This window comes from Proteus columbae, from assembly GCF_009914335.1.
Classification (GTDB): Bacteria; Pseudomonadota; Gammaproteobacteria; order Enterobacterales; family Enterobacteriaceae; genus Proteus.
The window spans coordinates 1,095,758-1,153,428 of record NZ_CP043925.1; the positions used below are offsets into that span (position 1 = coordinate 1,095,758).

Annotated in this window: 49 protein-coding genes and 2 tRNA genes (2 of these 51 running past the window's edge); 36 read left to right on the forward strand and 15 right to left on the reverse strand. The window is 38.7% G+C overall.

Annotation, left to right across the window (positions count from 1 at the left end):
• The 3 genes from glnS to F1325_RS05100 form a co-directional block, all read left to right on the forward strand.
• Nucleotides 1–1,667: the 3' portion of a glutamine--tRNA ligase gene (gene glnS, locus F1325_RS05090; RefSeq protein WP_160230067.1), read on the forward strand. 1 nt of this gene lie to the left of the window's left edge; only the last 1,667 of its 1,668 coding nucleotides appear in the window; its start codon straddles the left edge of the window (only 2 of its three bases are visible, at nucleotides 1–2); it ends in the stop codon at nucleotides 1,665–1,667.
• A 637-nt stretch (nucleotides 1,668–2,304) separates the two neighbouring features.
• Nucleotides 2,305–3,699: a chitoporin ChiP gene (gene chiP, locus F1325_RS05095; RefSeq protein ID WP_109374105.1), complete on the forward strand. Its 1,395-nt coding sequence runs from the start codon at nucleotides 2,305–2,307 to the stop codon at nucleotides 3,697–3,699.
• A 561-nt stretch (nucleotides 3,700–4,260) separates the two neighbouring features.
• Nucleotides 4,261–5,100 (forward strand): DUF817 domain-containing protein, encoded by an 840-nt coding sequence (locus F1325_RS05100; protein ID WP_160230068.1) that lies wholly within the window; start codon nucleotides 4,261–4,263, stop codon nucleotides 5,098–5,100.
• Between the two features lie 128 nt (nucleotides 5,101–5,228).
• On the opposite strand, the gene fur is transcribed toward F1325_RS05100, so the two are convergent.
• From fur to ybfF, 4 genes are all read right to left on the reverse strand, one after another.
• Nucleotides 5,229–5,675: a ferric iron uptake transcriptional regulator gene (gene fur / locus F1325_RS05105; protein ID WP_023581171.1), complete on the reverse strand. Its 447-nt coding sequence runs from the start codon at nucleotides 5,673–5,675 to the stop codon at nucleotides 5,229–5,231.
• Between the two features lie 189 nt (nucleotides 5,676–5,864).
• The gene (gene fldA / locus F1325_RS05110; RefSeq protein WP_004244384.1) at nucleotides 5,865–6,392 is read right to left on the reverse strand and encodes a flavodoxin FldA; all 528 of its coding nucleotides are present in this window, start codon (nucleotides 6,390–6,392) and stop codon (nucleotides 5,865–5,867) included.
• Between the two features lie 273 nt (nucleotides 6,393–6,665).
• Nucleotides 6,666–6,974 (reverse strand): LexA regulated protein, encoded by a 309-nt coding sequence (gene ybfE, locus F1325_RS05115; protein ID WP_109373935.1) that lies wholly within the window; start codon nucleotides 6,972–6,974, stop codon nucleotides 6,666–6,668.
• Between the two features lie 211 nt (nucleotides 6,975–7,185).
• A complete protein-coding gene (ybfF, locus tag F1325_RS05120; RefSeq protein WP_160230069.1) occupies nucleotides 7,186–7,968 on the reverse strand; it encodes an esterase in 783 nt (260 codons plus the stop codon).
• Nucleotides 7,969–8,428: 460 nt separating this feature from the next.
• Between ybfF and seqA the strand changes: the two genes are divergently transcribed.
• From seqA to F1325_RS05155, 7 genes are all read left to right on the forward strand, one after another.
• Entirely contained in the window at nucleotides 8,429–8,992 is a 564-nt protein-coding gene (gene seqA, locus F1325_RS05125) for a replication initiation negative regulator SeqA (RefSeq protein ID WP_109373937.1), read from the forward strand.
• Between the two features lie 74 nt (nucleotides 8,993–9,066).
• On the forward strand, nucleotides 9,067–10,707 hold the full coding sequence (gene pgm, locus F1325_RS05130) for a phosphoglucomutase (alpha-D-glucose-1,6-bisphosphate-dependent) (protein ID WP_109373938.1): 1,641 nt from the start codon (nucleotides 9,067–9,069) through the stop codon (nucleotides 10,705–10,707).
• A 146-nt stretch (nucleotides 10,708–10,853) separates the two neighbouring features.
• Nucleotides 10,854–11,336: a DUF1456 family protein gene (locus F1325_RS05135; RefSeq protein WP_098943871.1), complete on the forward strand. Its 483-nt coding sequence runs from the start codon at nucleotides 10,854–10,856 to the stop codon at nucleotides 11,334–11,336.
• A gap of 156 nt (nucleotides 11,337–11,492) precedes the next feature.
• Nucleotides 11,493–11,735, forward strand: a complete 243-nt coding sequence (locus F1325_RS05140) for a type II toxin-antitoxin system ParD family antitoxin (RefSeq protein ID WP_109373939.1) — start codon at nucleotides 11,493–11,495, stop codon at nucleotides 11,733–11,735.
• Nucleotides 11,728–12,021: a type II toxin-antitoxin system RelE/ParE family toxin gene (locus F1325_RS05145; RefSeq protein ID WP_109373940.1), complete on the forward strand. Its 294-nt coding sequence runs from the start codon at nucleotides 11,728–11,730 to the stop codon at nucleotides 12,019–12,021. Before F1325_RS05140 ends, F1325_RS05145 begins: the two co-directional genes overlap by 8 nt.
• A gap of 347 nt (nucleotides 12,022–12,368) precedes the next feature.
• On the forward strand, nucleotides 12,369–12,575 hold the full coding sequence (locus tag F1325_RS05150; protein WP_036912074.1) for a YbfA family protein: 207 nt from the start codon (nucleotides 12,369–12,371) through the stop codon (nucleotides 12,573–12,575).
• A gap of 222 nt (nucleotides 12,576–12,797) precedes the next feature.
• The gene (locus F1325_RS05155; RefSeq protein WP_109373941.1) at nucleotides 12,798–13,541 is read left to right on the forward strand and encodes a type 2 GTP cyclohydrolase I; all 744 of its coding nucleotides are present in this window, start codon (nucleotides 12,798–12,800) and stop codon (nucleotides 13,539–13,541) included.
• A gap of 64 nt (nucleotides 13,542–13,605) precedes the next feature.
• Here the strand turns inward: F1325_RS05155 and F1325_RS05160 are convergent, their stop codons facing one another.
• The 6 genes from F1325_RS05160 to F1325_RS05185 all read right to left on the reverse strand — a co-directional run bounded on the left by F1325_RS05160 (nucleotide 13,606) and on the right by F1325_RS05185 (nucleotide 25,875).
• Nucleotides 13,606–15,678: an SWIM zinc finger family protein gene (locus tag F1325_RS05160; protein WP_109373942.1), complete on the reverse strand. Its 2,073-nt coding sequence runs from the start codon at nucleotides 15,676–15,678 to the stop codon at nucleotides 13,606–13,608.
• Nucleotides 15,675–16,829, reverse strand: coding sequence for a VWA domain-containing protein (locus F1325_RS05165; RefSeq protein ID WP_160230070.1), 1,155 nt, complete (start codon nucleotides 16,827–16,829; stop codon nucleotides 15,675–15,677). The genes F1325_RS05160 and F1325_RS05165 overlap by 4 nt, the downstream gene beginning before the upstream one ends.
• Nucleotides 16,816–19,404, reverse strand: a complete 2,589-nt coding sequence (locus F1325_RS05170; protein WP_160230071.1) for a DUF5682 family protein — start codon at nucleotides 19,402–19,404, stop codon at nucleotides 16,816–16,818. The genes F1325_RS05165 and F1325_RS05170 overlap by 14 nt, the downstream gene beginning before the upstream one ends.
• A 99-nt stretch (nucleotides 19,405–19,503) precedes the next feature.
• Complete coding sequence (locus F1325_RS05175) at nucleotides 19,504–20,613, reverse strand: ATP-binding protein (RefSeq protein WP_160230072.1); 1,110 nt, start codon at nucleotides 20,611–20,613, stop codon at nucleotides 19,504–19,506.
• Nucleotides 20,614–20,638: 25 nt separating this feature from the next.
• Nucleotides 20,639–24,367, reverse strand: a complete 3,729-nt coding sequence (locus F1325_RS05180) for a DUF4132 domain-containing protein (protein ID WP_160230073.1) — start codon at nucleotides 24,365–24,367, stop codon at nucleotides 20,639–20,641.
• A gap of 377 nt (nucleotides 24,368–24,744) precedes the next feature.
• Entirely contained in the window at nucleotides 24,745–25,875 is a 1,131-nt protein-coding gene (locus F1325_RS05185) for a multidrug effflux MFS transporter (RefSeq protein ID WP_160230074.1), read from the reverse strand.
• A gap of 102 nt (nucleotides 25,876–25,977) precedes the next feature.
• Between F1325_RS05185 and F1325_RS05190 the strand changes: the two genes are divergently transcribed.
• On the forward strand, nucleotides 25,978–26,739 hold the full coding sequence (locus F1325_RS05190) for an AraC family transcriptional regulator (RefSeq protein WP_109373948.1): 762 nt from the start codon (nucleotides 25,978–25,980) through the stop codon (nucleotides 26,737–26,739).
• An 80-nt stretch (nucleotides 26,740–26,819) separates the two neighbouring features.
• On the opposite strand, the gene F1325_RS05195 is transcribed toward F1325_RS05190, so the two are convergent.
• A complete protein-coding gene (locus F1325_RS05195; RefSeq protein ID WP_109373949.1) occupies nucleotides 26,820–28,103 on the reverse strand; it encodes a citrate synthase in 1,284 nt (427 codons plus the stop codon).
• Between the two features lie 623 nt (nucleotides 28,104–28,726).
• On the opposite strand from F1325_RS05195, the gene sdhC reads away from it, so the two are divergent.
• From sdhC to ybgE, 12 genes are all read left to right on the forward strand, one after another.
• Nucleotides 28,727–29,107 (forward strand): succinate dehydrogenase cytochrome b556 subunit, encoded by a 381-nt coding sequence (sdhC, locus tag F1325_RS05200; protein WP_129586864.1) that lies wholly within the window; start codon nucleotides 28,727–28,729, stop codon nucleotides 29,105–29,107.
• Nucleotides 29,101–29,445 (forward strand): succinate dehydrogenase membrane anchor subunit, encoded by a 345-nt coding sequence (gene sdhD / locus F1325_RS05205; protein ID WP_006537664.1) that lies wholly within the window; start codon nucleotides 29,101–29,103, stop codon nucleotides 29,443–29,445. The genes sdhC and sdhD overlap by 7 nt, the downstream gene beginning before the upstream one ends.
• Nucleotides 29,445–31,211 carry a succinate dehydrogenase flavoprotein subunit gene (sdhA, locus tag F1325_RS05210; RefSeq protein ID WP_023581183.1) on the forward strand — a complete coding sequence of 589 codons (1,767 nt, stop codon included), beginning with the start codon at nucleotides 29,445–29,447 and terminating at the stop codon, nucleotides 31,209–31,211. The genes sdhD and sdhA overlap by 1 nt, the downstream gene beginning before the upstream one ends.
• 34 nt (nucleotides 31,212–31,245) lie before the next feature.
• On the forward strand, nucleotides 31,246–31,962 hold the full coding sequence (locus tag F1325_RS05215) for a succinate dehydrogenase iron-sulfur subunit (protein WP_006537662.1): 717 nt from the start codon (nucleotides 31,246–31,248) through the stop codon (nucleotides 31,960–31,962).
• Between the two features lie 245 nt (nucleotides 31,963–32,207).
• Nucleotides 32,208–35,012 carry a 2-oxoglutarate dehydrogenase E1 component gene (sucA, locus tag F1325_RS05220; RefSeq protein ID WP_109373950.1) on the forward strand — a complete coding sequence of 935 codons (2,805 nt, stop codon included), beginning with the start codon at nucleotides 32,208–32,210 and terminating at the stop codon, nucleotides 35,010–35,012.
• Between the two features lie 13 nt (nucleotides 35,013–35,025).
• Nucleotides 35,026–36,231: a 2-oxoglutarate dehydrogenase complex dihydrolipoyllysine-residue succinyltransferase gene (odhB, locus tag F1325_RS05225; protein ID WP_023581185.1), complete on the forward strand. Its 1,206-nt coding sequence runs from the start codon at nucleotides 35,026–35,028 to the stop codon at nucleotides 36,229–36,231.
• 161 nt (nucleotides 36,232–36,392) lie between these two features.
• Entirely contained in the window at nucleotides 36,393–37,559 is a 1,167-nt protein-coding gene (sucC, locus tag F1325_RS05230) for an ADP-forming succinate--CoA ligase subunit beta (protein WP_075671649.1), read from the forward strand.
• On the forward strand, nucleotides 37,559–38,428 hold the full coding sequence (gene sucD, locus F1325_RS05235; RefSeq protein ID WP_006537657.1) for a succinate--CoA ligase subunit alpha: 870 nt from the start codon (nucleotides 37,559–37,561) through the stop codon (nucleotides 38,426–38,428). Before sucC ends, sucD begins: the two co-directional genes overlap by 1 nt.
• A gap of 1,486 nt (nucleotides 38,429–39,914) precedes the next feature.
• Nucleotides 39,915–41,483 (forward strand): cytochrome ubiquinol oxidase subunit I, encoded by a 1,569-nt coding sequence (gene cydA, locus F1325_RS05240; RefSeq protein ID WP_109373951.1) that lies wholly within the window; start codon nucleotides 39,915–39,917, stop codon nucleotides 41,481–41,483.
• Between the two features lie 14 nt (nucleotides 41,484–41,497).
• Complete coding sequence (gene cydB, locus F1325_RS05245; protein ID WP_109373952.1) at nucleotides 41,498–42,655, forward strand: cytochrome d ubiquinol oxidase subunit II; 1,158 nt, start codon at nucleotides 41,498–41,500, stop codon at nucleotides 42,653–42,655.
• Nucleotides 42,656–42,667: 12 nt separating this feature from the next.
• Nucleotides 42,668–42,781 (forward strand): cytochrome bd-I oxidase subunit CydX, encoded by a 114-nt coding sequence (cydX, locus tag F1325_RS05250; RefSeq protein ID WP_004244425.1) that lies wholly within the window; start codon nucleotides 42,668–42,670, stop codon nucleotides 42,779–42,781.
• Entirely contained in the window at nucleotides 42,781–43,065 is a 285-nt protein-coding gene (gene ybgE, locus F1325_RS05255) for a cyd operon protein YbgE (protein ID WP_075672722.1), read from the forward strand. The genes cydX and ybgE overlap by 1 nt, the downstream gene beginning before the upstream one ends.
• Before the next feature lie 91 nt (nucleotides 43,066–43,156).
• Here the strand turns inward: ybgE and F1325_RS05260 are convergent, their stop codons facing one another.
• A complete protein-coding gene (locus F1325_RS05260) occupies nucleotides 43,157–44,044 on the reverse strand; it encodes a LysR family transcriptional regulator (protein ID WP_109373953.1) in 888 nt (295 codons plus the stop codon).
• Nucleotides 44,045–44,133: 89 nt separating this feature from the next.
• Here F1325_RS05260 and F1325_RS05265 point away from each other — a divergent pair, with 89 nt between their 5' ends.
• The 11 genes from F1325_RS05265 (at nucleotide 44,134) to F1325_RS05315 (ending at nucleotide 51,928) form a co-directional block, all read left to right on the forward strand.
• Complete coding sequence (locus tag F1325_RS05265; protein ID WP_109373954.1) at nucleotides 44,134–45,504, forward strand: MFS transporter; 1,371 nt, start codon at nucleotides 44,134–44,136, stop codon at nucleotides 45,502–45,504.
• Nucleotides 45,494–45,901, forward strand: coding sequence for a DUF4440 domain-containing protein (locus F1325_RS05270; RefSeq protein ID WP_109373955.1), 408 nt, complete (start codon nucleotides 45,494–45,496; stop codon nucleotides 45,899–45,901). The genes F1325_RS05265 and F1325_RS05270 overlap by 11 nt, the downstream gene beginning before the upstream one ends.
• Before the next feature lie 309 nt (nucleotides 45,902–46,210).
• Complete coding sequence (ybgC, locus tag F1325_RS05275) at nucleotides 46,211–46,606, forward strand: tol-pal system-associated acyl-CoA thioesterase (RefSeq protein ID WP_160230075.1); 396 nt, start codon at nucleotides 46,211–46,213, stop codon at nucleotides 46,604–46,606.
• On the forward strand, nucleotides 46,606–47,292 hold the full coding sequence (gene tolQ / locus F1325_RS05280) for a Tol-Pal system protein TolQ (protein ID WP_109373957.1): 687 nt from the start codon (nucleotides 46,606–46,608) through the stop codon (nucleotides 47,290–47,292). The genes ybgC and tolQ overlap by 1 nt, the downstream gene beginning before the upstream one ends.
• Before the next feature lie 22 nt (nucleotides 47,293–47,314).
• The gene (tolR, locus tag F1325_RS05285; protein ID WP_109373958.1) at nucleotides 47,315–47,740 is read left to right on the forward strand and encodes a colicin uptake protein TolR; all 426 of its coding nucleotides are present in this window, start codon (nucleotides 47,315–47,317) and stop codon (nucleotides 47,738–47,740) included.
• 28 nt (nucleotides 47,741–47,768) lie between these two features.
• Nucleotides 47,769–48,836 (forward strand): cell envelope integrity protein TolA, encoded by a 1,068-nt coding sequence (gene tolA / locus F1325_RS05290; RefSeq protein WP_160230076.1) that lies wholly within the window; start codon nucleotides 47,769–47,771, stop codon nucleotides 48,834–48,836.
• Between the two features lie 142 nt (nucleotides 48,837–48,978).
• On the forward strand, nucleotides 48,979–50,274 hold the full coding sequence (gene tolB / locus F1325_RS05295; RefSeq protein ID WP_109373960.1) for a Tol-Pal system beta propeller repeat protein TolB: 1,296 nt from the start codon (nucleotides 48,979–48,981) through the stop codon (nucleotides 50,272–50,274).
• 45 nt (nucleotides 50,275–50,319) lie between these two features.
• Nucleotides 50,320–50,814: a peptidoglycan-associated lipoprotein Pal gene (gene pal / locus F1325_RS05300; protein ID WP_100159459.1), complete on the forward strand. Its 495-nt coding sequence runs from the start codon at nucleotides 50,320–50,322 to the stop codon at nucleotides 50,812–50,814.
• Between the two features lie 9 nt (nucleotides 50,815–50,823).
• The gene (gene ybgF, locus F1325_RS05305; RefSeq protein WP_100159460.1) at nucleotides 50,824–51,591 is read left to right on the forward strand and encodes a tol-pal system protein YbgF; all 768 of its coding nucleotides are present in this window, start codon (nucleotides 50,824–50,826) and stop codon (nucleotides 51,589–51,591) included.
• 154 nt (nucleotides 51,592–51,745) lie between these two features.
• A tRNA-Lys gene (locus F1325_RS05310) sits at nucleotides 51,746–51,821 on the forward strand.
• A 31-nt stretch (nucleotides 51,822–51,852) separates the two neighbouring features.
• Nucleotides 51,853–51,928, forward strand: a tRNA-Lys gene (locus F1325_RS05315).
• Between the two features lie 168 nt (nucleotides 51,929–52,096).
• On the opposite strand, the gene F1325_RS05320 is transcribed toward F1325_RS05315, so the two are convergent.
• Nucleotides 52,097–52,981: an aminoglycoside 6-adenylyltransferase gene (locus tag F1325_RS05320; RefSeq protein WP_109373961.1), complete on the reverse strand. Its 885-nt coding sequence runs from the start codon at nucleotides 52,979–52,981 to the stop codon at nucleotides 52,097–52,099.
• A 250-nt stretch (nucleotides 52,982–53,231) separates the two neighbouring features.
• Between F1325_RS05320 and pnuC the strand changes: the two genes are divergently transcribed.
• Together pnuC and aroG are read left to right on the forward strand one after the other, a co-directional pair.
• Entirely contained in the window at nucleotides 53,232–53,960 is a 729-nt protein-coding gene (gene pnuC, locus F1325_RS05325; protein ID WP_109373962.1) for a nicotinamide riboside transporter PnuC, read from the forward strand.
• Nucleotides 53,961–54,203: 243 nt separating this feature from the next.
• Complete coding sequence (gene aroG, locus F1325_RS05330; protein WP_109373963.1) at nucleotides 54,204–55,262, forward strand: 3-deoxy-7-phosphoheptulonate synthase AroG; 1,059 nt, start codon at nucleotides 54,204–54,206, stop codon at nucleotides 55,260–55,262.
• A 67-nt stretch (nucleotides 55,263–55,329) separates the two neighbouring features.
• Here aroG and gpmA read toward each other — a convergent pair whose 3' ends face one another.
• Both gpmA and modF read right to left on the reverse strand, forming a co-directional pair.
• Complete coding sequence (gene gpmA / locus F1325_RS05335) at nucleotides 55,330–56,082, reverse strand: 2,3-diphosphoglycerate-dependent phosphoglycerate mutase (protein WP_160230077.1); 753 nt, start codon at nucleotides 56,080–56,082, stop codon at nucleotides 55,330–55,332.
• A gap of 389 nt (nucleotides 56,083–56,471) precedes the next feature.
• On the reverse strand, nucleotides 56,472–57,671 hold the 3' portion of the coding sequence (modF, locus tag F1325_RS05340) for a molybdate ABC transporter ATP-binding protein ModF (RefSeq protein WP_160230078.1). The gene runs 267 nt beyond the window's last position; the window shows 1,200 of its 1,467 coding nt (coding positions 268–1,467); its start codon lies beyond the right edge, outside the window; its stop codon occupies nucleotides 56,472–56,474.

The window sequence follows — 57,671 nt, forward strand, 5'->3', positions numbered from 1 at the left end:
TGAATGAGGCAGATGCCCGCCCAACGAACTTTATTCGTCAAATTATTGACGAAGATCTGGCTACCGGGAAACATGATAGCGTTCAAACGCGTTTCCCACCTGAACCTAATGGCTATCTTCATATCGGCCATGCGAAATCAATTTGCCTGAATTTTGGTATTGCTAAAGATTATCAGGGAAAATGTAATCTACGTTTTGATGATACCAATCCAGTAAAAGAAGATATTGAGTACATCAACTCAATTCAAAAAGATGTTCAGTGGTTAGGTTTCCAATGGGAAGGTAGCATTCATTACTCCTCAGATTATTTTGATCAACTTTATCAATATGCGATTGAGCTGATTAATAAAGGCTTAGCTTATGTTGATGAGTTAAGTGCTGAAGAAATTCGTGAATACCGCGGTACATTAAAAGAGCCAGGTAAAAACAGCCCTTATCGCTCACGTAGCGTAGAAGAAAACTTAGCGCTGTTTGAAAAAATGCGTGCGGGTGGCTTTGAAGAAGGTAAAGCGTGTTTACGTGCGAAAATTGATATGGCATCACCTTTTATTGTTATGCGTGATCCTGTTCTTTATCGTATTAAATTTGCTGAACACCACCAAACTGGAAATAAATGGTGCATTTATCCAATGTATGATTTTACCCACTGTATCTCTGATGCACTGGAAAATATCACACATTCTTTATGTACTTTAGAATTCCAAGATAACCGCCGTTTATATGATTGGGTGCTGGATAATATCACTATCCCTTGTCATCCTCGTCAATATGAATTCTCACGCCTTAACCTTGAATATACAGTGATGTCAAAACGTAAGCTGAATCAGCTTGTGACAGAAAACATTGTGAATGGTTGGGATGATCCTCGTATGCCAACGATTTCAGGCTTACGTCGTCGTGGTTATACCGCAGAATCTATTCGTGAATTCTGCCTACGTATTGGTGTGACGAAACAAGAAAACAACGTCGAAATGGCAGCTTTGGAATCTTGTATTCGTGATGACTTAAACGAAAATGCACCACGCGCAATGGCGGTTATCGATCCAGTTCGTTTAGTGATTGAAAATATGCCAGAAGGTGAAGAAATTCTTGTTGCACCAAATCACCCAAACAAACCAGAAATGGGTACGCGTGAAGTACCATTTAGCCGTGAGATCTATATTGATCGCGCAGACTTCAAAGAAGAAGCAAACCGTCAATATAAACGTCTGGTGCTAGGTAAGGAAGTGCGTCTACGTAATGCTTATGTGATTAAAGCAGAACGTGTCGAAAAAGACGATCAAGGCGAAATTACGACCATTTACTGTACTTATGATGCAGAGACTCTAAATAAAGATCCTGCTGATGGGCGTAAAGTAAAAGGCGTTATTCACTGGGTAAGCATTCCACATGCTATTCCTGCTGAAATCCGTCTTTATGACCGTCTATTTAGCGTACCAAACCCAGCAGCAGAAGATGATTTCTTATCAACAATTAACCCTGAATCATTAGTTATTCGTGAAGGTTTTGTTGAACGTAGCTTAAAAGATGCTGCTATCGAAAAAGCGTATCAATTTGAGCGTGAAGGCTACTTCTGTGCTGATAAGCTTTCAACAGCGGATAAACTTGTGTTTAACCGTACTGTGGGCTTACGAGACACTTGGGCGAAGATTTCTCAGCAAGGTTAATCTGACGCATTTTAAGACACATTAGTACTTTAATGAATAAAATGCTCGGTAATTATTTATCGAGCATTTTTTTATCTGTTTTACATCTTAGTTTGGATGATTTTTCATCTATTGATATTAAACATTTACTATTCTTAATTTGATTAGTCTTTCGTTTTTTCTTTTTTAGGTGATAACTTTTCATTTATTTCATTTGAAATAGTTTATTCACTATCACTTTATTCTTTTGTTTTTTCATACCATCACGCTAAATAAAACTGTAATAAGAAAAGTGTGATTAATACCGCCTATTTCACACTGTTAAAAAAGATCATTTATAAGTACTGCTTATTATTCCTTTCTATAAAAACGAAATTTCATATCATTTAAAGATTGTTTTATAAAATACATTTAAATCAACTAATTATGATTACTTTTAGTCAATAATTATAAAAGTAAGAAAATGAAACGATCATTTGGTTATGTGTCCTTTGTCATATTTTGATAAAAATTCTTTTTTTTAGGTTGATAATTCGCGTCGCGAAAAATATGCTGTTTCTAACCTAATTTAGGTTTTTTCCCCACTTGGGGTTTTATATTTGGAAATAGGCATTGTGCTTATTTCTTTTTTAGTCAAAGTCAAAGAGGAAACAATGCTATGGTTATGCAACATGCTAAACCAGGCAGGGTGGCACTTGCCGTTATGGGCGCATTGCTTGTAACTGCACTACCTGCAAAAATGTCTCATGCTGAAGGGTTTATTGACGACTCAACCTTAACAGGCGGTCTTTTTTATTGGCAACGTGACCGTGATAGAAAAGAGTTAACACCAAATAGTCCTGATTACGGCAAATACAAAGCTAACTTACACCATTCTACTTTCAACGCTAATTTAGATTTCTCATCAGGCTACCTTGGTGATTTTATTGGTATTGATTTAGCTGCTTTTGGCGCAGCTGAATTGAATAACAGTGGCCCAGCTGCACCTAATGAAATCGGTTTTAGTGATGCAAAAAGTCGCTGGGATGAAAAATGGACTGGCGATCGCAGTGGCATGAGTGTTTATAAAGCGGCTGCGAAATTCAAATTAGGCAATTTCTGGGCTCAAGGTGGATATATTCAACCTAAAGGCCAAAGCTTATTGCGTCCACATTGGAGCTTCTTACCGGGGACTTATCGCGGTGCTGAAGCGGGTGCAGTTTTCGATTTCGATAAAAGCGGTGAATTATCTTTCTCATATATGTGGACGGATGAATATAAAGCACCGTGGTATCGGAATATGTATAACTTCCGTAAAGCTGATCTAGAAACCAATATCAGCTATCTTCACTCTTTTGGCGCCAAATATGATTTTAAAAACAGCCTAGTGTTAGAAGCTGCATTTGGTCAGGCCGATGGTTATATCGATCAGTATTTTGGCAAAGTTTCTTATGATTTTCCAATTGCTGACAATGCATTAAGAACGTCTTACCAATTCTACGGTGCTAAAGATAAAGTTACCGGCGGTGGTGTTAATGACGTTTATGATGGGTTGGCATGGTTACAAGCACTGACTTTTGGTTATACCTACAATGTATTTGACTTCAAAGTAGAAGGAACGTGGGTTAAAGCTGAAGGTAATCAAGGTTATTTCTTACAACGTATGACTCCAGGCTGGGCAACCTCTAACGGTCGTCTTGATGTTTGGTGGGATGGTCGTTCTGACTTTAACGCCAATGGAGAAAAAGCACTTTATGCTGGCGTTATGTATGATCTGAAAAACTGGGATCTGTCAGGTTGGGCTGTCGGTACTTCATATATTTACGCATGGGATGCGAAACCAAGTGGTAAAGCCGTTTATGACCAAGGTCAGCGTATCAGAGAAAGTGCATGGAATGCGGATATTATGTATACGGTTCAAGAAGGTCGCGCTAAAGGTACTCTCTTTAAGCTTCATTATACCCGTTACGATAACCACTCCGATATTCCAAGTTATGACGGTGGTTTTGGTAATATCTTCCAAGATGAAAAAGACGTTAAGTTTAACGTGATAATGCCATTCACTATTTTCTAATATCAGCATAAGGATAAAGTGTATTAATTGCACTTTATCCTGAATAAAACTAAAAAAGCTAAATACGATTACGATAAGTAAAAATAACTAGTAGAAAGATAGAGATGCATTAATTAAGAAGAACCTTACAAATAAGTCTCGTTAATAAAGTGAAGTTGTCAGCAACAGTAGTAAGAAGTAGAAGAGTCGAAGTAAAGAGTCGTTTTAAAATCGCAGTATGTAGTAAAAGTAATGTAGTAAAAGTAATGTAGTAAAAGTAATGAAGTAAAGTCGTCATGTCATGTCGTCTGAGATAAATGTGAGTGGGTTATGTTTATCTCTTGTGCTTCAGTTATTTCGCAGAATTTGCGTAAGGTATTTACCCTAAGTAAAGGCAGTCAGAGTGGGTATCGTAGTGGGGGGGAAATACCTTTATTTTTTCATTCCTTTCTTTTTTTTCGTCCTTTTCATCCTTGTACGTTTTTTTATTCTATGGCAGATTTCTTACCATTCATTTTATCTCACCTTATGTATTATTCCGCATTGAAGGCTGTTCGATAATGCGAGTTTTCAGGAAGAAGCATGTTAAAGCGATTGGATGATTTTTTATTAGAACCACCATTGAAGCCCTTTAAAGGTATAAAACGATTTATTGTTGAATTTCTTTTTTTTGGTGTGAAAGAGGCGCGTTCTTGTTTATTTGCGGGATTTTTCTTTTTTATTTTATTTGCAACGCCAAGTAAAGGTGTCTTTGGTATACCTCGTTATGATGTACTGCTTATTCTCGCTATCGCTTTTCAATTATGGATGGTGTGGGGAAAGCTAGAAACATGGGATGAATTAAAAGCGATTTGTTTTTTCCACATTGTTGGTTTTGTGATGGAGTTATTTAAAACATCAGCGGCAATTGGTTCATGGAAATACCCTGATTTTGCTTACACGAAATTGTGGGAAGTCCCATTATTTACAGGCTTTATGTATTCGGCTGTGGGGAGTTATTTAATTCAAGCATGGCGTTTTTTAAAGGTACGAATTGAACATTATCCACCTTATTGGCTGGCAACATTGGTTGCACTTGCGATTTATATTAATTTCTTTTCTCATCATTTTATTGGTGATTATCGTTGGTATTTAACGGCCTTTATTTTAGGTCTTTATGCTCGTAGTGTGGTTTATTTTACGCCTTATGATACAGAGCGAAAAATGCCCTTATTACTTGCTTTTATTCTGATTGGTTTCTTTATTTGGCTTGCTGAGAATTTTGGTACGTTCTTCGGTGTTTGGCAATATCCAAACCAAATTGGTGCTTGGTCTGCCGTGCATGCAGGGAAGTGGGGCTCTTGGTCACTGTTAGTTATTGTTACTTTTACGATAGTGGTGCATTTAAAACATATCAAACACAGTATTAGTGTGACGAAGTGAATTGATATAGCTTATGTTATCTTTAAGGTGACGTCATTACACGATAATATTGAGGTTCATAGCGGGAGCCAATAAAAAAGGAACTGTTCACAGTTCCTTTTTTTTACTGAGAGATTATCCAGAATGAATTATTTCTCATCATGTGCGTGGCTATCTTCTTTACAATTACCTTCAGCACAATGGCCATATAAATAAAGGCTATGATTGGAAAGTTTGATACCATGACGTTCAGCGATATTTCTTTGGCGTAATTCAATTGCATCGTCTGTAAACTCAATAACTTTGCCACAATCAAGACAAATTAAATGGTCATGATGGTGTTGTTGAGTTAATTCAAATACTGATTTACCACCTTCAAAATTATGTCGGGTAACAATACCAGCATCATCAAATTGGTTTAAGACGCGATACACTGTTGCCAGACCAATCTCTTCACCGATATCGATAAGTTTTTTGTAGAGATCTTCAGCACTGACATGATGGCACTCAGGATCCTGGAGCACTTCCAAGATCTTTAAGCGAGGAAGTGTAACTTTTAACCCAGCATTTTTTAACGCTTTATTATTGTCGGTCATGCGGATTTAATCCTGTTGCTAATGGTGAATTTAATTTTTGTGCTCACAAATGGGCTTTATTCATTAATACTCGGGTGAATAAATAACCTCATTGATTATAGGCATGATATTTAAAAATAAACACCCCACCTATCACACTATCTTAGCACACCATTGAATAATTATCATTCTCAATATTGAGTATTTATATTATCCCAAAATTTCGTCTAGGCTCATTTCTTCTTTGATTTGAGCAACCCAAGCGTCAACACGCTCTTCGGTTAATTCTGGTTGACGATCTTCATCAATCGCAAGGCCGATAAAATGATTATCATCTGCAAGCCCTTTAGAGGCTTCGAAATGATAACCTTCGGTTGGCCAATGTCCTACGATAACTGCACCACGAGGTTCAATAATATCGCGGATAGTACCCATTGCATCACAGAAATATTCTGCATAGTCTTCTTGGTCACCACAACCAAATAGTGCAACAAGCTTACCATTGAAATCAATATCTTCTAGTGTTGGGAAAAAATCATCCCAATCACATTGTGCTTCACCATAATACCAAGTAGGAATACCTAGTAACAGAATATCGAACGCTTCGATGTCTTCTTGACTGGATTTTGCAATATCATGAACTTCGGCATTATCAGCGCCCAGTCTTTCTTGAAGCATTTTGGCAATATTTTCAGTGTTGCCAGTATCACTGCCGAAGAATATTCCTATGATTGCCATAAAGTGAGATAACCTCTTTTATTCTAAATTCGTTATATTTCAAATTGTAGCGTTATTGACTACGTATATTTCCACAAGTCACATACTTCTTGTATGTTTCTAGTGATTCATTCACTTGTCACCTAGCTACACTTCAAAATATTTAGAGTATATTTGTCTGTGTTTGAACAATTACTAGTGAAAGATAAGCATTGTGTTTTCATAATAGAAAACTAAAAACGTATTTTGACGAAAATAGCAGGCTAATTCTGTCGAATTTGTGTGGTTTATCTGCTAACTATTCTTGTTTTGATGCATTTTTAAGGCGTTATTTTGCGCCAATTGCTCTAGTAATATTTCTTCAATAAGTTCACTACGACTGACGTTTCTTTCTGTCGCCAACTCATTGAGAGCATTTACAGCATCTTCATTTAATTTTAACTCAACTCGACGTAAACCATTAACTCTGTCACGTCTTAATTGATTGCGTTTATTAATTCTAAGCTGTTCATCCCGAGAAAGCGGGTTTGTTTTAGGTCGCCCAGGTCTGCGTTCATCTGCGAACAAATCCAGTGTGGTGCGATCAGTTTGTTCTTTTGCCATAAATTTTGCTGTGAAAGGGCGTATACCAATGACTCAATTGCGAAACGCCCAATAATACCCCACATAGTGATGTCTCGCCACTGCTTCCTGAGTTTAACTTATTGTGATTTGGTCTTTTTATCAACAGACGCTATTTTTAAGCACAATAATTATACATTCTACTAAATTATCATTTTTCAGTGACGTTATTTTAAGCTGTTAAGTTTATTAACTAAGCTTTCTCTAAAAAACGACGAATAGCCTTAATAACGGTATCTGGCTTTTCTGAATGTACCCAATGCCCTGTATTTGCGACAACAAAGGCGGTCGCGAGCGGAAATTGACGAGCGATGTTTTCACGATACTCATCTAAAATGTAAGGTGATAAACCGCCACGAATAAATAATACAGGATGATGCCAAGCCGGCACCTCTTGCCAGCCAATAATATCTGAATAAGCATTTTTTATTGCAGGTAAATTAAATAGCCACTCACCATTTTTGAATGATTTGAGTAAAAATTGGATCACACCTTCCTCTTTAATAAAAGGACGCATGATTTCCACAGCATCTTGACGACGTGTGACTTTAGCTTCTGTTACGGCTTCAAGCGCTGCAAAAATTTTGTCATGGCGGCGAACGTTATAAGTAACGGGTGACATATCAATCACAACAATATTTGCAATACGTTCGGGAGCTAATGCTGTCATCGCCATCGCAATTTTGCCTCCCATTGAGTGCCCAATAATAATGGCTTTTGAGATAGTTAAACTGTCAAGCAATGCGAGCACATCTTGCGCCATATCTTGATAATTCATACTTTCGCTATGAGGAGAGTGTCCATGGTTACGCACATCAATTTGTATCACGGTATTATCTTGACGAAGTGCACGACCTAAAACACCTAAATTATTGAGATCACCAAAGAGGCCATGGATCAAGACGATAGGTAAATTAGATACAGGTGTCGTTTCAGGTTGGTGTAATTGATAATTTAGTAATGTATTGAGTTTCATATTAATGACCAAGATGATTGCGATTTTCTTCTATGATGACATGCACAAGATGCTAAGCCAACTTATCGCAATAATATGAAAGAGTAATGAAGTTCAGAAATAATTGATAAGATAAATTTATAAAAAACCATAAAAATGCCATTATCTAGATGTATGTTCCAAACTTATTTAAAAAGTTGAAATCTTGACATTGCTCAAAAATAAATAATTAGAATTTTATATTATTTGGGGGCTGGGATAGTGTGATATAGCGGCGTTTAAAACTGACTTTGTGTGAATAAGTTCAAAGAATAGAAGATGATACCAAGATAAACAATAGGATAAATACCGAGCTTAGCCTTTAAAATGGCAGGATCTTGAATAGATCCTCTTTAAGTTATTGAAATTTTGCCTATTTTGTTTTTAAAGATTATATCTTATAATCCTAATTACTTTTTTTTGAAAATAGTACTGGGTAGCAATGAAAAAGATAGAAATTGATGACGAACTTTACCGCTATATTGCTAGCGAAACTAGACATATCGGTGAAAGCGCTTCAGATATTTTAAGGCGTCTACTGAAGCTCGATGCCAAACAGCCCGTACAACCAGTCGTTGTCACTGAGTCAGTACAAGTACCTGTTATTAAACAGGAAGCTGAACCTACACCTATAACACCAGCTATTACACCAGCAAAAAATCCGATCCGTGAAATGCGAGAACTGCTGTTATCTGATAGTTACGCAGAAAAAACAAAATCAGTTGATCGTTTTTTACAGATCCTTTCTACGTTATATAGCCTAGATAGTGCTACTTTTACTCAATCTGCTGAAACAGTACATGGACGAACACGCATCTATTTTGCTGGTGATGAACAAACATTACTCGATAGTGGACGTCATACAAAACCGCGCCATATTTCAGGCACGCCGTTTTGGGTTATCACTAACTCAAACACAGAGCGCAAGAGAACGATGGTACAAAGCATCATGCAGGATATGCAATTCCCTGCAAATGAGATTGATAAGGTGTGTGGAACTATCTAACCACTATTGTTAATTGATGCATTGCAAAGGCTTTTGTTTAAAGCGTGATTGTGATGTCAAATAGGAGAAGATTTGTGGCAATTCATCCAAGAGCAGGGCAGCATACTCGTCAAAGTGATCTGATTAATGTGGCGCAATTAACGTCTCAATATTATTCACTTAAACCACAAGCTAGCAATAACGCTCATCGTGTGAAATTTGGTACATCTGGTCATCGTGGAAGTGCAAATCGCCATAGCTTTAATGAAGCACATATTCTGGCAATTGCGCAGGCTATTGCTGAAGTACGTGCTAAGAATGGAGTAACAGGGCCATGTTACGTGGGTAAAGATACCCATGGACTGTCAGAGCCTGCATTTATTTCTGTTTTAGAAGTACTTGCTGCCAATAAAGTTAAAGTGATTATTCAAGAAAATAATGGCTATACACCAACACCAGCAGTCTCTTTTTCTATTTTGACATACAACGAAGCACATCAAGATATTGCTGATGGTATCGTGATCACTCCATCTCATAATCCACCCGAAGATGGCGGTATTAAATATAATCCATCAAATGGTGGACCTGCTGATACCGATTTAACTTCAGTGATTGAAAAACGTGCCAATGAACTGCTTGAGAACAATTTAGCAGGGATCAATCGTCTTTCTTATGATGAAGCATTAGCAAGTGGTTATATTCAAGCACAAGACTTAATTATGCCTTATGTCAAAGCGTTAGGTGACGTTGTTGATATGCAAGCAATTAAGAAAGCGGGCTTAAAATTAGGTGTTGACCCATTAGGTGGTTCAGGCATTGAGTACTGGAAACGTATTGGTGAGTATTATGATCTTGATCTTGAATTAGTTAACGATCAAGTTGATCAGACATTCCGTTTTATGACACTTGATCACGATGGTGTTATTCGTATGGACTGTTCATCACCATGGGCAATGGAAGGCTTATTACAATTACGTGATAAATTTGATTTAGCCTTTGCTAACGATCCTGATTACGATCGCCATGGTATTGTGACACCTTCTGGTTTAATGAATCCTAACCACTATTTAGCGGCTGCAATTAACTATCTTTTCCGTCATCGTCCACAATGGGCTAAAGATGTAAAAGTGGGTAAAACACTGGTTTCAAGTGCAATGATTGACCGTGTTGTAGCAGATTTAGGTCGTGAATTAGTTGAAGTGCCTGTTGGCTTTAAATGGTTTGTTCAAGGCTTATTTAGTGGTGAGTTTGGCTTTGGTGGTGAAGAGAGTGCAGGGGCATCTTTCTTACGCTTTAATGGTAAACCTTGGTCAACTGATAAAGACGGTATCATTTTATGTCTGTTGGCTGCTGAAATGAAAGCAGTAACAGGTAAAGATCCGCAAGAGCATTACAACGAATTAGCGCAACGTTTTGGTTCACCAAGCTATAACCGTATTCAAGCATCAGCAACCCATGAACAAAAAGCGTTGTTATCACGTTTATCACCTGAAATGGTGACTGCAAGCACCTTAGCAGGTGATCCAATTACTGCACGTTTAACACATGCATCAGGTAATGGCGCATCTATTGGTGGCTTAAAAGTAATGACCGATTACGGTTGGTTTGCGGCTCGTCCTTCTGGCACTGAAGAAGCCTATAAAATTTACTGTGAAAGCTTCCGTGGCCCTGAGCATCGTGAATTAATTGAAAAAGAAGCCATTGAAATAGTAAATAATGTTTTTGCTAACAAATAAGTTAGTACAATAAACTATTTATATAGAATACACTCTACCTAAAGGTAGAGTGTATTTTTTTAATTATTGAATATTTTTAGATCACAGCATTGATATCCATCATTGAGGTTGATTTAGAATTAAAAATAGAGTGGATAATCAATACAATGCAAAATAATTTCGTTTTACGAAGTGTACGTTACATGCTGGACCTAAGTGATGCACATGTTGTTGAAATCATGAAACTGGCTGATTTCACAGTCACAAAAGAGTTAGTAAATAGTTGGCTGAAAAAAGACGATGAGCCTGAGTTTGTTGAGTGTGACGATAATGCGATGGGGCATTTTTTAAATGGTCTAATTTTTTATCGTCGTGGCAAAGATGAGAATTTTCCAGCACCTGAAGTTGAAAAACGTATAACCAATAATATTATCTTAAAAAAACTGCGTGTCGCTTTTGAGTTAAAAGATGTTGATATTTTAAAGATTTATGAGCTTGCAGACTTTCGTGTTTCTAAGCCAGAACTCAGTGCAGTATTCCGTAAGCCTGGACATAAAAACTATCGTAACTGTGGCGATCAACTCGTGAGATATTTCCTTAAAGGGTTAACCGAAACCCTACGCGGTAAAGGTAAAACAGTTAAGAAATAAGTTTAGGGTATTTTAAGATATAAAATTCTCTATTTATTAAATAATACCCCAAAATTGGTTTTCGATTTTGGGGTATTTTTTTATGGTATTAACTGGCGAAAGAATAAATTTACTGCTAATGTTGTATTACTAAGTAATACAATGTAGGAAGGATTTATGGCTCGAGTAACTAGTGTGACTTTGGGTGAACACTTTAATGGCTTTGTTGGTGAAATGATCAACTCAGGACGTTATGGAAATACCTCTGAAGTAATAAGAGACGCTTTACGTATGATGGAAATAAGAGAAGAACGGATCCAAATAGTTCGTAAAATGGTGCTAGATGGTGTGAATTCACCAGAAAGTAAAAATAACATGGATGATATTTTTGCAAGAGCTGAAAAGGATTTAAATGTATAAACTTTCTGAGTTAGCAGAAGAAGATATTTATCAAATTGCGCGTTATACCATACAGCAATTTGGTGTAATTCAGGCAAAGAAATATCATGATGACTTGAAACGGACATTTGAGCTACTTGCTAGCGCACCCTGGATTGGGCGAGAGTGTAGTTGGGTGTGTAATGGTATGAGACGATTGGAGTTTAAAAAACACTCAATCTATTATCTACCAAAGAATAATACCTTATTTATTGCTCGCCTTATTCACCATTCAATAGATGTTGATTCTCTTGATTTTCCTGAATAAATATTTAATTATTCACTGTTCAATATATTGTTCATCATAATACTATTTAGCAGTAAACCCCATTCTCGAATATCTCATATCTCCTCACTGATTTGATTTTTTCCCGTTTTGATAATATGAAGCAAAGATTATTTATTGCTAACTTAATTAAGTAAAAATACCGATCTTACTTTGTTAATAATTATGTCATTTTTGTTTCTTTTTTGTTTTGATTGTGTAATTTAATTACATATCAAGCAAAATAAAGGTGATTTTTCGCACGAATTAAGTGGTCTGATCAGTGGTAAAATTTCATCAAATGAGGTAAAATTTCAGTCATCAAATTAATCTCTATACAGGAGAGCACTATGCCAGCTTATAACGAATATACAAAAAAACATGTTTTAGCCCGTCGTACTGGTGCTGTTGCGCTAGGTGTTGTGGCATTTCCTGTTATGATTTTTCATCCTAAACGCGCACAATTTTATAGCTATATACACCGTGTATGGTCTAAAACAAGTGATAAACCCGTTTGGTTGGCAAAATCAGAAGTGGCACTAAATAGTCACAAATAACAGAATATTAAGATAACGCCTGCAAAAGTAGGCGTTATTCTTATCCCTCTTTAAGCACTTTTTTGGTGCTACCTTCTTGTTTTTCCTTATCTGTAAATAACCTTCAATTTTTACGTTACAATAAACAGTAATGAGTCATTTAAACGAAGGCGATTCATCTATTGCTATTTATCTTATTGTTAGATAAATAGTGGCATTCGTGATAACAGGGAAATAAATGAAATGAAGAATACTGATCTGGAATTAGTGATTAATGAGAAGTTAAGCATTGAAAACTTTCAAGATTATGCACCTAATGGACTTCAAGTCGAAGGACGCCCTCATATTCAAAAAATAGTAACGGGTGTAACGGCAAGCCAAGCATTACTTGATGAAGCTGTACGATTAAACGCTGATGCAATTTTAGTACACCATGGTTACTTTTGGAAAAATGAGCCTGTTGTTATTCGCTCAATGAAGCGTAACCGTTTAAAGACATTACTTTGTAATGACATTAATCTTTTTGGTTATCACTTGCCGTTAGATGCTCACCCAATCTTAGGTAACAACGCTCAGTTAGCGTTAAAAATGGGTGTTAAAGTTGAAGGTGAAATATTACCTTTAGTGCCTAAAGGTGTGTTTGATTTACCTTTAACACCTCTTGAATTAAAAGCACGTTTAGAAAAAGCATTACAACGCAATGTATTGCATTGTGGTGATAATGCACCTGAAACTATTCGTAATATTGCTTGGTGTACAGGCGGTGGACAGGGCTTTATTCAAGATGCAGCAGAGCAGGGGGTGGATGCTTTTGTGACTGGTGAAGTTTCGGAACAAACTATTCATATCGCAAGAGAAATGGGTGTCCATTTTTTTGCAGCGGGACATCATGCGACAGAGCGTTATGGTATTAAAGCATTAGGTGAATGGCTTGCTCAAACACATCACTTTGATGTGACATTTGTCGATATTGATAATCCAGCATAAGCCTATTTATTCTTATCCTATAAGCTATCTCTCTAATTAAAGAGAGATAGTTTTTTTCTTATTACTACTCATTAAGCTGAATGGGTAATGGGCTTTGTAATTGTTGCAGATTATCGCATAGCCAAATTAACTGTAATAAAGCTTGTGGATCTCGTGTCGTTAATGTCAGATAACGAGCTAATTGGTTGGCAATTAATGTCATTCCTAAATCGTCAGCAGTATGCTTGCTTATCTCTAACTGCTCTTTTTGCATTTCAGAAAGCAATGCTCTCCCAGTACATGCCTGGGCTTCTAATACTGACAAAATAGGGCGACAGAATTTTTGTGCCAAGGTCGGCTCACTGTGATGCATCGCCGTTTGTTGTTTACGTTTAGCCATATATTCTTGAATACGACTAATAAACTCAGACTGTTTTTTCTTACGCGGAAATTGGTCAAAATCGAGATAAAACAGTTCAATGCCTTTTGTCGTTTTAAGCCAAATGGTCGTTGGCAATAAATCCATATTTAAATCACGTCGAACAGGCTGTACCGTGACTGCAACTATCTCTAATTCTCGTTTAGTGAGATAACGTAATTCTTCCAGATTATTTTGCATCGTTCCTTCCCAATAAAGACGTAAGAAGGCTGAATTGTCATGATTATCTGAAACATCCCAAATAACGCACTGCTCTATTTCATACCAAATTAATGGCTTATAGCTTTTGATATGTAAGACGAGAGGCGAAAGAAATCCTTCAGGTTGATTAGCAAAATAGTCCGGCAACGCTTGCCAATTGTTGATCCCTAATTCAGTTTGTAGATTTTGGTAATCCGTAATATCAAGAAAATCAGTTTGGCTTTGTGCAAAACTTTCGCCAATAGTCGCCAGTTTTCCTTCATCAGAAATACGAGGCTCTTGTAATAAAAAAGGGCGGCGCATTAACTTATCGGATGTTTGTTTCCATAACGATAAACTATTCCAAACACTATAACGGTTAAACAGAGTATCAAGTTGATTAGGGCGTGCTTGTGTCGCTTGTAAGAGCTGCTTCTCTTTTCTATCCCAAAAGGTAAAGGTTGCTCCTAATGCACCACTTTGTGCTGTCCACCAGTTTGCACCAATTGGAATAAGCGAGAGACTCGTTTTTTTATCGTCATATTGACGACGAAGTTGTCCTCGTAATACTTTTAACTGTTCAGGTGTCGCATTGGATAATTGGAATAGATAGGCTGAAATATGAGCTAATAAGCGCAAGACATTGCTTTCATCCATAGTGAAATGTCTTTCTGCTAATAGTTTGACTTGGGTGCTTAATGTTCGTAAATAAGACGCTAAACGAGGTAAACCCTCTGCTCGAGCCGACATATTCAATAAGTGCAACTGTGTGGCACTGCTTAAGCTGATATGTGATAACCCTTGGCGTAAGAGATCATAAATAAACTGTTCAATGGTTGTTATTAACGCTGACTCTTCATCATTAAGAGGGCGTTTTGAAGATTGCACAATGATTAAATCTTCAGGCCAAACCCAAGGTTGAGCATGTTGTTCAAATATTTTAGCCACAATAGCAAGGTGGAATGCTTTTTTCTGTGAGTCAGAAAAAGGCGATAACATGCCATCGTAACCACTACCTTGTAAGAAAATAACCGGCTCTTCAACATCAGGGAGTTGAATTTTTAACTGTGTCCCTGTGTCTTCTAAATTTAATGTTGTCGTTTCCCACTGCTCAACTAATTTAATGGCCGCACGACAGGCTGATTTTCCGGCTTTTTTGATTAAGACTTCCGGCTCAAGAGCAAATAGCGTGGGTAACAGAGGGGCGATTTCAACCTGTTCAGTAATGGCTTCTGATGATGCTTCACCACTCTTATCGTTATTTGAATTATCAGCACTATTATTGGCTTGTAGCCATAAAACGGCAGCTAAAATATGTTTACAACAACCTGATGCCGAACAATCACAACTGGCTTGTTGGATCCCCGCTTCATGTAAAACAACATTTTGTCCATCACTACTAAACTGCCCTGTATTGGCATCAGTGAGTGAAACTTTTTCGTTATCAACATCTTTTTTTGCGCGTCTTAATAATCCTGCATTAGCAAATACAGTGAGCGCATCTTCATCGTAATGAAAGTAAACAGTTTGCCAACTCATTGCATTACCTCTGCCAACCATTGTGCGAAATGTTCAGGTGTTAACGCTGCAACTTGCATGCCTCTGTCTGCAAGTTTTTGTGCAATTGCAGAGTCATAAACAGGTTGAGCCTCATCATCAAGAGCCGCAAGCCCTAATAATTTAACTTGTTGGCTATTAAGGCGCTGTGTGCAATCTAATAAGCGATTTAAGGAGCCACCTTCTTCAAAGTCACTAATAAGTGAAATAACCGTACGTTTAGGATTTTTAACTAAGCTTTCGCAATATTGCATTGCACCTGCAATATCCGTACCGCCCCCTAATTGTACCGTCATTAAAACTTCAACGGGATCGTCTGCTAAGTGCGATAAATCGACAACTTGGGTATCAAAAACCACTAAAGAGACATTAACAGCAGGTAATGAAGCTAAAATACTAGCGCAAACAGCGGCATACATAATTGAGCTAGACATTGACGCACTTTGGTCAACACAAAGAATAACATCCCATGGAAAGTGCTGTTGCATCCGTGAGTTAAAATAAGGTGTTTCAATAACTAAACGACGATTTTGGGTATCGTAATGTTTTAAGTTTGCAGCGATGGTTGCGCGCCAATCAAAGTTGCGACTGTTAGGCACCAAAGAGCGTCTAAAGCGATTACGACGTCCCGTTAATGATTGGCGAAAGTTATTGCGAATTTGACGTAAAATATCATCAACCACTTGACGAATAATGGTTTTAACCGCATCTCGTGTTTCTTCACTCATTCGCCCACGTAAGCTTAATAATGTTTTAGCTAACGCTTTTGTTGGCTCCATCGCTTTTAACGTATTGGGATCTTTAAGAAAGCTACTAATTTGGTAGCGTTCAATTGCCTGTGATTGCATACGTTCAAATGTGCTATTAGGGAATAGCTTACGTGCTTGATTAAGCCAGTTCACCGCGGTGAGTTGAGAGGCATCGAGTGATCCATGACGTCCTCGTTCTTGGCGTAATCCTCGGCGTTGATATTCTCGGCGATAGAGAAAATCGAGCGTGCGCTCCACTTTTAAATCATCAGCATTAAAAGTAGCTTGCCCTAGAGCATCATCAGCATATTGCCCTAAAATCAGGCGCCAGCGTTTTGCTTGTTTTATTTTATCTTCAGGCATATCGTCATTATGCTGACTCATGAGTCGTATCTCCTTTCTCTATTTTCTTAGCATCAAACCAAGAAAGCATGCCTTGTTCCATTATTCGCTGTTGTAATTTTTGATTGAGTTTAGTGGCTTCAAGCATCTGTTTAGCACTAAATTCTGACTGCCACAAAGACAACGCTTGAGTATCTAAGCCAATATCATTGGCAATATATTGTGCAAGCTCTGCATTTTGTTTGGGATTAAGTTGGCTAAAGGCAAAACGCAGATCAGGTAAGATCTGAATAAATCGTTCTTCATCCCATTGCTGTAACAAGGTATTTAAGTGATCGACTAATAACGGTAAGCGAATAACTAGCTCTGGTGCAGTTCGCATCATCCCGACAAAATAACCAATGGCATGTTCGGGAGAACTGCCTGTGCTAAAGGTCGTATTTAGCGCGGTGACCAACGTATTTTCGTCAATATATGAACCTAAATAACGTAATGCATCTACCGCACCTTTTAATAAAGGCACGGTATCTAATTGACCATCAAGACGATTGAGTTGCTGATAGAAATCACTTTTATAATCATGCTGATTATTGAGTGATGGCATAAATTCAATCAATTCACGCAAAGAGAGTAGAGCTTGTAAATTGCTTTCTTGTTGTTGCTCATCACCTTGAGCCAGTTGTTCTAAACAAAAGAAAGCTTGAGGAATAACTTGATGTAGGCGATTTTCAAGTGAAAGCTCATCCGTAATATCAAGATATTGGCGACCTCGCCATAAATGGATCAGTTTATGTCCACATTGAGTGAGTGACTCAAGACGAAAATCTTGCTGAATATAGCTATCTAACAGTTTAAAGAGTGATGGTATGCGCTGGTGAAGCCCAATTAATGCTGCTTGGATTAATAACGTGACTGCACTTTGGCTTGAACGGCTTTGCCCTTGTTCTTCAAGCTGTTTTTCCATTGATAACAGTTTACTTAGGGCGATGGCTTCAAGTTGAGAGCCTTTCTCTGATAATGAAATCAGCTCGCCTTCCACATTGGGTGTCCAAGCGTATTGCCACTCTTCAAATAGCAGATCTAATTGATGACCAGAAAGAAAATCAGGGCCATTTACACGGTGTGCAAAATGGATCTCTAAGAAAGCCAATAAATGTAAAAAGCGACTTCTTAAGCGATGTTGCGGGTTACGGTAAACATCACATTTAGTGGTTTTTGCTAATGTATCATCCAGTTTGAAACGAAAAGCTTTAGCTCGTTCATAGGTTTCATTAACTAAAGGAGGCGTTGCTGTACCTAATGGAATTTTACCTAAGAGATAGCCTGAAAAGCAGGTTTTAATTTCAGTCCATAACTCGCTTTGGCTGTCATCTAAACTGCCCTTAATAAAGGCACTTTGTAAACCATCGAGTAAATCATAGCGACCTGTACCTGCATGATCTCTTAGTAAAGCGAGGCGTAAACTCTGCTCTGCTGCGAGTTTTACCGCTAAATAACTGGGTGGATTATCAAACTGTTTTTCTCTAATCGCTTGAGCCACAGAGCTTAGAAAAGCAATCCCCATTTTATTGCGATAAACTTGAGTTGGTTGTTTTGCCGCATCATTATTCTCTAATTTATCATGATGTTGTTGCATCAAACTTTGCCAGGCTTGTTGATAAAATGCGGGAGAAGGCATGCCTGAAGCATAACCATTAAGTTCATCTAATCTGTCAAAACTGTAGCGAATAAGCCAAGCTTGTTCATTTTCACCCATTTTTTGCATTTTAGTGAATTGCTTTTGTTCTGTGCTAGAAATGGCGAAAGATTGAGATTGAGATTGTGAATGTGCTAGACCTTCAATTAATGCAAGGGTATGGAATCCCCCTGTGACGATTAAAATTTTGGCATTGGGCTCTTGCTGTTTGATGGCTTGAATATGAGTGAGCATATGTGCTTCACGTTGTGAAGAGCCTTCAGATCCAAGCACTTCAGGTTCATAATCAAGTCGTGCTAGTGCGCACCAAATAAAGGTGTCATTAAACAGTGTTTGCCAATCCGCTAAGGCTTCAATATTGCGTAATTCAAAAAGATGCTCCCAAACATCATCATGATCACGACAGTGGCATTTTTTGGCTAATTGCGCGATAAACTGGCTATGTGCTAAATAACGTTCTTTTTGTAAGCTACGACTCTGTGAATCACTATATTCTTCGTTATTAACTTGTGCAGCCCAAGGTAAATCGATAAAACGTGTTTTGGCATTGATGCGCAAACCACCCCGCAAAGCTTGCCATTCAGGCGAATATTCACAAAATGGAAAATAGGCAGAGTGCAGTGATTTCTCACGATCTTCTTGGTTTCCATCATTATGCAAATACTCTGCTTGTCCCATAATCGCAACAGGAGGCAGGGTATCTTTATCTGTTAGGCTAGGAATAAGCGAATTAAAAGTATCTGGGCCTTCAATTAAAATATAATCAGGTTTTACAGAATCAATTAATGATAAAACTGCATAAGCACAAGCAGGGCTATGGTGGCGTACAGGGGCAAAATAGAGATGTTGTTGCTGTAACGACGTCCATTTCAGTCGTGCTTGGTCAATTCTTTCTGGTAAAGGTATTGAAGGTAGCGTCACCGTGTCGATCCCTTTTCTGGGTGAAAAGGCAGAGTGAGTTAACTCTGCCTTTAATAGATAAATAACGTATTTTAATGCGTAGCCACGAGTCTTAGCGTTTTATTGCCAAAACTCTTTTGATGCATCAAAGAAAGCTTTCCACTCTTTACTGTTTCTTGCTCTCTCTCTGGCTACGTTGTCCATGTAATAACGAATACGTTTGATATCATCAGCATTGTCTTTTAATACAACACCAATTAGTTGGCGGGCAATTGCACCCGCATTCATCACACCATCACCTAAATAATGTGCTTCTAAAGCACAAGCATAAGCAATGTTCACGGCTTCTGCGGTTGACATAACCGCATCAGGTGTTTTGATATTGCCACCATCTTTCGTATTACCTGAACGCAACTCTTGGAATGTTGTGACCAGTAATTCCACAACATCTACGGGTACAGTGACTTCATTTGCTAAAGAGCCTAATTCATTTTCAAGCTGTGATTGGATTAAGCTAATTTCAAATGCAGGATCACGAATAGGTTTCACGGTTTCAAAGTTAAAACGGCGCTTTAATGCAGCTGACATTTCATGAACACCGCGATCACGTAAGTTTGCTGTACCAATAAGGTTAAATCCCGGTTTTGCACTAATACGTGCACCATCACCCATTTCAGGGATCATCAATTGTTTCTCTGACATCAAGGAAACCAGCACATCCTGAATTTCAGGCGGGCAACGGGTTATCTCTTCAAAGCGAACAATTTTACCTTGCAACATACCTTGATAAAGTGGTGATCCCACTAAAGCGCGTTCTGTTGGGCCTTCTGCTAATAGCAATGCATAGTTCCAAGAATACTTAATATGATCTTCTGTTGTGCCAGCCGTGCCTTGGATAGTTAATCCTGAATCACCACTGATGGCAGCAGCAAAAAGCTCTGAGAGCATTGATTTTGCTGTACCAGGTTCACCAACCAGCATTAAACCTTGTTTACCCAATAATGTGACAATTGCACGATCAACCAATGCATCATCGCCGAAAAACTTAGGTGTGATGCCTAATGCATCATCACCTAAAATAAATTGGCGTACAGCACGAGGAGAGCGAAGCCATCCTTGTGGTTTAGGATTATTAGCATCAGCTTTTGTTAAACGCTCTAGCTCTTGAGCAAATCGAACCTCAGCGCTTTCCCTAATTGCTTGTTGATCTGCGGGTGCTTTTTTAGCCATATTTTTTCCTAATTATCCCTATTCTTTACCAAGGTGTTTTCTTTTCCCATTCAGGATCAAATCCTGCACAAGCTTCAGCGACTTTTAGATAATCAGCATAGCTTTCTGCTAATAGAATGGGTGGTACATCTTTTAGCTCAACATTATTACGATCCCAGTAATCTTGCTGATTTTTTTCAAAGCTCAAATCAAATAAGACCGCTGGAATGTTTTCTTCTGGAACATAGCTACCACTGAAACCGATATTTACATAGTAGTTTAAACTAGAGAAGAATTTGTAATAGTGAGAGAACGAACCACCATCTTCAGCTGGTCCACGTTGATAGCCCATTTTGGTTAAAATGCCACGTAGTGTGAAGGTATCAGTGATCCAACCTTTTCTATCTTCAATCTCAGTCAGTTTTAGATCTAACTCAGGGATTTTATGTTCCATTTGTGAGAACAAGAATTTCACTTTGTAATCTTTGAAATGAGCCATCCATGCCTTACGTTCATCTTCATTAACCAATGCTGCGTGAGCAAGCTGGATCAACGAATCGTTTTGTAAAGTCACTTCATCATCTTCTAGATCAAGCAATGCACCGTCATCAGAAGGACGGAATGTATTGATAACCTTGCCATCTTTCACTTCTTGCCAAACCAGTTGTTCAATCAGTTTATGCATGATTGGGTGAGCTAAGATATATTCTTGCCAATCTGCGCTTAACCACTGACGTTGAGCACACATGGCTTCATATAAACGCACACTTTGTAGCTCAATAACTTGTTTAAGTTCTTTTTTACTTGAAGTGAAGAGTTTTTTCGCTTCTTTGATAAGCTCTGCATCGTCATTTTTACGCGCAGCAGGTAAGGCTTTAACTTCTTTACCTTCAGGATTAAACAAGACCAGTTTTTGTTTTGCATCCATCTTCGCGGTAAAGATACGCTCACCATATTCCAGTACTAATGTACCAGTATCATCAAAGCCAGCGGTTGGAATGGTTCTATCTGCTAATTCATCTGCACTCCAGCCATTACGCTCAGCAATTTGCGTGACTAAATTACGGGCTTTTTCTTGTACAGACGCGGTGCGATAGCGACGTGATAATGAAAGAAGAAGCTGGATGATAATAGGATCATTGCTTGATGCTACCGCATCAATCATGGCTTCAATTTGCGCACGGCGCTGATAGTGATCACGCATATAGTTACGTAATACAGATACTGCAACATGGCCTTCAATACCGCAAACCAGGGCAAGCATACCTTTATCACTAATGGCAGAGCCTAAATAACGACGTAGCACCTCGTTTTTAATCTCTTCAATCACTTGCTCTAAAGTATAGGTTTCATATTTAGCATAATATTCAGGATAACGTTTAGCCCAATCTTTGTATTGCGTTAAGCGAGAAGGGGCATTTTTTCGCGCTTCTAACATAGCTTCTTCAAGTGTTGGCCCTTTAATATCCTGAGCCACGAAGGTATGCAGAATAAAGCTTGAAAGTTTATGTTGGCTATCGGTAGAAAGTAGTCCGATATAACGTTGTAATAACGCGTTTCCTCCTGGCATTTTTAGTTTTACTGCCAGAATAATCCACCAACGAATAATCGCTGGATCAACTGCTTTTTTGTTTTCCCACGTTAATGCAGGAATAGCATCAAAGTTAAACCAAGCAAGGCTTGCAGGTGCTTTGGCTTTAAGACCTTTTTCAGCTTCAGCCAATAGAGTTTTTGGTGATAAATAACTTGAGATATCTTCACCAAGTTGCTCTAACGCTGTTAATAAAGAGGCTCGTACTACTTCGCGTTTCTCTTTTTTCAATAAGGCATTCAATGCAGGTAATGATTCTGGGTTTTTTAAACGTGCCAACCACTCAATAGCGGTAACGCGAATTTCTTGTTTCGCAGAAGATAAACCTTCTTGAGCACTTGTATGAATATTTGGTAGTGTCTCAAGTAAATTCTGCGCTGAAACGCGGTGCATTTTATTTTCACCCAATGCCAGTTCCATAATTCGAGGCACGAATTGTGCTGGAATGGTAGGGAAACGACCTAATACTTTAATGCCTTGTGAAATTTCAAACTGGCGATAGCGACGCTCGCTTTGACTTGGCATTAAATTCAGAGCTTCAGCGATATAATCTGGATGTTGAGAGAAGAAAGGCCAAATTTGCTCTGGTCTACGGAAGCGTTTTAAACCATCTTCATAAGATTCTAAACATAATGCAGCAGTCAGGCGGGTTGCATTTTTAAAGTTGCAACGTTGCAGCACGTCTTCAAGATGACGTAATTCAATATCACTAAACAAGCGTTCAGGAATTTCGCCATTAAAATAATGAGAGGAGAAGTGATCGGCATGTTGGCGATTATTAACTATCACACGTACAGCATGAAATAGAGTATATTCAGGTAAATTTAAAACACGATTTTTATGTTTAATGATTTGAATTTCATTTGACTGAATAGAGCCTTGTCCACTATTCAGTTTATCTACTATTGCACGACACTGTTTTTCATCAATTTTAGATAAATCTTTTAAATGGCGTTGTGCCCAATTATAAGTGTGTTTAGCCGTTTTATTTTCTTCAATTTCACGTTCAGCATTTTCTTTGGCTTTGATCAAGATCTCATTGAAGTTATTGACCATCATATCGCGAACGCTATCAGGTAATGGCGTGTCTTCTAATGGCGTAAAATCAGGAGTCTCAATGGCCTCTACTGTATTGGCATTTTCTGCAACATTAAAACGTAGTAGGGCGCTTTCAATACTCTTCATTACCGCTTTTGAGGTTTCATGTTTTAACGCTTCTTCTAGTACATCACGGTTTTCACCTTGGCGTGCAAATAAATCTGCTGCTTGAGTACGTTGTTTTGGCGTACCATTCATTAAAACATGGGTAAGATTTTGTTTAACAATTTCAGGCGGTAAGGTGACTAAAATTGGTTCTGCGGCTTTTTTAACGGTTTTTAAACTGCTGGTGGCAAGTAAAACGATAATATCTGCAAAGGTGTCGCGTAATACGGTATTCTTATTTAAGTAATTAATCAGTTCCACTAAGCCGTTAGCTGAAAGTTTTTCAATTAATTCTTTTCGGATAAATTCTTGATGCGTCATTAAATAATCAGAGAGATCATCTAATTCATAAATACGTTTAAGATTAGTGGCATAGTATTCAGAAATGTCTTTTCTATCAAACACAGCAAATAAGGCATTTTCACCCGCAATATTCGCTTCTTGTTCGACCATATTGGCAATAAATGCCATATTCCAATGTTTACGGTGTTCTAAGTTTAAATTACGCGCATTTTCATAGGTGTTATAAAATACGTCAATAAGCAGATAAAGCACCCAAGATGGCACTTCTTTGGTTGTTATTTTGATATTGATATCTTGGCAAGCCGCAGCCAACACTTTTCCGTAACGAGCCACTTGTTCTGCTGAAAAGCCATCACCGACTTTAGAATAGAGTTTGTGTCGAGCATTTAGCCCTTGCGTGATAATTTTACTGTATTTCCCTGTATTTACGCCATGTGCATACCACCACTCTAACGTACCGGGTTTATCAAAGTAAACAGCCGCTTTTGAAGCATCCAGCTTATTTAATTCAAAAAGCACTTCAGGGTTTTCACCTGTAAGGACATAATTTAATGCACGTTTAGGTAATCCTTCATCGAATACAGCAAGTAATACGAGGGATTCTTGGAGGTGTTTTTCAGTAATTGCGACGTCTTTTTTCCCAAAAATTGGAAAAATGTCTAAGATTTTTTTTATCACGCCAGTTCCTTAAGCTATGTATGGATAAACAGTTTTTTTTACCATGAAACAGCGTAACGAACAATTTGATTATCACTATCATAAATAAAGATAAGAGGCGCTATTGGGTAAATTTATAGAGATAAACACTAAATAAAGTTACTAATCTTTATTAATGTTCAACTTCTCCTTATATAAAAGGATATATCAGGAAAAAGTGCTGAAAATGAAGAAGTAATAATAAAGGCATTTTTTGTGGAATTTAAAAAGATTAAGAATTGTCTGTTTAGCAAAATAAGCGTTAACACTTAGCTAAATTGATTAAAAATTAACAGCAAAAAATGAGACCAATTGTAAGAGAAAATCCCGTACCTTTTACTCAGTGCGGGATCAATTTATTATTTTGTCGTTTGACGAGAAAAAGAGAGTAGCAATGAACCTAGACTACAAATCAGTAAAGTAATCGCTAAACTTTGACCCCATCCCGCAAGAGCAAGCCCGCCACCAATTAATAGATAGTAGAATAAACCTAATAATGCCCCCGCAGTGCCTAAACGATCTTTATATTGTGCTAATGCTGTGGCTAATATATTTGGAATAGCAATGCCATAAGCCACAACACTGGTCATCATTGGAATAACAAAGCTAATGTGATTACGTAATAAATAAACACCGACTGCACTTATCAACGCAATAAAACTCGCGAGTAATACTAAGTTTTCACATTGCCAATGCTGGTTTAATAAGGCTTTATTAATATAAGAACCTATGCCCACACCTATTGCTAACACAATACCACTATAGCCAAAAGTACTTGCGCTATGACCTTGATTATCAAACATAAAAGGAGCCAATTGATAATAAGCAAATAGGCTGATATTAAAAAAGGCAATTAATAATACTGTTTTAGCAATTTGCTTATCCTTAAGCATGTTTATTGCAGTTTCTCCTAACGGTGCTGTTTTTACTGTTTCAGGGCGACTTTCAGGTAAAGCAAAAGTACTCCATAACAGTAAAATCATAGCAAGGAGGGCAAGGCCACTAAATACACCTTGATAACCAGCATAACTCACTAATAATGAACCAGTTAGCATTCCAATTGCTGGGCTTAGAGCGATAGCTGCCCCCATAACAGAGAAAACTTTAGCCAGTTCATCACCACTGTACACATCACGCATAATGGTTTGTGTGCCGACTGAGCCTACCGCAGCACCAAAAGCAGAGAGCATGCGCAGCCCAAGTAATACAGAAAAGTCGTTGGTCATAAAAACGCCAATGCAAGCAATAGCATAAATAAACAACCCAGCTAACATTGTCGGACGACGGCCAATGACATCACATAATCGACCCCATATAATGACGCCCAATGCAAACGCAAAGAAATAGAGCGAAAGTGTTTGTCCAGCCTCGTTTGCACTGACATGAAAGCCGTTTGCAATATCAGTAAGTGCTGGGCTATAAATGGTTTCTGCAATTTGTGGAAACATCATTAACGCAATTGCTAACCATAAAGAGAGTTTTTTGTTCATCTTTTTTATCCTACATCCTTAAATCTTGATGAACAGAATACAGAGATAATGAATGTCTTGTTATATATATAAAGACATATTATATTTCAAATAGGACAATTGATGGCTTGGCTTAATCAATACGACCACTTTGTGCCAGAAGAGCATCTTGCATCAGTCGTTGGTATTGCAGCAGAAATGGGAAAGCACGACTCAGGATTTCATTCTCATGATAGAGGGCAGTTATTATTTACGCAGTCAGGATGTATGCGAATTACTTTGGCTTCCCGCGTTTCTGTATTACCTCCCATGAGGATTGCGTGGATCCCCCCAAGAGTTGAGCATCGAGTCGAAATGTATGCCTCTGTTGGATATCGTTCAGTTTATATTAGTGAAGAATTTCATGATAATTTTCCAATTGAGAGTGAAATATTAACAATTTCACCTCTTTTACGAGAAATATTAGAGCGAATTTCCATTGCTGATTTTGATACTCAATGGGAAGAAGGGCGCTATGCTAATTTATTGGCAGTTTTCTTTGATGAAATCACTCAGGCACCGCGACAACCCAATCATTTATTTATGCCTAAAGATAGACGGCTAAGTCGTTTATCCTTTGATGATTTACCGCCAGCATTACAAGAAATGGCAAAGTTCGTGGGGGCGAGTGAAAAAACGATCACACGCTTATTTTACAAAGAAACAGGATTGAGCTATCAACAATGGCGCCAACAATGGCGGTTAATGAAAGCCATTGAGTTGTTAGCTACCCATCATCGCTATATTGATATTAGCCAGATATTAGGATTTGCCAGTGATAGTGCCTTTATTACCTTTTTTAAAAAAATGACAGGGCAAACTCCGCAAGAATATTTAAAAAGCTGATTAGATTTTATTGATAATTTTAAAACATAAAGCCCCGATTTAAACGGGGCTTAGCAAGATAAATAATTAATAAAATTCAATTATTTCTTTTTAATTTCACTTTTGAAATCGCGCTCATCATAACCAGTATAAAGCTGACGAGGACGCGCAATTTTCAGACCATCTTCGTGCATTTCATTCCAGTGAGCAATCCAACCAATTGTACGTGCAATAGCAAAAATAACCGTAAACATATTGGATGGGATACCTAACGCTTTAAGGATAATACCAGAGTAGAAGTCAACGTTAGGATACAGTTTTTTCTCAATAAAATACGGGTCGTTTAGGGCAATACGTTCTAATTCCATTGCCACTTCAAGTAAGCTGTCATTGAGGTTTAATTCTTTTAACACTTCATGACAGGTTTCACGCATTACTGTTGCACGAGGATCGTAGTTTTTGTAAACACGGTGACCAAAGCCCATTAAACGGAAGGAGTCATTTTTATCTTTTGCACGTTTAATAAATTCAGGAATGTGTTCAACCGTTTTGATCTCTTCCAGCATACGCAGACAAGCTTCGTTAGCACCACCGTGAGCTGGTCCCCAAAGTGACGCGATCCCTGCTGCGATACAGGCAAATGGGTTTGCACCAGAAGAGCCCGCAGTACGTACAGTCGAGGTTGATGCATTTTGCTCGTGATCTGCGTGAAGGATGAAAATTCTATCCATTGCACGTTCAAGTACTGGATTAACAACATACTCTTCGCATGGTGTTGCAAACATCATATGCAAGAAGTTACCTGCATAGGAGAGGTCATTTTTTGGATAAACAAAAGGTTGGCCAATCGAGTATTTGTAACACATCGCTGCCACTGTTGGCATTTTTGATAGTAGGCGATAAGCCGTGATATCACGGTGAACTGGATTACTGACATCCAATGCATCGTGATAGAACGCAGCTAAAGCCCCTGTAACACCACACAGTACGGCCATTGGGTGTGAGTCACGACGGAACCCATTGAACAGTCGGGTAATTTGTTCATGGATCATGGTGTGACGAGTTACTGTGGTTTTAAAATTATCGTATTGCTCCTGTGTCGGTGCTTCACCGTACAGCAGGATATAACAGACTTCCAAGTATGTTGATTCAGTCGCTAATTGCCCGATAGGGAAACCACGGTGAAGTAAGATACCGTTATCACCATCAATAAAAGTGATTTTTGACTCACAAGAGGCGGTTGAGGTAAAGCCGGGATCATAGGTGTAATAACCTTTGGAGCCGAGAGTACGAATATCAATAACTTTGGAACCGAGTGTAGGGGATAGAACGTCCAAGTCTACAGATGTTTCAGCAATCGTTAGCTTAGCTTTGTTATCAGCCATTTATAATCTCCTTAGCGCTTATATGTCTCCTAACAATATCGAGGGCATCTTCATAAAGATGTACTTCAATAGTGAAACTATAGTTGATGTAAGGTACCCAGCCGAGTTTTATTTAGTGCCCGTAATGTCTAGGTCTATAGTGTGTCACTTATGTTAAGGAGCTTTTGATGTTATGTTTTTTTAGGTGCTTTTTTATGCAATGCACTTAGAATTAGTACTGCTATCACTTTTACATAAGTTTGAGGTTTCTGGAAGCGTGTTTGCGCACAAAAAAAACATAAACATTAAAATAATGCAGTAAATGTAATAAAAATGTTGTGCATGTGTCAAAAATGATAATCATTTTTGCATCGGATGTATTAAATAGTGATCCCTCTCACTGTTCGAGGCAAATGTCGGGCACACAAGTTGTGTGGTAATTGTAATAAGTTTGTGAAGCACTTATACTGCGCGCAGGTCTCCGGAACCGTTGTTGTATGGAGAACCAGCGTAACGAATCCACACTTTTTGTAAAATAGACGGATTTAACATTTTACTTAAAATGTGCCTTTGTACCCCATTCGCTGTTTGATTTCCATCCAGGTCCGGAGGAAGGAAAAATTATAAAAGCTGTGTGGGCATAAATTGTGAAAAAACAAAGACCTGTCAATCTGGATTTACAGACGATACAGTTTCCACTCCCTGCTATCGCATCGATCTTACATCGTGTCTCTGGGGTTATCATGTTAGTCGCAGTTGGCATCTTACTGTGGTTACTTGGCACCTCTCTCTCCTCTCCTGAAGGTTTTCAGCAAGCTGCTGAAATTATGACTGGCTTCTTCGCGAAATTTATTTTGTGGGGCATCCTAACGGCATTGGCATATCACATTTGTGGTGGTATTCGTCATATGTTAATGGACTTCGGCTTTATTGATGAAACCTTGATTGTGGGTCGCAACTCCGCGGCTGCATCAATGGTTATTACCGTTATTTTATCAATATTGGCGGGGGTATTAGTATGGTAAGTAATTCTTCTACTTTAGGCCGTACTGGCATACAGGATTGGTTATTCCTTCGTGCCTCAGCCATTATTATCGTTTTATATGTTCTTTATCTTGTGGGATTTATTGCTACAACAGAAATAACCTATGAGGTATGGCGTGGGTTCTTTAGCTCATCCTTAACCAAAGTGTTCACCATCTTGACCTTGCTTTCTATTCTTATTCACGCATGGATCGGAATGTGGCAAGTGTTAACGGACTATATTAAACCGCTGGCATTACGCCTGACTTTACAACTGATTATTGTTGTGGCGCTGTTGGTTTATCTTATTTATGGAACAATTGTGGTGTGGGGTGTGTAATGAATCTGCCAGTAAGAGAGTTTGATGCCGTTGTTATTGGTGCAGGTGGTGCTGGTATGCGTGCCGCTTTACAGATTTCTCAAATGGGTCTGTCTTGTGCACTGATTTCTAAAGTTTTTCCTACTCGTTCTCATACTGTTTCTGCTCAAGGTGGTATTACAGTTGCATTGGGTAATACCCATGAGGATAACTGGGAATGGCACATGTACGATACGGTAAAAGGTTCCGACTATATTGGTGACCAAGACGCTATCGAATATATGTGTAAAACCGGCCCTGAAGCAATTTTAGAGCTAGAACATATGGGACTCCCATTTTCTCGCCTAGATGATGGTCGTATTTATCAGCGTCCATTTGGTGGTCAGTCAAAAAACTTTGGTGGTGAACAAGCTGCACGTACAGCTGCTGCCGCTGACCGTACTGGGCATGCATTGTTGCATACCCTTTATCAGCAAAATTTAAAGAATCACACAACCATCTTTTCAGAGTGGTATTCACTGGATTTAGTGAAAAACCAAGATGGCGATATCGTTGGTTGTACTGCAATTTGCATCGAAACGGGTGAAGTCGTTTATTTCAAAGCAAACGCTACGATTTTAGCTACTGGCGGTGCAGGTCGTATTTACCAGTCAACTACAAATGCGCATATCAACACAGGTGATGGTGTGGGTATGGCAGTTCGCGCAGGTGTACCTCTGCAAGATATGGAAATGTGGCAATTCCACCCAACGGGTATTGCGGGTGCGGGCGTATTAGTGACTGAAGGTTGTCGTGGTGAAGGCGGATATCTGTTAAATAAAGACGGTGAACGCTTTATGGAACGTTACGCACCGAACGCCAAAGACCTTGCCGGCCGCGATGTGGTTGCGCGTTCTATTATGATCGAAATTCGTGAAGGTCGTGGTTGTGATGGTCCTTGGGGGCCTCATGCGAAATTAAAACTCGATCATCTGGGTAAAGAAGTTCTTGAATCTCGTTTACCAGGTATTCTTGATCTTTCTCGTACTTTCGCACACGTTGACCCAGTTAAAGAACCAATTCCTGTTATACCTACTTGTCACTATATGATGGGGGGTATTCCAACAAAAGTAACGGGTCAAGCTATTCGTGTGAACGAGAAGGGCGAAGATGTCGTTATTCCTGGATTGTTCGCAGTAGGTGAAATTGCTTGTGTATCTGTTCATGGTGCAAACCGCTTAGGTGGTAACTCACTGTTAGACCTCGTTGTATTTGGTCGTTCAGCAGGAGTTCACTTAAAAGAGTCACTGATGGAACAAGGTACAATGCGTGATGCGAGCGATTCTGATGTTGAAGCCGCATTAACTCGCTTAAATCGCTGGGAAAACAACCGCTCTGGTGAAGATCCAGTTGAAATCCGTAAAGCGTTGCAATCTTGTATGCAACATAACTTCTCGGTATTCCGTGAAGGCGATGCAATGGCAAAAGGCTTAGAAGAACTGAAAGTTATTCGTGAGCGCTTACAAAATGCACGACTGGATGATAATTCAAGTGAATTTAATACACAGCGTATTGAATGCTTAGAATTAGATAACCTGATGGAAACTGCTTATGCCACTGCGGTATCTGCAAACTTCCGTACAGAAAGCCGTGGAGCTCATAGCCGTTTCGATTTCCCAGAACGTGATGATGCGAACTGGTTATGCCATACATTATATCAACCGCAAACCGAAACAATGACACGACGTGAAGTCAATATGCAGCCAAAACTGCGTGAAGCCTTCCCACCAAAAGTGCGTACATATTAATTAGCGGTGTTATTGAAGTTGCGGAGACTTAAATATGAAACTTGAATTTTCGATTTATCGTTACAATCCCGACGTTGATAATGCGCCGCATATGCAAGATTACACCCTCGAAGTTCCTGAAGGGCGTGACATGATGTTGTTGGATGCATTAATTCAATTAAAGGAAAAAGATCCTACCTTATCGTTCCGTCGCTCTTGTCGTGAAGGTGTTTGCGGCTCTGATGGCGTGAACATGAATGGTAAAAATGGTTTGGCTTGTATCACACCTATTTCATCTTTACAGAAAGGAAGTAAGAAAATTGTGATCAGACCGTTACCCGGTTTACCAGTAATTCGTGATTTAATAGTGGATATGACTCAGTTCTATACACAGTATGAGAAAATTCGTCCGTATTTAATTAATAATGGCAAGAATCCTCCTGCTCGTGAGAACTTACAGTCACCAGAACAGCGTGAAAAGCTTGATGGACTTTATGATTGTATCCTTTGTGCTTGTTGTTCAACCTCTTGCCCGTCATTCTGGTGGAATCCAGATAAGTTTATCGGGCCTGCTGGATTGTTAGCGGCTTATCGTTTCTTGATTGATAGTCGTGATACAGAAACTGAATCTCGTCTTGATGATCTTAACGATGCGTTCAGCGTGTTCCGTTGTCATGGCATCATGAACTGTGTCAGCGTATGTCCTAAAGGACTTAATCCAACAAAAGCGATTGGTCATATTAAGTCAATGTTGTTAAAACGTAGTGCATAAAATAATAACCGCCCTAAAATAGTTAGGGCGGTTAATGGAAAAACTAAATTAGACGTTTGCGGTAAAAATAGTAAGGCACCTTTAAACACTGTAAGACAGTGCTTAAAGGTTCCTTGAGAGCTAAAGCTCCATATTTAAAGAACCTGCGAGATAGCGGGTCATAAGAGAACCTTGCAATCGACACCGTTTAATCACGGTATTAGTTATCCACGGCGAACTAAAGCTGTATAGCTTAAGGGATCATAATGCAGAACGGCGCAATGAAGGACTGGCTAGAATCAACTTTTCTAGCAGGAGAGAATCAGTCTTACATAGAAGATATCTATGAAGATTACCTAACTGACCCAAACTCTGTTGACGAAAGTTGGAGAGAGATTTTTCAACAACTGCCCGCAAGTCAAGGCATAGAACAGTCGCATTCTCAAACCCGCGACTACTTCAGACGCCTCGCAAAAGAATCCACTCGATATCATACCTCGGTAAGCGATCCGGCAATGGACTCAAAACAAGTTAAAGTTTTGCAGCTCATTAATGCCTTCCGTTTTCGTGGTCATCAAAACGCTAATCTCGACCCACTTGGTTTATGGAAACAAGAATCTGTTCCAGATTTAGATCCTGCTTTCCATAATCTAACTAAAGAAGATTTTGAAGAAACTTTCAACGTCGGTTCTTTTGCTATCGGCAAAGAAACGATGAAATTAGGTGATTTATATGAAGCACTGAAACGCATTTACTGTGGTTCAATCGGTGCTGAATATATGCATATCACTAATACTGAAGAAAAACGCTGGTTACAACAACGTTTAGAATCAGTGAATGTTGCAGACCAATTCACTAAAGAAGAAAAGTTACGCTTCCTGACAGAGCTAACAGCAGCTGAAGGTTTAGAGCGCTATTTAGGTGCGAAATTCCCGGGTGCAAAACGCTTCTCTTTAGAAGGTGGTGATGCATTAGTTCCGATGTTAAAAGATTTAATTCGCCATGCAGGCAAACAAGACACTCGTGAAGTGGTTCTTGGTATGGCGCACCGTGGACGTTTAAACGTTCTGGTTAATATCCTAGGTAAAAAACCAGCTGATTTATTTGATGAATTTGCGGGTATTCATAAAGAGCATTTGGGAACGGGTGACGTCAAATATCACCAAGGTTTCTCATCTGATTTTGCGACTGAAGGAGCGCAAGTTCACCTTGCATTAGCTTTTAACCCGTCTCACCTAGAGATTGTTAGCCCTGTTGTTATCGGTTCTGTTCGTGCTCGTCGTGATCGTTTAGATGAAGCGCGTAGTAATATGGTTCTTCCTATCACTATTCATGGTGATGCTGCTGTGACTGGTCAAGGTGTTGTGCAAGAAACCCTGAACATGTCTCAAGCACGTGGCTATGAAGTAGGCGGTACAGTTCGTATTGTTATCAATAACCAAGTTGGTTTTACGACTTCAAATCCAAAAGATGCCCGTTCAACACAATACTGTACTGATATTGTGAAAATGGTTCAGGCACCAATTTTCCACGTTAATGCAGATGATCCTGAAGCAGTCGCTTTTGTAACTCGCTTAGCATTGGATTTCCGTAATACCTTTAAACGCGATGTGATGATTGATCTCGTTTGTTACCGTCGTCATGGTCACAACGAAGCGGATGAGCCAAATGCGACTCAGCCTCTGATGTATCAAAAAATCAAAAAACACCCAACTCCACGTAAAATTTATGCGGATAAACTGGTTGCACAATCATTGCTTGATGCCAATGATGTTACTGAGCTGGTTAATCTCTATCGCGATGCACTTGATCGTGGTGATTGTGTTGTTGAAGAATACCGCCCAATGGGTCTGCATTCTTACACATGGGAACCGTATTTAAATCACGAATGGAATGAAGAGTATCCACATAAAGTAGAGAAAACGCGTTTACAAGATTTAGCGCGCCGTGTGAGTACCGTTCCTTCAGAAATCGTGATGCAGTCTCGAGTTGAGAAAATTTATGCTGACCGTGCTGTTATGGCAGAAGGTGAGAAACTACTCGACTGGGGTGCAGCAGAAACATTAGCGTATGCGACTTTAGTTGACCAAGGTATCACCATTCGTCTTTCTGGTGAAGATGCGGGACGTGGTACATTCTTCCATCGTCATGCCGTTATTCATAATCAAACAAATGGCTCTGTTTATGTACCATTAGCCAATGTTCATAATGCTCAAGGACAATTTAATGTCTGGGACTCTGTATTAACAGAAGAAGCAGTACTTGCATTTGAATATGGCTATGCCACAACGGAACCTCGTGGTTTAACGATTTGGGAAGCACAATTTGGTGACTTCGCAAACGTTGCTCAAGTGGTTATCGACCAATTTATTAGCTCTGGTGAGCAAAAATGGGGTCGTATGTGTGGTTTAGTCATGCTGTTACCACATGGTTATGAAGGTCAAGGCCCTGAGCACTCCTCTGCACGTTTAGAACGTTATCTGCAACTGTGTGCAGAACAAAATATGCAGGTTTGTGTGCCATCAACTCCGGCTCAGGTTTACCATATGTTACGCCGTCAAGCGTTACGTGGTATGCGTCGCCCACTTATCGTAATGTCACCAAAATCACTGTTACGTCATCCATTAGCGGTTTCTGCATTGGATGAATTAGCAAATGGTAAATTCTTACCTGTCATTGGTGAAATTGATGATTTAAAACCTGCTGATGTGAAACGTGTTGTGATGTGTTCCGGTAAGGTTTACTACGATTTATTAGAACAGCGTCGTGCTAATGAGCAAAACAACGTTGCCATTATTCGTATTGAACAACTGTATCCATTCCCTCACGAAGATATTGCGCAAATTCTCGCACCTTATGCTCATGTAAAAGAGTTTATTTGGTGTCAAGAAGAGCCTCTGAATCAAGGTGCTTGGTACTGTAGTCAGCATAACTTCCGTGATGCTATTCCTACAGGCGCAACATTACGTTATGCAGGACGTCCTGCATCAGCCTCTCCAGCAGTTGGTTATACTTCTGTTCATCAGGAGCAACAAAAAGCTCTGGTTGAAGACGCACTGAAAGTTGAATAAATAAGGATAGAAAATGAGTAGTGTAGATATTCTAGTACCGGATCTCCCTGAATCAGTTGCTGACGCATCGGTCGCAACTTGGCATAAAAAACCTGGTGATAGCATTCAACGCGATGAAGTGCTGGTTGAAATCGAAACAGATAAAGTTGTTTTAGAAGTCCCTGCAAGTGAAGCAGGTGTTTTAGAAAGTATTCTTGAAGAAGAAGGCGCTACTGTTGGTTCACGCCAATTACTAGGCCGTATTCGTTTAGGTGATAGCACTGGCATTCCAGCTGATGTGAAACCTGCTCAAGATAGCACTCCAGCACAGCGTCAAAGTGCTGATATTGCTGAAAAAGGCAATAATGATGCATTAAGTCCAACAGCGCGCCGCTTAGTGGCTGAACACGATATTAACCCTGCTGATGTGAAAGGTAGTGGTGTGGGTGGACGTTTAACTCGCCAAGATATCGAAGGCCATGTTGCGAATAAATCAACGGCACAACCGGTAGCAGAAGTTCCTCAAGCACTGTTATCTCACCGTAGCGAAAAACGTGTACCAATGACACGTTTACGTAAACGAGTAGCAGAGCGCTTGTTAGAAGCGAAAAATACCACTGCAATGTTGACAACGTTTAACGAAATCAACATGCAACCAATCAAAGATTTGCGTGCCCAGTATGGTGAAGCATTCGAAAAACGCCACGGTGTACGTTTAGGCTTTATGTCTTTCTATATTAAAGCGGTTGTTGAAGCGCTGAAACGCTATCCAGAAGTCAATGCATCTATCGATGGTACTGATGTGGTTTATCACAACTATTTCGATATCAGTATTGCAGTATCAACACCGCGTGGTCTGGTAACACCAGTATTACGTGATGCGGATGCAATGAGCATGGCGGATATTGAGAAAAACATCAAAGCGTTAGCTGTAAAAGGTCGTGACGGTAAGTTAACTGTTGAAGACTTAACAGGTGGTAACTTCACTATCACAAATGGCGGTGTTTTCGGTTCATTAATGTCAACTCCAATTATCAACCCACCACAAAGTGCCATTTTAGGGATGCATGCAATTAAAGATCGTCCAATGGCAGTAGATGGTCAGGTTGTTATTCTACCAATGATGTATCTGGCTCTGTCTTATGACCACCGTTTAATTGATGGTCGTGAGTCTGTCGGTTTCTTAGTAACCGTTAAAGAGATGCTAGAAGATCCAGCTCGTTTATTACTGGATGTATAGGTAATAAATATCGCTTTTAGGCAGGAGATGCTCCTCCTGCCTACTTAGCAACAGACACAAGCATCAAAGAAGTACAGTGTGTTCGTGAAGCCAGATTTCTCTGGCTTATAGTCAAAAAAATAAGAAAGCCCGACTTTCAACAAGATTATGGATAGAACATCATGAATTTACACGAGTATCAGGCAAAACAGCTTTTCACACGGTATGGATTACCAGCACCTGCTGGTTTCGCCTGCTCCACGCCGCGCGAGGCAGAAGAAGCTGCATCAAAAATCGGTCAGGGCCCTTGGGTCGTGAAATGTCAGGTTCACGCGGGTGGACGTGGTAAAGCGGGCGGCGTAAAAGTCGTTAAATCTAAAGAAGAGATCCGCGCATTTGCTGAACAATGGTTAGGCAAACGTTTAGTCACTTATCAAACAGACGCTAATGGTCAGCCTGTTACACAGATTTTAGTTGAAGCCGCAACTGATATTGCTAAAGAGCTTTATCTTGGTGCGGTTGTTGACCGTGGTACCCGTCGCGTTGTCTTTATGGCCTCAACAGAAGGCGGCGTTGAAATTGAGAAAGTGGCAGAAGAAACGCCAGAACTTATTCATCGCGCCATTATTGATCCACTGACAGGCCCTATGCCTTATCAGGGAAGAGAATTAGCATTTAAACTGGGTTTAAAAGGCAAGCAAGTTAGTCAATTTGCTAAAATCTTTATGGGATTAGCCTCTATTTTCTTAGAGCGCGACCTTGCTTTAATCGAAATTAACCCACTGGTTATTACTAAAGAAGACGATTTGATTTGTCTTGATGGTAAATTAGGCGTAGATAGCAACGCGTTGTATCGTCAACCAGAAATGCGTGAAATGCACGATCCTTCACAAGAAGATCCTCGTGAAGCACAAGCTGCACAATGGGAACTGAACTACGTTGCATTAGATGGCAACATTGGCTGTATGGTCAATGGTGCAGGTTTAGCGATGGGTACAATGGATATCGTTAAACTTCACGGTGGCGAGCCTGCAAACTTCCTCGATGTAGGTGGTGGTGCAACAAAAGAGCGCGTAACTGAAGCATTTAAGATTATTTTGTCAGATGAAAATGTCAGTGCTGTATTAGTCAACATTTTCGGCGGTATTGTTCGTTGTGACTTAATCGCAGACGGTATTATTGGCGCAGTTGAAGAAGTTGGCGTTAATGTTCCTGTGGTTGTTCGTCTTGAAGGAAACAATGCAGAGTTAGGCACTAAGAAATTAGCAGATAGTGGATTAAATATTATCGCTGCTAAAAGCTTAACTGATGCCGCGAAACAAGTTGTTGCAGCAGCGGAGGCAAAATAATGTCTATTTTAATCGATAAGAATACCAAAGTAATTTGCCAAGGCTTCACGGGTAGCCAAGGAACATTCCACTCTGAGCAAGCCATTGCTTATGGTACGCAAATGGTCGGTGGTGTAACACCGGGTAAAGGCGGTACTACGCACTTAGGTTTACCTGTATTTAATACAGTACGTGAAGCTGTTGAAGCAACAGGTGCAACTGCGACAGTTATTTATGTACCTGCACCATTTTGTAAAGATTCAATCCTAGAAGCGATTGATGCAGGCATCAAACTAATTATTACTATTACTGAAGGTATTCCTACGCTGGATATGCTGACTGTTAAAGTTAAATTAGATGAAGCTGGCGTACGTATGATTGGCCCTAACTGCCCGGGTGTTATCACGCCAGGTGAATGTAAGATTGGTATTATGCCAGGACACATCCACTTACCAGGCAAAGTAGGTATTGTATCTCGCTCAGGTACATTAACTTATGAAGCGGTTAAGCAAACAACGGACGTTGGCTTAGGCCAATCAACCTGTGTTGGTATTGGTGGTGACCCAATTCCGGGTTCTAACTTTATTGATATTCTGAAGCTATTCCAAGAAGATCCACAAACTGAAGCGATTGTGATGATCGGTGAAATTGGGGGCACCGCAGAAGAAGAAGCTGCTGCTTATATCAAAGATCACGTCACTAAGCCGGTTGTTGGCTATATCGCTGGTGTAACAGCGCCTAAAGGTAAACGTATGGGACATGCGGGTGCCATTATTGCTGGTGGTAAAGGTACTGCGGATGAGAAATTTGCAGCCCTTGAAGCGGCTGGTGTTAAAACAGTCCGCAGCTTAGCTGATATCGGCGAAGCAATTAAATCACTGATCAAGTAAGTAACAATTCTGTTAATAATTTCAGATTGATACTATTTTAAATGCCAGTTTTCTAAAAAGAAGCTGGCATTTTTTATTTCTAGTTTCATTTAATAGTCATATCAATAGCTGATATTGTAATTAACGCATCAATATCCTACCTAAATTTACGCTAATAAATTGTTTTATATTGTCTTTTTCTTAAATTGATCTGTATTCAAAACATCATTTTTCTATTTATTTACTTTCTTGTAGAGCCTAAAAATAATGATATAAACCATAAATAAATCTCCTGAATTGTTAAAAATAATATTTTAAATACGTGTTTTGAGTGAAAAAGAGTGTCGTTAGAAAAAATGAACACTTGTTTCATGTTGTTTTCAATATAAGTGCTTCTATAAATATCGTAATAATTAGCTTTAATTTTATACAAGGATCACGCTGTAAGACTGATTTTTGCTAAGAAAATAGACTTTTAAACATGTTAATGAATGCGTGGGGAAGAGGGGAAGGTAAGTTCTTTGATAGGAAAAAATACCTTTTTATTATGATAAAACATCAAAATGACGATTAAAGATGAATTATGATCTCCTTACCGTTATAAGAATTGATAATAAGACGTTCGTGAGGATCTCAAAAAGCACCCTATTTAGATAAGAGAATATAGTAAAAGAGTTTTTGTGTTTTTGCTCATTCCGTTCAATAAACAACTTATTTTTATTATCTATCTAATTGATTTTTATTGATATTTATTTTTATTGATAATAACGGATTCGTGCTTTATCAATTAAATACAAATTTATTGCACTTTGTTTATCTAGAATAAAAAAGAAACTAAAGAAGAAATAACATTAGGAATAGATAATCAAGATTAGACTTTTTATATATCTCTATTAGATAAAATAATTGAGAGTGTTTTTTTATATTTACATTTTTGTAAATTTCAACTTATTAATTAATAGATTATTTTTTTAAAATATTTATTATTTACCTGCAAAAAAATGAAATCGATATTAAAATTAATAAAACACAATTAAAAGTGTTTATTTTTAAGTCTTTTATGAAAATAAAAAGTTAATTTTATTATGGAAAATATAAGGAGGTAAATTACACTTAAAAATAAAAACAACATTGCATTAACACAATGGTAACTATTGGGTAATTTATTCGCAACTAGTTAACATTAAAGTGTTTTTTTGATGTTGGTCAAGTTATTAATTGTGGCAAAAATTTCTGAATATGCTTAAATTGGCACACGATCAAATATGCTATTACAAACCTAAAAGTAGTATTGTTGACCTAAGCTCAGAATTCAAATCTGGGTCACGCAAAATATATTTATATTATGTAAATATAAGCGTACTATTTGTAAGGTATTGTGTTTTTGGTCTTTAATATTCGTTGTTGTTTTTAGAGGCATTTATTGCTGGTAGTTATGAGGCTTTATAATTTAATAAAGTCGGGTTGCCGCAAGTCGGTGTCTTCCTGCTAGGAGCAAGGAGTCAAGATGTTTGATATTGTCGAACTGTCACGGTTACAGTTTGCCTTAACAGCAATGTATCACTTCCTGTTTGTCCCATTAACGCTGGGTATGGCGTTTATGCTGGCAATCATGGAAACGATATATGTTCTGTCGGGTAAACAAGTTTACAAAGATATGACAAAGTTCTGGGGTAAGTTATTCGGTATTAACTTTGCTCTGGGTGTTGCAACTGGGTTGACCATGGAGTTCCAATTTGGTACTAACTGGTCATATTTCTCTCATTACGTCGGTGATATCTTCGGTGCGCCTTTAGCAATCGAAGGTTTAATGGCGTTCTTCTTAGAATCAACTTTCGTCGGATTGTTCTTCTTTGGCTGGGATCGCTTAGGTAAGAAGCAGCACTTGATGGTAACTTGGTTAGTTGCTTTCGGTTCTAACTTCTCTGCACTGTGGATCCTTGTTGCGAATGGTTGGATGCAAAACCCTGTCGCTGCAGACTTCAACTTTGAAACCATGCGAATGGAAATGTTGAGTTTTGCTGATCTGGTTTTAAACCCTGTCGCTCAAGTTAAATTTGTTCACACCGTTGCTGCTGGTTACTGTACTGGTGCATTCTTTGTTCTGGGTATCAGCTCTTACTACTTGCTCAAAGGTCGTGATATCGGTTTTGCAAAACGTTCTTTCGCAGTTGCTGCTACTTTTGGTATCGCAGCTGTATTATCTGTTATCGTACTGGGTGATGAATCTGGTTACGAAATGGGTGACGTACAGAAAACCAAACTGGCTGCAATTGAAGGTGAATGGCATACAGAAGCCGCTCCAGCTGCATTTAATCTGATTGCATTCCCTAATCAAGAAAAAATGGAAAACTCGTTTGCATTACAAATCCCTTATGTGATGGGTATTATTGCAACGCGTTCTTTCGATACACCAGTATTAGGTCTTAACGATCTGATGAGTCAACACGAAGTTCGTATTCGTAATGGTATGAAAGCTTACGAATTATTAAGTGAATTGCGTTCAGGTAATACTGATCCTGCTATTCGTGCTGCCTTTAATGACGCTAAACAAGACTTAGGCTACGGTTTATTACTGAAGCGTTATACTGATAAAGTTGTTGATGCAACAGAAGAGCAAATCAAATCTGCTGCAAAAGACACTATTCCTAATGTCGCACCACTGTTTTGGTCATTCCGTATCATGGTTGCCGCAGGCTTCCTGATGTTACTGGTTGTTGCGATTTCCTTCTGGACAGTTCTGTCTAACCGTATTGGTAACTATAAATGGTTACTGCGTGCTGCTCTGTTAAGTATTCCATTACCATGGATTGCAGTTGAAGCAGGTTGGTTTGTTGCAGAATATGGACGTCAACCGTGGGCAATTGGTGAAATCCTTCCTACGGCTGTAGCAACTTCTTCACTGACACAGGCTGATATCCTTGTATCTATGGGTCTTATCTGTGGTCTGTACACATTATTCCTAGTTGCTGAAATGTTCCTGATGTTCAAATTTGGTCGCCTTGGGCCGAGTAGCCTGAAGACGGGTCGCTATCACTTTGAACAGAAGAACGCATCTTCTGCACAAAGTAAGTAACACAGGAGTCCACTATGTTTGATTATGAAGTATTGCGATTTGTTTGGTGGCTACTGATTGGTATCTTACTGATTGGCTTTGCAGTCACTGATGGTTTTGATATGGGTGTGGGTGTGTTACTACGCGTGATCGCTAAAGATGACACTGAACGCCGTATTTTAATTAACTCTGTTGCTCCTCACTGGGATGGTAACCAAGTATGGTTAATTACAGCGGGTGGTGCATTATTCGCTGCATGGCCAATGGTTTATGCTGCGGCATTCTCTGGTTTCTATTTCGGTATGATCTTCGTACTGGCGGCATTATTCTTCCGTCCAGTCGGTTTTGACTACCGCTCTAAACTGGAATCTCCAAAATGGCGTGGCATGTGGGATTGGGGTATCTTTATTGGTAGCTTCGTTCCACCATTAGTTATCGGTGTCGCTTTTGGTAACCTGTTACAAGGTGTTCCATTAGAAGTCGATAGTATGCAACGTGTATCTTATAACGGTACGACTAACGCCCTGATTAACCTGTTAAGCCTATTAAACCCATACGGTTTATTAGCGGGTGTGGTTAGCTTAATGATGATTGTTGCACATGGTGCAAGCTATCTTCAAATGCGTACTACTGGTGAGTTACATGAGCGTACTCGTAAAACAACGTATATTACCTCATTAATTACGTTTATCGCATTCGCATTAGCAGGTGTGTGGTTAATCTATGGTATCGATGGCTTTATTATTACAAGTGCTATTGATACAGCAGGTCCATCATCTCCACTGCTGAAAACCGTTTCTCACGAAGCGGGTGCTTGGATGACTAACTACAACAACTATCCAGTATTATGGGCGCTGCCTGCATTAGGTCTGTTATCTCCATTACTGGCGATTGTTGCAACTAAAGCAAACAAAGGTGGTTGGGCATTCCTGTTCACTTCACTGACTATTGCTTGTGTTATCCTGACTTGTGGTGTGACTATGTTCCCATTTGTGATGCCTTCAAGCACTTTCCCAGATGTGAGCTTAACAATGTGGGATGCAACTTCTAGCCTGTTTACTCTTCAGGTAATGACAGTTGTTGCGATTATCTTTGTACCTATCGTTCTCCTTTACACCATTTGGTGTTACTGGAAAATGCACGGTCGCCTCGATAAGAAATTTATCGAAGGCAATAATCATAGTCTTTACTAAGGAGCATAGAGTATGTGGTATTTTGCATGGCTTCTCGGCACACTCTTCGCTTGTAGTATTGCGGTTATCGCAGGACTGGCTTATGAGCATGCTGAAGCTAAAAAAACTTCAGAAAGTGAAGAATAATGTTGGATAAAAGCTACCAACTACTAGACAAGGGCCCTATTAGGGCTCTTGTTTTAATCATGGCGTTGGTCATGGCATTTTGTGTCATGTGGGATCCTAGCCGATTTGCAGCGAACACAAGTTCACTTGCAATTTGGCAAGGTATTCTTCTTATTTGGTCTGTGTGTGCTGGTGCAACTTTTGGTCTAGCATTTCGTCCTAAACATGTTGTTGCAAAATGTTTATTACATCCAATCCCTGCAATTATTATTTTAGTTGTTGGGTTAAGTTACTTTTTCTTCTAAAAAAATACCTTATTTCTGCTCATAATATGAAAAAGAAATAAGGTATTTTATTTTCTATAAAACCGCGCTAAATTCTTTCGTCCCCGTGTTTCTATAATTGAATATTCTCTTTTAAGTAATCAATAAATAAACGTGTTTTTCTTGGGATGTATTCGCTATAAGGAAAAATAATATTAACGGATTGTGTTAATAGCGATAATTCAGGAAATAGCACTACTAATTGATTTTTCAATAATTCTTGATGAACATACCAATGTGGTAAAATAGCCATTCCTGAATGCGCTAGTACCATTTTCTTTAATGCAGCAATAGTATTTGTTTCGAAGCAGGCATCTTGAGCTAATTGAGAGAGAAGGGTATTGAATTCTGAAGAGGCTGAAAGCTTACTTTGGCGCAAATTACTATTTGCTAAATAAGGAATAGTGTTTAAGTCATTAATGGTTTTTATTGAGAACTTTTGCAACAAATAAGGTGAGATAACTAAACTTATCTCATAATCCGCCAGTTTTGTAGAGCGATAATTACTGTCTTTTAATGTGCCAAGACGAATGGCAAGATCAAGTTTATGGTTTATTAAATCCTCAATAGAAGAATTAAACGCATATTGTACTTTTAGCTTTGGGTGCAACTGCATAAATTGATTAAGTAATGGCAAAATATAGTGTTCACCAAATTCAGCCGTTGAGCTTAATCTCAACGATCCCTGTAATTCTTGTTGTCCTAATCGCGCCTTATCTAAAGTTTGTTCTAACTGATTTAACACTTGGCGAAAATCTTGATAAAGCATTTCACCGGTTTCAGTTAGTGAAAATCGCCGCGTATTACGATTGAGTAATGACACATCTAATTCTGTTTCTAACGCTTTGATATGAATACTCACCATCGATTTACTTAAACGCAAGTATTTTGCCGCTTGAGTAAATGATCCCGTATCAACAACAGCAATAAAAGAGCGAATTCGATCAATTTGATTTTGCATGATTGTTTACTCTGATTAAACAATAAATTCTATTTTGTCAGATAGACGAAATTCGTCAATCTTCCGTACTCTATGCGCGGAGGATTTTTATGACTTACCGCTATCGAATTGCATCTATATTTCTGCTGGGCTTCTTTATAGATTGCATTAACATTTTTATGTCAGCAATTGCATTACCTGCAATTGCCGATGATATGCAGATCTCTATTGTTTCTGTTACATGGGTTTCAAATAGTTATATTCTGGGATTAACATTAATTATTCCATTGAGTCACTGGTTATCTCAACGTTTTGGAATTAAAGCATTGATGGTAACGTCAATGTTGATGTTTAGTTTATCGGTCGCATTAGTGGGATATTCTCACTCTTTCATCGAACTTATTTTTTGGCGCTTTATTCAAGGCGTGAGTGGTGGACTGTTAATCCCAATAGGGCAAGCATTAACTTTTCAATATTTTCAAGGGCATGAGAGAAGTAAAATTTCAACACTTATTATGGCAATAGCCTTGATTGCACCTGCAATATCACCGACATTGGGTGGATTTATTGTTGATGTTGTTTCGTGGCGTTGGGTTTTTTATAGCAATATTCCATTTTCATTGATAACCGCGTTTTTAGCTTTTATCTGGGTAAAAGAGCCTTTACCTAAAGAAAACGCTATACCTGATATTAAAGGTATCATTCTTATTAGTTTGATTATTGTATCTGGATTGTTTGCGTTATCTGCATATGGTGAATATCACTCAATATTACTTGCTTTAGTGATTGCCGTACTTTCAACAATTTTTGCTGTACTTTATTATTACCATTATCGACGCCATTCATCGCCGGTTATTAATCTAGCATTATTAAAAAATAGAAATTTATCACTCTCTATTTTTATTTATTACTGTATTCCAGGTGTTTTTACTGGAGTGAATATCCTCGCTATTTTTTATTTACAACAATATTTAAAATTTACAGGTCAAGGCACGGGTATTTTTATGTTGTTGTATGCACTGGGTGCCTTTATTTCAATGATAATAAGTGGTGCGCTTTATAATAAATTAGGTATGAAACGCTTATTTATTATTGCATTGCTATTACACAGTATTGGTATTTCCTTATTAACCTTTGTAAATAGTAATACAGATATTCCATTACTTATTATTGCATATCTAATTATCGGAGTGGGTGGGGGAATTGGCGCAAACACGGCACAAACCACAGCATTGTATGACTTTAGTGCAAAAAAATTAGTTCAAGCAAGTGTTATTTGGAATATTAACCGACAAGTTGTTTTTAGTGTTGGGGCAACTATGGTTGCTATGTTATTTAATATTTTTTCTCTTTTTTGTTTACCACAAACAGCTTATAGCATGACTTTTTTAATATGCGCATTGATAGGCATATTACCTCTTACTTTATTACTTACACTAAAGAAAAAAGTTATTACACAGGAAATACAAGATGAATTCTAATAGTGATTTAATTATAGAAAGCATTAAATCTTTGCATGATGAGATTGAAACTGTTTTTACGCAATATCCACTACCAGTTGCTGCTATTACAAAAATAGAAAATCTTTTATCTCAAGAGTTTTCAATGGTTGGGATCAGCGGAAAAGCGGTGAGTTATGATGACGTTATTGCGATGTTCAGACAAAATGCAGGAAAAAGAAGTAGTCTGAAAATAAAAACAGATAATTATAAAATAATTTACCAGTCAGATTGTTTGGCGCTTGTCAGATATCAAGAAACACATAGTGAAAATAAGAAAATTCTTATGCGCGAGTCTGTGGTGTTATTAAGACGCAATTCTCATGATGGGAGTTGGCAATGGCACTATCTTCATGAAACCCCAATCTCAAATAATTAATTGATTTATATGGAAAACCAGTTTTTTAACTGGTTTTTTCTGTCATTAAAAATAATACTACTAAATTAGACAATCTATGAATTTCTAATTAGCAAGCATTTTTATGCTGTCTTAATAAAAATATTTTTTCTATTCAGAGCACAAAGCATATTGCGTGTTGCAAAGAAGAGTTTATGATTGGCGCCTGAAAACTGCGTTTTCTATTCTTTACGTTACTACGATTCCCTTAGAGCGACCGCTTAAGTATAGTTAGGTAACCTATAGCTACATTATTTATGGACTTAACTCGGGAAATGTAAGGAAGGTACTATGCAGTTTCTTTGGCCTGTTCGTGTTTATTATGAAGATACTGATGCCGGCGGTGTTGTTTATCACGCCAGTTATCTGAAATATTTTGAACGCGCTAGAACTGAACTACTCAGAGAAAAAGGTTTTCATCAGCATGATTTACGGGAGTATAATCATGTTGTATTTGTTGTACGTAAATTATCAATAGAATATATTGCGCCAGCTCGACTTGATAATCTTTTGCAAGTAGAAAGTGAAATTACCGCATTGCGTGGTGTTTCGATGACATTTTCTCAAAAGATTATTAATGAAGATGGTTGTGTATTGTGTAGCGCAGAAGTGCTCGTTGTCTGCGTAGATTCATCAAAAATGAAGCCAGTAGCGCTTCCTAAGTCCATTATCGCGGAGTTTAAGTAGTGGCTGACATGAATGTTATCGATCTCTTCCTAAAAGCAGGGCTTTTAGTCAAGTTGATCATGTTGCTTTTAATCGGATTTTCTATTGCATCTTGGGCGATTATTATTCAGCGAACTAAAGTTCTGAATGCCGCCGATCGTGAAGCTGCAGATTTTGAAGATAAATTCTGGTCAGGTACTGATTTGGCTCGTTTATATAAAGATAGCCAAGCTCGTCGTGATGAATTATCTGGCTCAGAGCAAATTTTTCATTCTGGCTTTAAAGAATTTGCCCGTTTGCATCAAGCAAGCGTTCATGCTCCTGATGCGGTTGTTAATGGTGCATCAAGGGCTATGCGTGTTTCTTTCAATCGTGAATTAGAATCTTTAGAGAATAATATTCCTTTCCTTGGTACTGTCGGTTCTATCAGCCCATATATTGGTCTGTTCGGTACAGTCTGGGGGATTATGCACGCATTTATTGCATTAGGTAGTGTTAAACAAGCAACATTACAAATGGTCGCACCCGGCATTGCTGAAGCTCTGATTGCAACAGCTATCGGTTTATTTGCGGCAATCCCCGCAGTTATGGCTTATAACCGGTTTACGCAGCGTGTAAATAAACTGGAACAAAGTTACGATAACTTTATGGAAGAGTTCCTGACGATTTTACATCGCCAAGCTTTTACCTCCGCAGAAAAGAAATAGTTAACGCAGAAGGAGAGAGCTGATGGCACGGGGTCGCAGTAGCCGCCGAGGCGTAAAATCAGAGATTAACATTGTTCCTTTGCTCGACGTATTGTTAGTGCTGTTACTTATTTTTATGGCAACAGCACCTATTATCTCGCAAAGTGTTGAGGTTGATCTTCCTGAAGCAACAGAGACACAAACTGTTTCAAGTAACGATAACCCTCCTGTAATTGTTGAAGTTGCAGGTGTTGGGCAATACAACATTCGTGTTGATCAGGAAGTGTTAGAATTATTACCACAAGAACAGATTATGGCTGAAGCTAAACGACAACTGGAAAAAAATCCGAAAGTTGTCTTTCTTATTGGCGGTGCTAAAGATGTTCCTTATGATGAGATAATTAAAGCGCTCAACATGTTACGTCAAGCAGGTGTTAAGTCTGTAGGTTTAATGACTCAGCCTATGTAATTAGGTTGAAATAAGTTTGGATGATAGCGTGGGAAAGAAGACGAAACCAACCCGAAGTAAATTGAGCGGTTCAGTTATCTTGTCTACCGCCTTGCATTTACTCGTTGTCGCATTGCTTATCTGGGGGTCATTAACTCAGAAATGGGATTTAGGTGGTGGCGGTGGATCTGATGGACAAGTTATTGATGCTATTATGGTTGATCCTAATGCGGTGGTACAACAGTATAACCAGCAAAAAGCGCAACAAGCTAACGTCCAAAAAGCCGAGCAAGAGCGAAAAGAGCGTGCTGAGCAACAAGAAGAAGAGTTGCGTCAGCAGCAAATGAAAGAACAAGAACGTTTGAAAACGTTAGAAGTTGAACGTTTACAAGCGAAAGAAGCGGCAGAAGCTCAAAAACGTGAATCTGCATTAGCTGCTGCTAAAGCAAAAGAAGAACAAAAAGTTGCAGAAGAAGCGGCTGCACAAGCGAAAGCAGAGCGCGATCGCATCTTAAGAGAACAAGCTGATGCTAAAAAGCAAGCTGAGGCAGAAGCCAAGAAACAAGCAGAATTAGCCGCGAAACAAAAAGCGGAAGAAGCGAAGGCTAAAGCAGAAGCCGATGCTAAAGCCAAAGCTGAAGCGGATGCAAAAGCCAAAGCAGAAGCCGATGCTAAAGCAAAGGCTGCCGCAGAAGCGAAAGCTAAAGCAGCGGCAGAAGCCAAAGCAAAAGCGGCAGCTCAACAGCAAAGTAAAACAGTAAATAATTTACTTGATGGTTTAGTGGCTGACGGTAGCAAACAAAGCGGTGCATCAGCAGCAGGCCAAGGCGGTGGAAATCGTACTGGCGCAAATGGTGAAGGTGTAGATCGCTATAAAGGCCAACTGAAAGTTGCAATAGAACAGAAGTTTATTGATCCTGAATTATACAAAGGTAAAACTTGTGAGCTAAGAATTAGCATTGCACCTGATGGGATGCTAATTAATGCGAAGATTGCAGGTGGCGATCCTGCATTATGCCAAGTGGCATTAAGAGCGGCGAATACAGCTACACTACCGAAGCCACCGAAAGATGTTTATGAACAAGTAAAATCATCAGTAATTGAGTTTAAACCATAAAACTGTCTGATTGTAGGAAAACATACACTAATTTATAGCTATTTTAGAATGTTATTGATGCGTTGTATGGTGTTGTTGAAAAGCGTTTGTTACTATTCTGTGCGTTATTGCGTAATAACCGCAATAATAAAAGGGAGACATGATGAAGCAGGCATTAAATGTTATTTTCGGGCTTTTGATTTTATGCGTAACCACTCTGGCTAACGCTGAAGTTCGAATTGAAATTACACAAGGGGTAAATACTGCACGCCCTATTGGTGTTGTTCCTTTTAAATGGGAAGGCACAGGTCAAATGCCAGAAGATGTTGCTGGTATAATTGCGGCTGATTTACGAAATAGCGGAAAATTTAATCCGATTGATGTGTCTCGTATACCTCAACAACCAGTTACTGCTTCTGAAGTCCAACCTGCACTTTGGACGGCATTAGGTATTGACTCTGTTGTCGTAGGTCGTGTGCAACCATCAGCGGATGGTCAATATTTAGTGAGCTATCAGTTAGTCGACGTTGCTGGCTCTCCAGGTGCGGTTTTATCTCAAAGCGAGTTTAAAGTTCCATCTAAATGGTTGCGTTACTCTGCACATACCGCTAGTGATGAAGTTTTTGAAAAACTGACGGGTATTCGTGGTGCATTCCGTACACGTATTGCTTATGTTGTTGTGACAAATGGTGGCGCATATCCTTATGAATTGCGCGTTTCAGATTATGATGGATTTAACCAAGACCGTGTTTATCGTTCATCACAGCCATTAATGTCACCAGCATGGTCACCAGATGGTGCTAAACTTGCATATGTGACCTTTGAAAGTGGTCAATCTGCTTTAGTGGTACAAACATTAGCAACAGGTGAAATTCGCCAAATTGCATCATTCCCAAGACATAATGGTGCACCTTCGTTTTCACCTGATGGCTCTAAACTTGCATTTGCTCTTTCTAAGAGCGGTAGCTTAAATCTGTATGTTATGGATTTAGCAAGTGGGAATATGACACAGGTAACCAATGGTAGAAGTAATAATACTGAGCCATCTTGGATGCCAGATGGGCAGACTTTGGTCTATACTTCAGATCAAGGTGGAAACCCTCAAATTTATAAGGTTAATATTAACGGAGGAACACCAGAGCGTATTACTTGGGAAGGTAGACAAAACCAAAACCCAGCAGTAAGCCCAGACGGTAGTTTCTTAGTTATGGTAAGTTCTGCAAGCGGTAGGCAACATATCGCTAAGCAGGATCTAGAAACTAATTCTGTACAATATCTAACAGATACGTTTCTGGATGAAACGCCAAGCATCGCTCCTAATGGCACAATGGTTATTTATAGCTCTACACAAGGCTTAGGCACCATTTTGCAGCTAGTATCGACAGATGGACGTTTCAAAGCGCGTCTTCCGGCGACTGACGGTCAGGTTAAATCACCTGCCTGGTCACCGTTTATGTGATGCATAAAAATTATGTATGGCAAACAAATAAAGGAACAAATAGAGATGCAATTAAACAAAGTGTTTAAAGGGTTGATGTTAGCATTACCACTCGTTGCTGTTGCAGCATGTAGCTCAAACAAAAACGACGATCAAACTGATACAAACAATGTACCAGTTGTTGAACAAGGTCCTACTGCTGAAGAATTAGCACGTCAGCAATTAGAACAACTGAAACAACAAAACATCGTTTACTTCGGTTTTGACAAATATGACATTAGCTCAGACTACGCTAACCTGTTAGATGCACACGCAGCATTCCTGCGTTCAAATCCATCAGTACGTATCACTGTAGAAGGTCATGCTGACGAACGCGGTACTCCAGAATACAACATCGCTCTGGGCGAACGTCGTGCAAACGCTGTGAAAATGTACCTGCAAGGTAAAGGCGTATCTGCTGATCAACTGTCAATCGTTTCTTACGGTAAAGAAAAACCAGCTGTACTGGGTCATGACGAAGCCGCTTATGCGAAAAACCGTCGTGCAGTACTGGATTACTAAGAGAACGGCATGAACAACAGTAACTTCAGACCTTTCTTGATGAGTCTGTTGTTACTGGTTGGCGTAGCGGCTCCTGTAGCCGCTATTGCCCAAGCGCCAATCAGTAATATCGGTTCAGGTTCGACCGATGAACGACTCGCCCAACTTGAGCGTTTTTCAAATGCTCACAGCCAGCTTTTGACCCAATTACAGCAACAACTCGCTGATTCTCAGCGTGATATTGATATGTTACGTGGTCAAATTCAGGAAAATCAATACCAGTTAAATCAAGTTGTTGAACGCCAACGTAACATCTATCAACAATTAGATAGCCTTGGTGGCGGAGCTTCAACATCAACAGAAGCCACTCAACCTGATAATACTGCTTCTTCAACACCTCCTGCGGCAACTAATTCAGGACAAGGTGATGAGAAGGCCGATTATAATGCAGCAATTGATATCGTATTGAATTCTAAAGATTACGATAAGGCAATTGTTGAATTAAACAACTTTATCAATAACTATCCGAAGTCTAGCTATCAATCAAATGCACAATTTTGGTTGGGTCAGATGTATTATCTAAAAGGTAATAAGGATCAGGCTGCAAGCACATTTGCTATTGTTGTTAAAAACTATCCAAAATCTCAAAAAGCAAGTGAAGCCTTTTATAAAATAGGTTTGATCATGCAAGAGAAAGGGCAAAAGGATAATGCTAAAGCTGTTTACCAACAAGTGATTAAGCAATATCCAAATAGCGCTGGCGCTAAATTAGCGCAAAAGCAGCTAGGAACACTCTAATTATTGACCCCGTAATGTAAAATGTTGCATTTTCGGGGTTAAATGATTGTTTTTTCAGCGGTTGAATGTTTTTTTGAAAAAAAACATTGCACAAAAACATTAAATCAGTATTATTACCCGCCGTTGCCACAGAGAATGTGGCGAGTTCGAAAAAGGGTCGTTAGCTCAGTCGGTAGAGCAGTTGACTTTTAATCAATTGGTCGGGCGTTCGAATCGCCCACGACCCACCATTTTCGAACATCAATCCGTTTTTATTGAAATGGGTCGTTAGCTCAGTCGGTAGAGCAGTTGACTTTTAATCAATTGGTCGGGCGTTCGAATCGCCCACGACCCACCATTTCAATCCCTTCTCCGTATATCTATCATTCCCTAAACAGAACAGTAAGCAAACTCTTAGCTATTTTTCTATTTTTTGATAATGCAGTGCATTGTTTTATTAAACAATGAAGATAGTTTTCTCAAAATTGAAAAAACTACCTCGCTTTAATTAACAATCACATTGAAATCAGTAATGACAAACAATCGATGATGTAATCTGGGTGTATTCATTTTCAGTCAAAAATTCATTGTCAATCAGCCAATTACTGACAAGTTCTTGCGTTTTTATCGCAGTATCAATTGGGTGATTTAGCTGTTTTGAAGCATCAAGAAAAAATGCCATCATCACAGAAAGAGCGGCGGCGGCTTCATAAGGGGTACTCATTGCAAGTGTACTCTCTAATGAACGTAATGAATAAAACTTAGGTAGCCACTCTTTTAGGTTTTTTCCTTGATACCACACATCTTGTGTTGATGTTTGTAATGCAACTTGTTCAAGTAAGGCTATCAACCATTCACGCATATCATTCATGCGATAATTAGCAAACCAAAACTCATGGCGTAGAATGGCTACAGCGACTTGTGTGACTTCAAACCAGAATTCTTGAGCATTGCTGTAAGCTTCCTCTTTTGAAAGCACAGGAGGCGTTATAACGCTAATTTCAGGAAGTCCGTCACATAAACCTGTTTTATCAAGTAGGATTTGATATCCACGCTGGTAAACTGGACTGAGCCCTTCACTTTTCATGTTAAAAATACGTTCAGGCTCTGCCATCATGATATCCATTTTGCGACCTTGAGCTAAAACATGTAAATAAATAGGCCAAAGCTTACCTTTAGGATCTTCACACTCTAATTGTAAGTTAACAAGGTCATCACCAAATTGTGATAACCAATGTCGGTTTTTTGCGAGTTCAGTCGCACCATAACCGATAAGCTCTATATCAATATCAGAATAACTGTCTATCTTTTTATTGCGGCCTAATGATCCTGTTAGTACTACAGCTTCAATTCTAGGATCAAGGAGGGCAAAAGATAGTATGTGATCGATTAAACGTGTTGTTGGCTCCATATTTCTCTCTAGTAAGTAAAACGTATAAAGTTATTTGCCGTTTTTATTGTTTAAAAAGTGAATCAGAATAATTTGTTTAGTATATAAAACATTTATTTGTTATTTTTATTAACTAGCAACATAATATTTAGTATCAAAAACACAGTACTATTATAAATATGAATTTATAATATATCTTTACTACTTTGCAAAGATGTCGCAATAACCCATATTTTCTTTGTTTTTTCTATGATTAAGTCGGGGTTGTAAAATGGATGTCATGAGTTGGTTTAGTATCAATAATATTTTAGTCAATATTCCGTTAGGAGAGGGAGGATATCCGCTTTCATGGATTGAAGCTGTCGGTACTATTGCTGGACTATTGTGTATTTGGCTTGCCAGTCAGGAAAAAATTATTAACTATTTATTTGGACTGATTAATGTCACCTTATTTGCCATTATATTTTTCCAAATTCAGCTGTATGCAAGCTTATTACTTCAAATTTTCTTCTTCGCAGCCAATATTTATGGATGGTATGCATGGAGCAGAGTGAATGACTTTGAGCAAGCGGAGTTAAGAATACGTTGGTTAAAATCAAGTCATCGTCTCTTTTTAATCGTTGTTTCAATAGCTGCCATTGCCGCTCTTACTTTCAATATTGATACTGTATTTGGCTATTTAGCCGTTGTTGCTGTTGATATATTAAATGTCTTTGGTGCAAATTTAGCTACGCCAGTTCTTGAACCTGACGCATACCCATTCTGGGACTCAGCAATGACAGTGCTTTCTATTGTCGCGATGATCTTAATGACACGGAAACTAGTTGAAAATTGGCTAGTTTGGTCTGTTATTAACGTGATTAGTATTGTTATATTCTACAAACAAGGTGTTTATGCAATGTCTGTTGAATATATCATCTTACTTGCTATCGCGATTAATGGTTCTCGCTTGTGGATCAAAACAGCAAAACGCTCTAGCAGAAATAATTATCTCTCCTAATAAAAAAGGCTGGTAGAGTTATCTTTCTCTCCAGCCTTACTATTCATTGTTTTTATTCTTATTCTTAACGCAATTTTGAATCATTATTTTGCTTAAGTGCGCTATTTCCCTTTATGTTGAAATTTTTAGAAAGGTGACTATAGGTGCTTTATATTGAAAGGGTGTTTACAGATAGAAAACGAATGGTTAGATTGGAAAAGCAATAATAACATTGACTAGATAACATAGAGTGGATACACGGGAATGAATTATCAAAATGATGACCTTAAAATAACACAAATTAATGAACTCTTACCGCCAGTGGCTTTATTGGAAAAGTTTCCAGCGACTGATAATGCGGCTTTTACAGTTCGTCATGCCCGTGAAGCTATTCATCAAATCCTAGCTGGAAAAGATGATCGTCTATTAGTGGTAATTGGACCTTGTTCTATTCATGATCCGAAAGCTGCGCTGGAGTATGCACAACGTTTAAGTCTTATTAGAGAAGAGCTTAAAGACAACCTTGAAATTGTAATGCGTGTTTATTTTGAAAAACCACGCACAACTGTAGGTTGGAAAGGTTTAATTAACGATCCTCATATGGATCATACTTTTGATATTAATGAAGGTTTACGCATTGCTCGTAATCTTTTATTAACGATTAATGATAGTGGCTTGCCAACGGCTGGCGAGTTCTTAGATATGATAACGCCGCAATACGTTGCTGATTTAATGAGTTGGGGCGCAATTGGCGCTCGTACTACAGAATCACAAGTTCACCGTGAGCTTTCATCTGGCTTATCTTGCCCTGTTGGTTTTAAAAATGGTACAGATGGCACCATTAAAGTAGCGATTGATGCGATTAATGCTGCGGGATCGCCACACTGTTTTCTTTCTGTAACCAAATGGGGACATTCTGCCATTGTGCGCACAGCAGGTAATGCTGATTGCCATATTATTTTACGTGGTGGCAAAGAGCCGAATTACAGTGCTGAACATGTTGCCGCTGTAAAAGAAGGGCTTAAAAAAGCCGGTTTACCACAAAATGTAATGGTAGATTTCAGTCACGCAAATAGTTGCAAGAAATTTGAAAAACAAATGGAAGTTGGTGCTGATATTTGCCAACAAATTAGCGCGGGTGAAAAAGCATTAATTGGCGTTATGATCGAAAGTCATTTAGTGGAAGGTAGCCAATCATTAGAAAGCGGTGAGCCTTTAGTTTATGGCAAAAGCATCACTGATGCATGTATTGGTTGGGATGATACCGAAACGCTGTTACGCCAATTAGCAGATGCGGTTGTGGCTCGTCGTAATAAAGCGTAATAATTAAATTTAGAGTATAAAAAATGCCACTTTTACGTGGCATTTTTTTATGTAACTCAAAATAAAATTATTTTGCTTTACCTTGGTTAGCAACAGCGGCTGCTTTTGCTGCGATTTCGTCAGCATTACCTAAGTAGTAACGTTTGATTGGTTTCATGTTTTCATCAAACTCATAAACTAAAGGTACAGCAGTTGGGATATTCAGCTCAAGAATTTCATCTTCGCTCATGTTGTCTAGGTATTTAACCAGAGCACGCAGTGAGTTACCGTGAGCGGCGATGATAACTTTCTCACCAGAAGCAACACGCGGTTTGATCACTTCTTCCCAGTATGGTGTTACACGGTCGATAGTCAATGCTAGGCTTTCAGTTAATGGCAGTTCTGCCGCAGTTAAAGATGCATAACGTGGATCTTTACCTGGGAAACGTTCATCATCTTTAGTTAATTCTGGTGGAGTGATCGAAAAACCACGACGCCATTGTTTAACTTGCTCATCACCGTATTTTTCAGCGGTTTCAGCTTTGTTTAAGCCTTGCAGAGCGCCGTAATGACGTTCGTTTAATTTCCAGCTTTTTTCAACTGGCAGCCATTGTTGATCAACTTGATCAAGAATGTTCCACAGGGTGTGAATTGCGCGTTTCAGAACAGAAGTATATGCATAGTCAAAAGCAAAACCTTCAGCTTTCAGCAGTTTACCTGCTTCTTGCGCTTCATTACGGCCTTTTTCGGACAGCTCAACGTCAGTCCAGCCTGTAAAACGGTTTTCTTTGTTCCATACACTTTCACCGTGTCGAACTAGCACAAGCTTAGTTACTGCCATAGTTTAGACTCCTATAATTACTTTCTTAATATAAGTTTAAAATTAGCACTTCAATCATTATATGGATCATCGACAAGAACGCCAAACATAAGTGACAAAACAAGGGTGATTAAGTCAAAAATGTCGTTTGTTCGATGAATTATTGCACAGTTGTCACACCTTTTGCTTAATCGTTCAAGCTATTAATCTAGCGGGATCGGCGTAAAAAAACAAAATATCCGTTTTGTATAAAAAATAGACGAAATGGCGTCCATAAAAACGACATATTTTTTATTTATTATTGTTCAAATAATATGCAAAAAATGTCGATTTAAATAAAAAATTCAGACGCTAAGTTTAGCGTTAATTTCCAAAATCATTGCCCTGATTATGACAGTAAAAATCCATATTTAACAAATTTCTTGCTGATAGCGATAAATTTCGCCGTCTTTAATAAAAGTCAATCGATGAGTAATACATAATGGTGCGTCTTCTTGATGGTGACTCACAAATAAAAGCTGTGTATTACTATGGCTTATCATGATATCAATAAAACGCTGTACTAAGAGTCGATTCGTTGTGTCTAATCCTTGCAGTGGTTCATCTAGAATAAGCAAAGTAGGGTGCTTAACCAAGGCTCTAACAATTAACACTAAACGTTGTTGTCCCCAAGATAAGGAATGAAATGGATTATTGGCATGGGCTGTTAAACCAATCAATGCTAACCATTCATCAGCGAGTTTAAGCTGTTTATCTGTAATAGCCTGATAAATACCAATTGAGTCATGAAAACCTGAAATAATGACATTTTTTACACTTGAAGAGACACGATAGCTTTGGTGTAAGGCATTACTGACATAACCAATATGGCGTTTAATTTCCCATACTGTTTCGCCACTTCCTCTTTTACGGCCAAATAATGTTAAGTCATTACTATAGCCTTGAGGGTGATCGCCAGTAATCAAACTTAATAATGTCGATTTTCCTGCGCCATTAGGACCTAAGATTTGCCAATGTTGTTGCGGTTTGACTTCCCATGTTAAATGATAAAGTACGGGTTTATCGTTATAACTCACTACACCATTTTTTAAAATGATTGGAGAAAGTGTTGGAGATAATTGTGGGATTGCATCTGGCGAGTCTTGTTCAGGTAATGTGAAGCTTTTAAGTGTTTCACTGTGAGATAATTGTGCGATCACTGAATCAGATAAAATCGACTCCTTTTCACCTTTAGCCACTAATTCGCAATGAATAAGTAAACCTGCATGTTGAATAAAATCAGGAATATCATTAAAACGATTTAAAATGAGTACAATCGTCAGATTTTGTTGATGTAATAGTATGAGTAATTCATTTAGTGCACGACGAGAATCAATATCTAGACCATCAAAAGGCTCATCTAAGATTAATAGATCAGGTTCATTCATTAACAGTTGAATAAGCAGTATTTTGCGAGATTCACCAGTAGAAAGGTATTTAAAACGTCTTGATAATAAGTATTCAACACCAAACTGTTTTGCTAATAAAAGACACTTATCATTATCTTTTACCTGCATTTGGATAACTTGAGCAACCGTTAAACCTGTGTCTTCTTCACCTTCACTGAGTAA

Bases quoted from the DNA above. Each gene is read 5' to 3' on its own strand.
- F1325_RS05145 (WP_109373940.1), top strand. From the start codon at position 11,728: ATGTATAAACTTTCTGAGTTAGCAGAAGAAGATATTTATCAAATTGCG.
- F1325_RS05175 (WP_160230072.1), bottom strand. From the start codon at position 20,613: ATGGCTAAAAAAGCACCCGCAGATCAACAAGCAATTAGGGAAAGCGCT.
- F1325_RS05265 (WP_109373954.1), top strand. From the start codon at position 44,134: ATGACTTACCGCTATCGAATTGCATCTATATTTCTGCTGGGCTTCTTT.
- F1325_RS05135 (WP_098943871.1), top strand. From the start codon at position 10,854: ATGCAAAATAATTTCGTTTTACGAAGTGTACGTTACATGCTGGACCTA.
- sucC (WP_075671649.1), top strand. From the start codon at position 36,393: ATGAATTTACACGAGTATCAGGCAAAACAGCTTTTCACACGGTATGGA.
- F1325_RS05100 (WP_160230068.1), top strand. From the start codon at position 4,261: ATGTTAAAGCGATTGGATGATTTTTTATTAGAACCACCATTGAAGCCC.
- seqA (WP_109373937.1), top strand. From the start codon at position 8,429: ATGAAAAAGATAGAAATTGATGACGAACTTTACCGCTATATTGCTAGC.
- tolB (WP_109373960.1), top strand. From the start codon at position 48,979: ATGAAGCAGGCATTAAATGTTATTTTCGGGCTTTTGATTTTATGCGTA.
- fldA (WP_004244384.1), bottom strand. From the start codon at position 6,392: ATGGCAATCATAGGAATATTCTTCGGCAGTGATACTGGCAACACTGAA.
- F1325_RS05270 (WP_109373955.1), top strand. From the start codon at position 45,494: ATGAATTCTAATAGTGATTTAATTATAGAAAGCATTAAATCTTTGCAT.
- sucD (WP_006537657.1), top strand. From the start codon at position 37,559: ATGTCTATTTTAATCGATAAGAATACCAAAGTAATTTGCCAAGGCTTC.
- F1325_RS05260 (WP_109373953.1), bottom strand. From the start codon at position 44,044: ATGCAAAATCAAATTGATCGAATTCGCTCTTTTATTGCTGTTGTTGAT.
- F1325_RS05190 (WP_109373948.1), top strand. From the start codon at position 25,978: ATGGCTTGGCTTAATCAATACGACCACTTTGTGCCAGAAGAGCATCTT.
- cydX (WP_004244425.1), top strand. From the start codon at position 42,668: ATGTGGTATTTTGCATGGCTTCTCGGCACACTCTTCGCTTGTAGTATT.
- F1325_RS05150 (WP_036912074.1), top strand. From the start codon at position 12,369: ATGCCAGCTTATAACGAATATACAAAAAAACATGTTTTAGCCCGTCGT.
- ybgC (WP_160230075.1), top strand. From the start codon at position 46,211: ATGCAGTTTCTTTGGCCTGTTCGTGTTTATTATGAAGATACTGATGCC.
- ybfE (WP_109373935.1), bottom strand. From the start codon at position 6,974: ATGGCAAAAGAACAAACTGATCGCACCACACTGGATTTGTTCGCAGAT.
- sucA (WP_109373950.1), top strand. From the start codon at position 32,208: ATGCAGAACGGCGCAATGAAGGACTGGCTAGAATCAACTTTTCTAGCA.
- F1325_RS05195 (WP_109373949.1), bottom strand. From the start codon at position 28,103: ATGGCTGATAACAAAGCTAAGCTAACGATTGCTGAAACATCTGTAGAC.
- ybgF (WP_100159460.1), top strand. From the start codon at position 50,824: ATGAACAACAGTAACTTCAGACCTTTCTTGATGAGTCTGTTGTTACTG.
- ybfF (WP_160230069.1), bottom strand. From the start codon at position 7,968: ATGAAACTCAATACATTACTAAATTATCAATTACACCAACCTGAAACG.
- cydA (WP_109373951.1), top strand. From the start codon at position 39,915: ATGTTTGATATTGTCGAACTGTCACGGTTACAGTTTGCCTTAACAGCA.
- pnuC (WP_109373962.1), top strand. From the start codon at position 53,232: ATGGATGTCATGAGTTGGTTTAGTATCAATAATATTTTAGTCAATATT.
- pal (WP_100159459.1), top strand. From the start codon at position 50,320: ATGCAATTAAACAAAGTGTTTAAAGGGTTGATGTTAGCATTACCACTC.
- F1325_RS05320 (WP_109373961.1), bottom strand. From the start codon at position 52,981: ATGGAGCCAACAACACGTTTAATCGATCACATACTATCTTTTGCCCTC.
- F1325_RS05215 (WP_006537662.1), top strand. From the start codon at position 31,246: ATGAAACTTGAATTTTCGATTTATCGTTACAATCCCGACGTTGATAAT.
- aroG (WP_109373963.1), top strand. From the start codon at position 54,204: ATGAATTATCAAAATGATGACCTTAAAATAACACAAATTAATGAACTC.
- tolR (WP_109373958.1), top strand. From the start codon at position 47,315: ATGGCACGGGGTCGCAGTAGCCGCCGAGGCGTAAAATCAGAGATTAAC.
- sdhA (WP_023581183.1), top strand. From the start codon at position 29,445: ATGAATCTGCCAGTAAGAGAGTTTGATGCCGTTGTTATTGGTGCAGGT.
- F1325_RS05165 (WP_160230070.1), bottom strand. From the start codon at position 16,829: ATGAGTCAGCATAATGACGATATGCCTGAAGATAAAATAAAACAAGCA.
- cydB (WP_109373952.1), top strand. From the start codon at position 41,498: ATGTTTGATTATGAAGTATTGCGATTTGTTTGGTGGCTACTGATTGGT.
- ybgE (WP_075672722.1), top strand. From the start codon at position 42,781: ATGTTGGATAAAAGCTACCAACTACTAGACAAGGGCCCTATTAGGGCT.
- gpmA (WP_160230077.1), bottom strand. From the start codon at position 56,082: ATGGCAGTAACTAAGCTTGTGCTAGTTCGACACGGTGAAAGTGTATGG.
- odhB (WP_023581185.1), top strand. From the start codon at position 35,026: ATGAGTAGTGTAGATATTCTAGTACCGGATCTCCCTGAATCAGTTGCT.
- F1325_RS05155 (WP_109373941.1), top strand. From the start codon at position 12,798: ATGAAGAATACTGATCTGGAATTAGTGATTAATGAGAAGTTAAGCATT.
- F1325_RS05185 (WP_160230074.1), bottom strand. From the start codon at position 25,875: ATGAACAAAAAACTCTCTTTATGGTTAGCAATTGCGTTAATGATGTTT.
- fur (WP_023581171.1), bottom strand. From the start codon at position 5,675: ATGACCGACAATAATAAAGCGTTAAAAAATGCTGGGTTAAAAGTTACA.
- sdhD (WP_006537664.1), top strand. From the start codon at position 29,101: ATGGTAAGTAATTCTTCTACTTTAGGCCGTACTGGCATACAGGATTGG.
- F1325_RS05160 (WP_109373942.1), bottom strand. From the start codon at position 15,678: ATGAGTTGGCAAACTGTTTACTTTCATTACGATGAAGATGCGCTCACT.
- F1325_RS05140 (WP_109373939.1), top strand. From the start codon at position 11,493: ATGGCTCGAGTAACTAGTGTGACTTTGGGTGAACACTTTAATGGCTTT.
- chiP (WP_109374105.1), top strand. From the start codon at position 2,305: ATGGTTATGCAACATGCTAAACCAGGCAGGGTGGCACTTGCCGTTATG.